The 57,671-nt window shown below is 71.8% G+C and carries 47 protein-coding genes (1 of these 47 running past the window's edge); 32 read left to right on the top strand and 15 right to left on the bottom strand.

The features are described from left to right. On the bottom strand, positions 1 to 658 hold the 5' portion of the coding sequence (locus ABTY04_RS16880; protein WP_352214113.1) for a phosphatase PAP2 family protein. Its footprint begins 113 nt before the window's first position; 658 of the gene's 771 nt are visible here — the first part of the coding sequence; its start codon is at positions 656 to 658; its stop codon lies beyond the left edge, outside the window. A 133-nt stretch (positions 659 to 791) separates the two neighbouring features. Further along, positions 792 to 2,138 (bottom strand): 4-aminobutyrate--2-oxoglutarate transaminase, encoded by a 1,347-nt coding sequence (gene gabT / locus ABTY04_RS16875; protein WP_352214112.1) that lies wholly within the window; start codon positions 2,136 to 2,138, stop codon positions 792 to 794. A gap of 248 nt (positions 2,139 to 2,386) precedes the next feature. On the opposite strand from gabT, the gene ABTY04_RS16870 reads away from it, so the two are divergent. The 11 genes from ABTY04_RS16870 (at position 2,387) to ABTY04_RS16820 (ending at position 18,742) form a co-directional block, all read left to right on the top strand. After that, complete coding sequence (locus ABTY04_RS16870; protein WP_352214111.1) at positions 2,387 to 4,519, top strand: ATP-binding protein; 2,133 nt, start codon at positions 2,387 to 2,389, stop codon at positions 4,517 to 4,519. Positions 4,520 to 4,618: 99 nt separating this feature from the next. Further along, positions 4,619 to 6,199 carry a PucR family transcriptional regulator gene (locus tag ABTY04_RS16865; protein ID WP_352214110.1) on the top strand — a complete coding sequence of 527 codons (1,581 nt, stop codon included), beginning with the start codon at positions 4,619 to 4,621 and terminating at the stop codon, positions 6,197 to 6,199. A 141-nt stretch (positions 6,200 to 6,340) separates the two neighbouring features. Beyond that, positions 6,341 to 7,786: an aldehyde dehydrogenase family protein gene (locus tag ABTY04_RS16860; RefSeq protein WP_352214109.1), complete on the top strand. Its 1,446-nt coding sequence runs from the start codon at positions 6,341 to 6,343 to the stop codon at positions 7,784 to 7,786. Positions 7,787 to 8,063: 277 nt separating this feature from the next. After that, positions 8,064 to 9,998, top strand: coding sequence for an acyl-CoA dehydrogenase family protein (locus ABTY04_RS16855; RefSeq protein WP_352214108.1), 1,935 nt, complete (start codon positions 8,064 to 8,066; stop codon positions 9,996 to 9,998). 62 nt (positions 9,999 to 10,060) lie between these two features. Next, positions 10,061 to 11,398 (top strand): hypothetical protein, encoded by a 1,338-nt coding sequence (locus ABTY04_RS16850; RefSeq protein WP_352214107.1) that lies wholly within the window; start codon positions 10,061 to 10,063, stop codon positions 11,396 to 11,398. A 20-nt stretch (positions 11,399 to 11,418) separates the two neighbouring features. Next, entirely contained in the window at positions 11,419 to 12,672 is a 1,254-nt protein-coding gene (gene dxr, locus ABTY04_RS16845) for a 1-deoxy-D-xylulose-5-phosphate reductoisomerase (protein WP_352214106.1), read from the top strand. Then, the gene (locus ABTY04_RS16840) at positions 12,669 to 13,970 is read left to right on the top strand and encodes a M50 family metallopeptidase (RefSeq protein ID WP_352214105.1); all 1,302 of its coding nucleotides are present in this window, start codon (positions 12,669 to 12,671) and stop codon (positions 13,968 to 13,970) included. Before dxr ends, ABTY04_RS16840 begins: the two co-directional genes overlap by 4 nt. A gap of 174 nt (positions 13,971 to 14,144) precedes the next feature. Then, positions 14,145 to 15,302 carry a flavodoxin-dependent (E)-4-hydroxy-3-methylbut-2-enyl-diphosphate synthase gene (gene ispG, locus ABTY04_RS16835; protein ID WP_352214104.1) on the top strand — a complete coding sequence of 386 codons (1,158 nt, stop codon included), beginning with the start codon at positions 14,145 to 14,147 and terminating at the stop codon, positions 15,300 to 15,302. Positions 15,303 to 15,460: 158 nt separating this feature from the next. Continuing rightward, positions 15,461 to 16,306 carry a GNAT family N-acetyltransferase gene (locus ABTY04_RS16830; protein ID WP_352214103.1) on the top strand — a complete coding sequence of 282 codons (846 nt, stop codon included), beginning with the start codon at positions 15,461 to 15,463 and terminating at the stop codon, positions 16,304 to 16,306. 113 nt (positions 16,307 to 16,419) lie between these two features. Continuing rightward, complete coding sequence (locus ABTY04_RS16825) at positions 16,420 to 16,992, top strand: GNAT family N-acetyltransferase (RefSeq protein WP_352214102.1); 573 nt, start codon at positions 16,420 to 16,422, stop codon at positions 16,990 to 16,992. A gap of 43 nt (positions 16,993 to 17,035) precedes the next feature. Further along, on the top strand, positions 17,036 to 18,742 hold the full coding sequence (locus ABTY04_RS16820) for a proline--tRNA ligase (protein WP_352214101.1): 1,707 nt from the start codon (positions 17,036 to 17,038) through the stop codon (positions 18,740 to 18,742). A gap of 59 nt (positions 18,743 to 18,801) precedes the next feature. On the opposite strand, the gene ABTY04_RS16815 is transcribed toward ABTY04_RS16820, so the two are convergent. Genes ABTY04_RS16815 through ABTY04_RS16800 form a run of 4 tightly spaced genes read right to left on the bottom strand, consistent with a single transcriptional unit; the run spans position 18,802 to position 21,738 of the window. After that, positions 18,802 to 19,779, bottom strand: a complete 978-nt coding sequence (locus ABTY04_RS16815) for a slipin family protein (RefSeq protein ID WP_352214100.1) — start codon at positions 19,777 to 19,779, stop codon at positions 18,802 to 18,804. A gap of 42 nt (positions 19,780 to 19,821) precedes the next feature. Continuing rightward, positions 19,822 to 20,724, bottom strand: coding sequence for an aminoglycoside phosphotransferase family protein (locus ABTY04_RS16810; protein ID WP_352214099.1), 903 nt, complete (start codon positions 20,722 to 20,724; stop codon positions 19,822 to 19,824). Positions 20,725 to 20,740: 16 nt separating this feature from the next. Then, positions 20,741 to 21,199 carry a ferritin-like domain-containing protein gene (locus ABTY04_RS16805; RefSeq protein WP_352214098.1) on the bottom strand — a complete coding sequence of 153 codons (459 nt, stop codon included), beginning with the start codon at positions 21,197 to 21,199 and terminating at the stop codon, positions 20,741 to 20,743. Beyond that, positions 21,196 to 21,738, bottom strand: a complete 543-nt coding sequence (locus tag ABTY04_RS16800; RefSeq protein ID WP_352214097.1) for a hypothetical protein — start codon at positions 21,736 to 21,738, stop codon at positions 21,196 to 21,198. The genes ABTY04_RS16805 and ABTY04_RS16800 overlap by 4 nt, the downstream gene beginning before the upstream one ends. Before the next feature lie 155 nt (positions 21,739 to 21,893). Here ABTY04_RS16800 and rimP point away from each other — a divergent pair, with 155 nt between their 5' ends. The 7 genes from rimP to truB all read left to right on the top strand — a co-directional run bounded on the left by rimP (position 21,894) and on the right by truB (position 28,920). Beyond that, the gene (gene rimP / locus ABTY04_RS16795) at positions 21,894 to 22,391 is read left to right on the top strand and encodes a ribosome maturation factor RimP (RefSeq protein WP_352214096.1); all 498 of its coding nucleotides are present in this window, start codon (positions 21,894 to 21,896) and stop codon (positions 22,389 to 22,391) included. A 2-nt stretch (positions 22,392 to 22,393) separates the two neighbouring features. Next, the gene (gene nusA / locus ABTY04_RS16790; protein ID WP_352214095.1) at positions 22,394 to 23,404 is read left to right on the top strand and encodes a transcription termination factor NusA; all 1,011 of its coding nucleotides are present in this window, start codon (positions 22,394 to 22,396) and stop codon (positions 23,402 to 23,404) included. 119 nt (positions 23,405 to 23,523) lie between these two features. Further along, the gene (locus ABTY04_RS16785; RefSeq protein WP_078622365.1) at positions 23,524 to 23,811 is read left to right on the top strand and encodes a YlxR family protein; all 288 of its coding nucleotides are present in this window, start codon (positions 23,524 to 23,526) and stop codon (positions 23,809 to 23,811) included. 148 nt (positions 23,812 to 23,959) lie between these two features. After that, positions 23,960 to 27,091 carry a translation initiation factor IF-2 gene (gene infB / locus ABTY04_RS16780; protein WP_352214094.1) on the top strand — a complete coding sequence of 1,044 codons (3,132 nt, stop codon included), beginning with the start codon at positions 23,960 to 23,962 and terminating at the stop codon, positions 27,089 to 27,091. 153 nt (positions 27,092 to 27,244) lie between these two features. Then, positions 27,245 to 27,538 (top strand): DUF503 domain-containing protein, encoded by a 294-nt coding sequence (locus tag ABTY04_RS16775; protein WP_030651158.1) that lies wholly within the window; start codon positions 27,245 to 27,247, stop codon positions 27,536 to 27,538. 27 nt (positions 27,539 to 27,565) lie between these two features. Continuing rightward, positions 27,566 to 28,015, top strand: coding sequence for a 30S ribosome-binding factor RbfA (rbfA, locus tag ABTY04_RS16770; RefSeq protein ID WP_352214093.1), 450 nt, complete (start codon positions 27,566 to 27,568; stop codon positions 28,013 to 28,015). Further along, a complete protein-coding gene (truB, locus tag ABTY04_RS16765) occupies positions 28,012 to 28,920 on the top strand; it encodes a tRNA pseudouridine(55) synthase TruB (protein WP_352214092.1) in 909 nt (302 codons plus the stop codon). The genes rbfA and truB overlap by 4 nt, the downstream gene beginning before the upstream one ends. A 208-nt stretch (positions 28,921 to 29,128) precedes the next feature. On the opposite strand, the gene ABTY04_RS16760 is transcribed toward truB, so the two are convergent. Further along, positions 29,129 to 29,815: a hypothetical protein gene (locus ABTY04_RS16760; RefSeq protein ID WP_352214091.1), complete on the bottom strand. Its 687-nt coding sequence runs from the start codon at positions 29,813 to 29,815 to the stop codon at positions 29,129 to 29,131. Continuing rightward, positions 29,812 to 30,414, bottom strand: a complete 603-nt coding sequence (locus ABTY04_RS16755) for an RNA polymerase sigma factor (RefSeq protein ID WP_352214090.1) — start codon at positions 30,412 to 30,414, stop codon at positions 29,812 to 29,814. The genes ABTY04_RS16760 and ABTY04_RS16755 overlap by 4 nt, the downstream gene beginning before the upstream one ends. A gap of 228 nt (positions 30,415 to 30,642) precedes the next feature. Between ABTY04_RS16755 and ABTY04_RS16750 the strand changes: the two genes are divergently transcribed. After that, positions 30,643 to 31,599, top strand: a complete 957-nt coding sequence (locus tag ABTY04_RS16750; protein ID WP_352214089.1) for a bifunctional riboflavin kinase/FAD synthetase — start codon at positions 30,643 to 30,645, stop codon at positions 31,597 to 31,599. An 83-nt stretch (positions 31,600 to 31,682) separates the two neighbouring features. On the opposite strand, the gene ABTY04_RS16745 is transcribed toward ABTY04_RS16750, so the two are convergent. The 3 genes from ABTY04_RS16745 to eccE all read right to left on the bottom strand — a co-directional run bounded on the left by ABTY04_RS16745 (position 31,683) and on the right by eccE (position 36,440). After that, on the bottom strand, positions 31,683 to 34,181 hold the full coding sequence (locus ABTY04_RS16745) for an SCO5717 family growth-regulating ATPase (protein ID WP_352214088.1): 2,499 nt from the start codon (positions 34,179 to 34,181) through the stop codon (positions 31,683 to 31,685). A 286-nt stretch (positions 34,182 to 34,467) separates the two neighbouring features. Further along, a complete protein-coding gene (locus ABTY04_RS16740; RefSeq protein ID WP_352214087.1) occupies positions 34,468 to 35,166 on the bottom strand; it encodes a hypothetical protein in 699 nt (232 codons plus the stop codon). Beyond that, positions 35,163 to 36,440, bottom strand: coding sequence for a type VII secretion protein EccE (gene eccE / locus ABTY04_RS16735; protein ID WP_352214086.1), 1,278 nt, complete (start codon positions 36,438 to 36,440; stop codon positions 35,163 to 35,165). Before eccE ends, ABTY04_RS16740 begins: the two co-directional genes overlap by 4 nt. A gap of 302 nt (positions 36,441 to 36,742) precedes the next feature. Between eccE and eccB the strand changes: the two genes are divergently transcribed. From eccB to ABTY04_RS16715, 4 genes are all read left to right on the top strand, one after another. Further along, positions 36,743 to 38,338, top strand: coding sequence for a type VII secretion protein EccB (gene eccB, locus ABTY04_RS16730; protein WP_352214085.1), 1,596 nt, complete (start codon positions 36,743 to 36,745; stop codon positions 38,336 to 38,338). A gap of 11 nt (positions 38,339 to 38,349) precedes the next feature. Then, entirely contained in the window at positions 38,350 to 39,621 is a 1,272-nt protein-coding gene (gene mycP / locus ABTY04_RS16725; protein ID WP_502996654.1) for a type VII secretion-associated serine protease mycosin, read from the top strand. Positions 39,622 to 39,834: 213 nt separating this feature from the next. Beyond that, entirely contained in the window at positions 39,835 to 40,170 is a 336-nt protein-coding gene (locus tag ABTY04_RS16720) for a WXG100 family type VII secretion target (protein ID WP_352214084.1), read from the top strand. Positions 40,171 to 40,225: 55 nt separating this feature from the next. After that, a complete protein-coding gene (locus ABTY04_RS16715; protein ID WP_352214083.1) occupies positions 40,226 to 40,534 on the top strand; it encodes a WXG100 family type VII secretion target in 309 nt (102 codons plus the stop codon). An 82-nt stretch (positions 40,535 to 40,616) separates the two neighbouring features. Here the strand turns inward: ABTY04_RS16715 and ABTY04_RS16710 are convergent, their stop codons facing one another. Both ABTY04_RS16710 and eccCa read right to left on the bottom strand, forming a co-directional pair. Next, positions 40,617 to 40,862, bottom strand: coding sequence for a DUF397 domain-containing protein (locus ABTY04_RS16710; protein WP_030303613.1), 246 nt, complete (start codon positions 40,860 to 40,862; stop codon positions 40,617 to 40,619). Between the two features lie 185 nt (positions 40,863 to 41,047). Beyond that, complete coding sequence (gene eccCa / locus ABTY04_RS16705; RefSeq protein ID WP_352214082.1) at positions 41,048 to 45,013, bottom strand: type VII secretion protein EccCa; 3,966 nt, start codon at positions 45,011 to 45,013, stop codon at positions 41,048 to 41,050. Positions 45,014 to 45,219: 206 nt separating this feature from the next. Between eccCa and eccD the strand changes: the two genes are divergently transcribed. From eccD to ABTY04_RS16675, 6 genes are all read left to right on the top strand, one after another. Next, a complete protein-coding gene (eccD, locus tag ABTY04_RS16700; protein WP_352214081.1) occupies positions 45,220 to 46,725 on the top strand; it encodes a type VII secretion integral membrane protein EccD in 1,506 nt (501 codons plus the stop codon). A 182-nt stretch (positions 46,726 to 46,907) separates the two neighbouring features. Further along, positions 46,908 to 47,195, top strand: coding sequence for a 30S ribosomal protein S15 (gene rpsO / locus ABTY04_RS16695; protein ID WP_030161433.1), 288 nt, complete (start codon positions 46,908 to 46,910; stop codon positions 47,193 to 47,195). Positions 47,196 to 47,492: 297 nt separating this feature from the next. Beyond that, positions 47,493 to 49,715, top strand: coding sequence for a polyribonucleotide nucleotidyltransferase (locus ABTY04_RS16690; RefSeq protein ID WP_352214199.1), 2,223 nt, complete (start codon positions 47,493 to 47,495; stop codon positions 49,713 to 49,715). Next, positions 49,712 to 51,091 (top strand): M16 family metallopeptidase, encoded by a 1,380-nt coding sequence (locus ABTY04_RS16685; RefSeq protein ID WP_352214080.1) that lies wholly within the window; start codon positions 49,712 to 49,714, stop codon positions 51,089 to 51,091. The genes ABTY04_RS16690 and ABTY04_RS16685 overlap by 4 nt, the downstream gene beginning before the upstream one ends. A gap of 63 nt (positions 51,092 to 51,154) precedes the next feature. Beyond that, positions 51,155 to 51,910, top strand: a complete 756-nt coding sequence (gene dapB / locus ABTY04_RS16680) for a 4-hydroxy-tetrahydrodipicolinate reductase (RefSeq protein ID WP_352214079.1) — start codon at positions 51,155 to 51,157, stop codon at positions 51,908 to 51,910. Positions 51,911 to 51,929: 19 nt separating this feature from the next. Beyond that, positions 51,930 to 52,376: a tetratricopeptide repeat protein gene (locus ABTY04_RS16675; protein WP_352214078.1), complete on the top strand. Its 447-nt coding sequence runs from the start codon at positions 51,930 to 51,932 to the stop codon at positions 52,374 to 52,376. Positions 52,377 to 52,450: 74 nt separating this feature from the next. Here the strand turns inward: ABTY04_RS16675 and ABTY04_RS16670 are convergent, their stop codons facing one another. After that, complete coding sequence (locus ABTY04_RS16670; protein WP_352214077.1) at positions 52,451 to 53,017, bottom strand: SCO5741 family PH domain-containing membrane protein; 567 nt, start codon at positions 53,015 to 53,017, stop codon at positions 52,451 to 52,453. A 48-nt stretch (positions 53,018 to 53,065) separates the two neighbouring features. Then, the gene (locus ABTY04_RS16665) at positions 53,066 to 53,329 is read right to left on the bottom strand and encodes a hypothetical protein (protein ID WP_352214076.1); all 264 of its coding nucleotides are present in this window, start codon (positions 53,327 to 53,329) and stop codon (positions 53,066 to 53,068) included. Between the two features lie 246 nt (positions 53,330 to 53,575). Here ABTY04_RS16665 and thyX point away from each other — a divergent pair, with 246 nt between their 5' ends. From thyX to ABTY04_RS16650, 3 genes are all read left to right on the top strand, one after another. After that, positions 53,576 to 54,316, top strand: coding sequence for an FAD-dependent thymidylate synthase (gene thyX, locus ABTY04_RS16660; RefSeq protein WP_352214075.1), 741 nt, complete (start codon positions 53,576 to 53,578; stop codon positions 54,314 to 54,316). 248 nt (positions 54,317 to 54,564) lie between these two features. After that, a complete protein-coding gene (gene dapA, locus ABTY04_RS16655; protein ID WP_352214074.1) occupies positions 54,565 to 55,464 on the top strand; it encodes a 4-hydroxy-tetrahydrodipicolinate synthase in 900 nt (299 codons plus the stop codon). A 116-nt stretch (positions 55,465 to 55,580) separates the two neighbouring features. Next, on the top strand, positions 55,581 to 57,266 hold the full coding sequence (locus tag ABTY04_RS16650) for a ribonuclease J (protein ID WP_352214073.1): 1,686 nt from the start codon (positions 55,581 to 55,583) through the stop codon (positions 57,264 to 57,266). The last annotated feature ends 405 nt before the right edge of the window (positions 57,267 to 57,671 follow it).

The following is a 57,671-nucleotide window of genomic DNA, read 5'->3' as shown; positions in this document are numbered from 1 at the left end:
TCAGCCCCGCGGCCGTGGCGCCGGTCAGGGCGAGGGCGACGGCCAGCGGCCGGCCGCGGCGGGCGTACGGGCGGATCAGCAGGGCCGCGCCTATGTAGGCGACGGCCGCGGTCGCCGTGTGCCCCGAGGGGAAGTAGCCCGCGGCCCAGGGCTCCAGGGGGCCCGGGCGGGCGGTCCACTCCTTCAACGGCACGACCACGGCCGGGACCAGGGCCATCGCCAGGCCCGCGGTCAGGGCGGGGACCCAGGCGCGGGAGCGCCGCGCGGCGTACGCCATCGCCATCACCAGGACGGGCACGGCAACCGAGGCGTTGCCGAGGTCGGACAGGCGCTCGGTGACGGCGTCGGGGACCGTGCGGACCAGGGCGCGGCTGAGGTGCTCGTCCGGCGCGAGCAGCGGACCCGAGACCAGGACCTGCCAGGTCGTCAGGGCGAGCCCCGGCAGGGAGAGAAGGAGGAGGATGGCCGGCCGTCCCGGAACAGGGGGGATGGTTCCGGGACGGCCGCCCGGATCGGGTTGCCGAGCGCCCCGGGGGGTTTGGGGCGAACGGCTGTCCGATCGGTGAGGAGTGTGCGCGAACGCAGGCCCAGTGCGGCGCTGGGGAAGCCCGGTACTGGTGTCGCCCTCGGTTTCCCGGGAGCGCGGTGTCTCACTCATCTGCAGAAACCGTACGGCAGTGGAAAGGGGACCGACAGCAGGAACGCGCTCCTGCCATCGGCCCCCCACATCTTCTTCACAGCGTCCGCCCGTTACCGGCGGTACCGGGTGGACCCTGCGTTCGGACGCTCGCTCAGGCGTCCGTGCCGATGGCCGCGAAAGCAGCCTCGATGAGGTCCAGGCCCTCGTTCAGCAGGTCCTCGCCGATGACGATCGGCGGGAGGAAGCGCAGGACGTTGCCGTAGGTGCCACAGGTCAGGACGAGCAGGCCCTCGGCGTGACAGGCCTTGGCGAGCGCGCCGGCCGCCTCCGGGAACGGGGTCTTGGACACCGGGTCCTTGACGAGCTCGATCGCGATCATGGCGCCGCGGCCGCGGATGTCGCCGATGATGTCGTACTTCTCCTGCATGGCCGTCAGGCGGGACTTCATGACGGACTCGATCTTCTTCGCCGCGGCGTTGAGGTCGAGCTCCTTCATGGTCTCGATGGAGCCCAGCGCACCGGCGCAGGCCACCGGGTTGCCGCCGTAGGTACCGCCCAGACCGCCCGCGTGAGCGGCGTCCATGATCTCGGCGCGGCCGGTCACGGCGGCGAGCGGGAGACCGCCTGCGATGCCCTTGGCGGTGGTGATCAGGTCCGGGACGATGCCCTCGTCCTCGCACGCGAACCACTGGCCGGTGCGGCAGAAGCCGGACTGGATCTCGTCGGCGACGAAGACGATGCCGTTCTCGTTGGCGAACTTCACGATCTCCGGCAGGAAGCCCTTGGCCGGCTCGATGAAGCCGCCCTCGCCGAGGACCGGCTCGATGATGATCGCGGCGACGTTGTCGGCGCCGATCTGCTTGGTGATCTGGTCGATCGCCTGGGCGGCGGCCTCGGGGCCGCAGTTCTCGGCACCGGTGGGCCAGCGGTAGCCGTAGGCGACCGGAACGCGGTAGACCTCGGGGGCGAACGGGCCGAAGCCGTTCTTGTACGGCATGTTCTTCGAGGTCAGCGCCATCGTGAGGTTCGTACGGCCGTGGTAGCCGTGGTCGAAGACGACGACGGCCTGGCGCTTGGTGTACGCACGGGCGATCTTGACGGCGTTCTCGACGGCCTCGGCGCCCGAGTTGAACAGCGCCGACTTCTTCGCGTGGTCACCGGGGGTCAGCTCGGCGAGGGCCTCGCAGACCTCGACGTAGCCCTCGTACGGCGTGACCATGAAGCAGGTGTGGGTGAAGTCCGCGAGCTGCGCGGAGGCGCGGCGCACGACGGCCTCGGCGGAGGCGCCGACGGAGGTCACCGCGATGCCGGAACCGAAGTCGATCAGGCGGTTGCCGTCGACGTCCTCGATGATGCCGCCGCCCGCACGGGCCGTGAAGACGGGGAGCACGGAGCCCACGCCGCCGGCCACCGTCTCGAGGCGGCGGGCCTGCAGCTCCTGCGACTTGGGGCCGGGGATCGCGGTGACGATGCGGCGCTCCTGCGGGACAGCGGTCATAGAGGGCTCCTGGGGGGTGTTTTCGGACGCACTTGTGTCTTTGTCCGCAGGCTAGGCCCGGGGGAGGGGGTACGGCATGCTCCGTTCGGGAGTGATCCCTGCGTGTCCTTGTCCGTGACGGCCATAGGAAGGACAAGCCGCATGTCTTGTGGACGCAGAGGAGGTACGGCCCGGTACGGGCCCACGGCCGCCTCCGGGCAACTACATTGAGCGACGCAGCGCAGGAACGGGCAGGGGGCAGGGGTTTCATGGACACCGACGGCACGTACGGCACGGACGAGAAGCGGCCGCCGCGCGCCGGGCACGTCCCGCGGCCGGCCGGCCCGCCGCCCGCACTCCCGCCGAAGCCCGCCCACGCCCCCGCCGGGACCGGCCCGTCCCTCGCCGACTGGCTGCGCACCCCGCGGAGCTCCGACGGGCCCGGGGTGTGGACGTACGGCCACGTACCGCGCGCCGCCGAGGAGCCCGAGCGGACCCCGACCCGGCAGCTGGTAAGCGGTGCGCTGATCGCCCTGCTGGCAGGGCTGCTGCTGTGGTCCCTGCTGTGGAACGGCTACCTGGGCGGCTTCTGGCTCTGGCCCCTCTACATGTTCACGCCGGACTCCTGGGCCGGGAAACTGCCCTCCGTGGTGGCCTCGTACATCTGGTACGGCCTGGTCATCGCCACCCTGGTCATCGGCTTCGGACGACTGGGCCGCTGGCCCGAGCTGGCCCGCCGGATGCTCCGCAGCCGCGCCGTGCAGGCCGTGCAGGCCGCCGTGCCGGCCCGCCCCGAGGAGGGCGGCCCCGACGACCCCGCCACGTGGCCGCAGGTCCGCGGGGCCGGGCTCGGGGAGACCGCCGACCGGCTCGGGGCCGAGGCCGCGTCCGGGCGGATGAACGACGTGGACTGCACGCGGATCCGGCGCGCCTGGGAGTCCGTACGGGCCGAACCCTCGCGGGCCGCGGCCTTTGCCGATGTCGTGCGTGACAAGGGCGCGGGCGCATGCGTCCACCCCTCCGGGGCCCGGGACCTGCCCGTCCGGGCCGCGCGGCACGATCTGCTGGCCCGGCAGGTGCTGCTCGGGACGGTCGACGACGGCGCGCGCAACCCGTACGGCAGGCGCGGCACCCGGCTCGCCCTCGACCCCGGCGTGCTGGGCACCTCGCTGCTCGCCGTCGGCCCCTCCGGCGCGGGCAAGACGCGGCAGCTGGTGCGGCCCGTCGTCGAATCGCTCGCCCTCCAGGCGCTCGCCGGACAGGCCGCCGTCATCGCCGTCGCCTCGGCCGGCGCCCAGCTCGGGCCGGACGCCGCGTACGACGTCGTGGTCCGCGTCGGCGACCCCGAGTCCGTCTACGACCTCGACCTCTACGGCGGCGCCACCGACGCCGACGAAGCGGCCACCCTGCTCGCCGAAGCCTTCGTCGGCGACATCCCGGGCATGGAGGTCCGCCGGGCCGCGACGGCCCTCGCCCAGCTGCTCGGCCCCTTCCGGGCGGCGTACGGCCACTTTCCCGCCGTGCCCGAACTGCGCGAACTGCTCGACCGGGTGCCCGAGACCCTCGGCGGGCTGCGCACCGCGCTTGAGGACGCCGGGCAGTACGTGATGATCCGCGAACTCGACGCCCGGGAACGGCAGTACGGCGCCCACGGCGACCCGGGACCGGCCCTCGCCGACCGGGTGGCCCTGCTCGACCGGCCCGCGTTCGCCGGCTTCTTCAACGTCGCAGACGGCGGCACCACCGGACAGGGGAGGCCCTTCTCCCTTTCGCAGCACGCCCTGGAGCACCCGCTGCGCGTCCGCATCGACCTGCCCGAGCGCGGGCACGCAGACGCCTCCAGGATCCTGGCCCGGCTGCTGCTCGTGCAGTTCACCGCTGCCGCCGCGGCCCGCGGCGACCGGTCCCTGTTCGCGTTCCTCGCCTTCGACGACGCCTCGCACACAATGACCCCGCAGACCGTGCGGGGTCTGCAGCGGCTGCGGCCGGCGAACGCGGGCGTGCTGCTGACGCTGCGCACGCTGGACGACGTACCGGAGGCGCTGCGCACCCCGCTGCTCGGGGCGGTCGGCTGCCGGATGGCCTTCTCCGGGGTCACCACCTGGGACGGCAAGCGGTTCGCGGAGGCCTGGGGCACCGAGTGGGTGGAGACGCGCGACGTCACCCACCGGACCGTCTTCGCCGACCAGCCGCTGACCCGCGCCATCCACGCCTTCCGCAAGCTGATCACCGGAAAGGCGGTGACGACCGACGCGGTCACCGTGCGGCAGGTGGAGCGCGAGCGCTGGTCGGCCTCGGCCCTCGCCAACACCGTGCCGCCCGGGCACGCCGTGCTCTCGCTCACTTCCGTCAAGGGGGAGCGGGCGGCTCCGCTGCTGGTCCGGCTGGCCGCGGCGGGCTGAGCCGACCCGTACGGGGTGGCAGAATCGAGGGGAGTCGTTCATACGACAAGGCGAAATTCGCCGCCGCGCCCCTCCTTCTTCTAAGGCCCCTGGTACCCGATGCCGCTCACCCTCGCCTCACTCGTCCAGCACTCGGCGCTCAAGCTCAGCGTCCGGGCGGGGGAGGGCCGCCTCGACACCCCCGTGCGCTGGGCCCACGTCAGCGAGCTCGCCGACCCCGTCCCCTATATGGAGGGCGGGGAGCTTCTCCTGATCACCGCGATGAAGCTGGACGCGGAGGATCCGCAGGAGATGCGCCGGTACGTACGCCGCCTCGCCGCGGCCGGGGTCGTCGGCATCGGCTTCGCCGTCGGCGTGAATTACGAGGCGGTCCCGCAGGCGCTGGTCGAGGCCGCACGGGCCGAGGACCTGCCGCTGCTGGAGGTGCCGCGCAAGACCCCGTTCCTCGCGATCAGCAAGGCCGTCTCCGCAGCGCTCGCCGCGGACCAGTACCGCGCGGTGACTGCCGGTTTCGAGGCGCAGCGGGAGTTGACGCGGGCCGCGCTGTCCGCCGACGGCCCCGCGGAGCTGCTGGCGAAGCTGGCGGCGCACGTGCACGGCTGGGCCGCCCTGTACGACACCTCGGGCGCGGTGGTCGCGGCCGCACCCGAATGGGCCGCGCGGCGGGCCGCCCGGCTGACCCCCGACGTAGAGCGGCTGCGCGAGCGGCCGGCGCCCGCGAGCGCGGTCGTGGGCGGCTCGGAGGACCGGGTCGAGCTCCAGTCGCTGGGGACCGGCCGGCGGGCCCGCGGCGCGCTCGCCGTCGGCACCGCTGCTCCGCTGGGCACGGCCGAGCGGTACGCCGTGCACTCGGCGGTGGCGCTGCTGACCTTGACCACCGAGCGGTCGAGGTCGTTGCACGACGCCGAGTCCCGGCTGGGGGCGGCGGTGCTGCGGATGCTGCTGGACGGGGAGGACGAGCACGCCCGGGCGGTGGCCGGGGACCTGTACGGGGCGCTGCTGGAGGCGCCGTTCCGGCTGATCGTGGCGGAGCCCGCACTGCCGGGGACCGCGCAGCCGGAGGGCATGGCACTGCTGGCCGACGCGGTGGAGTCGGCCGCCGCCCGTGCGGGGGAGGCGCTGCTGGTGGTCCCGGAGCCCGGGCGGCTGGTGGTGCTGGCGGCCGACGGGGGCTCGGCGGTGCAGGCCTGCGCGGACCACGCGGAGGCACTGGAGTCGCGGCGCGGACGGGAGGCGGCGGGTCCGGAACCGGACGAGCTGGTGGTCGGCCTGTCCGCACCGGCGGTGCCCTCAGGGGTGGCGGCGGCGCTCAAGCAGGCCGACCAGGCTCTGGCCGTGGCCCGTCGGCGGGGGCGGCCGCTGGTGGAGCACGAGGACCTGGCGGCGGGCTCGGTCCTCCCGCTGCTGGGGGACGAGGCGGTACGGGCCTTCGCGGACGGCACCCTGCGGGCACTGCGCGAGCACGACGAGAAGGGGCGCGGCGACCTGGTGGCCTCGCTGCACGCGTGGCTCTCGCGGCACGGGCAGTGGGACGCGGCGGCGGCCGACCTCGGGGTGCACCGGCACACGCTGCGGTACCGGATGCGGCGGGTGGAGGAGATCCTGGGCCGCTCCCTGGACGACCCGGACGTGCGCATGGAGCTGTGGCTCGCCCTGAAGGCCAGCCCGCCTGCGGCGTAGCCGCGGTGGCGGGCCGCGACAGTGACAAAGCGGCGCGGGGGGAGCCCCGCGTACTCCACCCCGGCTAAACAACGAAACCCGGACGGAGTCCTACGGTGGAGGGGACAAGGACCCGCACACATCCGAAGGGCCGGGATTCGCATGACTTCCACCCACGCCTTCTGGCTCGCCGGCCGCCAGGCCACCGGCGAGGACAGCTTCGACGTCCACTCCCCGTGGGACAACCGGCTGGTCGGCACCGTCAGCGTGCCCACCGACGCCCAGGTCGAAGAGGCCGTGGCCGCGGCGTACGCCGTGACGGCCGAGTTCTCCGCGACTCCCGCCCACGTCCGTGCCGCCGCCCTGGACCACGTGTCCAAGAGGCTCGTCGAGCGCACCGAGGAGATCGCCCAGCTGATCTCCGCCGAGAACGGCAAGCCCATCAAGTGGGCCCGCGGTGAGGTCGGCCGTGCGGTGTCCGTGTTCCGTTTCGCCGCCGAAGAGGCCCGCCGCTTCAACGGCGGAGAGGCCCAGCGCCTCGACACCGACGCCGGTGGCGTCGGCCGTCTCGCCCTGACCCGCCGCTTCGTCAAGGGCCCGGTCCTCGGCATCGCGCCGTTCAACTTCCCGCTGAACCTGTGCGCCCACAAGGTGGCCCCCGCCATCGCGGTCGGCGCGCCGATCATCCTGAAGCCGGCCCCGGCCACCCCGCTCTCGGGCCTGATCCTGGGCGAGCTGCTCGCCGAGACCGACCTCCCGGCCGGTTCCTGGTCGGTCCTCCCGGTCGCCAACGACAAGATGCCGGCCCTGGTGCAGGACGAGCGCCTGCCCGTCATCTCCTTCACCGGCTCCGACAAGGTCGGCTACGCCATCCAGCAGTCGGTGCCCCACAAGCACTGCACCCTGGAGCTCGGCGGCAACGCCGCCGCCGTGGTCCTGGACGACTGGTCCTCCGAGGCCGACCTCGACTGGGCCGCGACCCGTATCGCGACCTTCTCGAACTACCAGGCCGGCCAGTCCTGCATCTCCGTGCAGCGCGTGATCGCCGAGGCCTCCGTGTACGACCGCCTCGTCGAGAAGGTCGTCGCGCAGGTCCAGGCCCAGGTCACCGGCGACCCGTCCGACTCCGCCACCGACGTCGGCCCCCTCGTCTCCGAGGACGCCGCCAAGCGGGTCGAGTCCTGGGTCGACGAGGCCCTCTCCGCGGGTGCCAAGCTGCTCACCGGCGGCAAGCGCCAGGGCGCCTCGTACGAGCCGACCGTCATCGCTGACCTGCCCGCCGACACCACCCTCGCCGTCGAGGAGGTCTTCGGGCCGGTGCTGACGCTGACGAAGGTCGAGAACACCGACGAGGCCTTCGCGGCCGTCAACGACTCGAAGTTCGGCCTGCAGACCGGCGTCTTCACCCGGAACATCCAGACCGCGTTCCGCGCCCACCGCGAGCTTGAGGTCGGCGGTGTGATCGTCGGCGACGCGCCGTCCTACCGCGCCGACCAGATGCCCTACGGCGGCGTCAAGCAGTCCGGTGTGGGCCGCGAGGGTGTCCGCTACGCGATGGACGACTACACGTACGAGCGGGTCCTGGTCCTGACCGGCCTCGACATCTGATTCTCGTACGGCCGCAAAGCCGACGGCCGGAGCCTACTGTGCGGGGGCTCCGGCCGTCCCCCTTTTCTCCGGGGCTCGGTTCGCCTCCGGGGTGCTCATGCCGGCTCCAGGCGCGCCCCTTCGGCTCACTCGCCTGGGTGTAGCCGTGCCGGCGGGCTGGATTTCCCTCACTTGGACCGCCCCGGCTTTTCCCGGCGGGCCGGAGAGGGTACGACTCACAGGTAGCACCGGCCAGTAGGCCGGTACCACCGACTCCGGCGGCGAGGTGAGCCCGCTCATGTCCGCAACACAGCCCAAGGTGACCGAGCGCGAGGCACGGCAGGTAGCGGAAGCGGCCCGGGAACAGGACTGGCGCAAGCCCAGCTTCGCCAAGGAACTCTTCCTGGGGCACTTCCGGCTAGACCTGATCCACCCGCACCCGATGCCCGCGGACGAGGACGTCCGCCGCGGCGAGGCCTTCCTGGCCCGGCTGCGGGCGTTCTGTGAGACCGAGATCGACGGGGCGCGCATCGAGCGCGAGGCGAGGATCCCCGACGAGACCGTGCGCGGGCTCAAGGAGCTCGGTGCCCTCGGCATGAAGATCGACCCCAAGTACGGGGGCCTCGGCCTCACCCAGGTGTACTACAACAAGGCGCTGGCCCTCGTCGGCTCGGTCAGCCCCGCCATCGGGGCCCTGCTCTCGGCGCACCAGTCGATCGGCGTCCCGCAGCCGCTGAAGATGTTCGGCACGCAGGAGCAGAAGGAAACGTACCTGCCGCGCTGCGCGACCACCGCCATCAGCGCCTTCCTGCTCACGGAGCCGGACGTCGGCTCCGACCCGGCGCGGCTGGCCACCACCGCCGTCCCCGACGGCGAGGACGCGTACATCCTCGACGGCGTGAAGCTCTGGACCACCAACGGGGTCGTCGCGGACCTGCTGGTGGTGATGGCCCGGGTCCCGAAGTCGGAGAACCACCGGGGCGGGATCACCGCCTTCGTCGTCGAGGCCGATTCACCCGGGATCACCGTCGAGCACCGCAACGCGTTCATGGGCCTGCGCGGCCTGGAGAACGGCGTCACGCGCTTCCACGGGGTACGGGTCGCGGCAGGCCAGCGCATCGGTGCCGAGGGCGCCGGGCTCAAGATCGCGCTGACCACGCTGAACACCGGCCGGCTGTCCCTGCCCGCCATGTGCGTCGGCGCCGGGAAATGGTGCCTGAAGATCGCCCGCGAATGGTCCGGCGTCCGCGAGCAGTGGGGCCGCCCGGTCGCCCGCCACGAAGCCGTCGGCGCCAAGATCTCCTTCATCGCCGCCACCACCTTCGCGCTCGAAGCGGTCGTCGACCTGGCCTCCCAGATGGCCGACGAGGACCGCAACGACATCCGCATCGAGGCCGCGCTCGCCAAGCTCTACGGCAGCGAGATGGCCTGCCTGATGGCCGACGAGCTCGTCCAGATCCGGGGCGGGCGGGGCTTCGAGACCGCCGAATCGCTGGCAGCCCGCGGCGAGCGCGCCGTCCCCGCCGAGCAGATGCTGCGCGACCTGCGCATCAACCGGATCTTCGAGGGCTCCACCGAGATCATGCACCTGCTGATCGCCCGCGAGGCCGTCGACGCCCACCTGTCGGTCGCCGGCGACCTCATCGACCCCGAGAAGGCGCTCGGCGACAAGGCCAGGGCCGGAGCCCGCGCGGCCGGGTTCTACGCCCGCTGGCTGCCCAAGCTCGCCACCGGCCCCGGCCAGGTCCCCGGCACGTACCGCGCGTTCCACCCGGGCGGCCACCCCGACCTCTCCGTCCACCTGCGCTACGTCGAGCGCAGCGCCCGCAAACTCGCCCGGTCCACCTTCTACGCCATGTCCCGCTGGCAGGGCCGGATGGAGACCAAGCAGGGCTTCCTCGGCCGGGTCGTCGACATCGGCGCCGAGCTCTTCGCGATGAGCGCGGCCTGCGTGCGCGCCGAGCACCTGCGTGCCTCCGGGGACCACGGCCGCGAGGCCTACCAGCTGGCCGACGCCTTCTGCCAGCAGTCCAGGATCCGCGTCGAAGAGCTCTTCGGCCGGCTCTGGTCCAACACCGACGACCTCGACCGCAAGGTCGTCGCCGGGGTGCTCTCCGGCACCTACACCTGGCTCGAAGAGGGCGTGCTCGACCCCTCCGGAGACGGCCCCTGGATCGCGGACGCCGCCCTCGGCCCGTCGACCCGGGAAAACGTGCACCGACCCATTCGCTGACCTGCGATCATCGCCGGGCGCCCGACAGGCGTACGGGACCGGCGACGGGGAATCGGATGCATGTGAACGCGGACAGGGAGAGACGACGGCTCGCCTGGTGCGTGGCGCTCCTGCTGCGCCACGCACCGGACGCCGTCGCCTCCGACCTCCTCGGGCGGCTCGACGCGCCCACCCGCCGGTTCCTGTGCCGGGACGAGTACCTCCCGGCCTCCGCCGTCACCCTGCTGCTGAGAGCGGGCACCGACGAGGACCGCCGCACCATCGCCCGCAGCCCGCACGTACTCGGCCGCCCCCTGCCCGGCCTGCCCGGCCCCGCGCGGTACGCGGCCCGCCCCGGCCCCTCGCCGGAGCTGCTCGCCACCCTGGGCGCCGAGCTCGGCCGGCCGCTCGGCCGCCTCGGCCCCGCGCTGACCGGCGCGGAACTCGTCGGGCTGCTGCGCCGGCACGGCAGCCGCCGGCCGCGGATCCCGCTCGACGTGCTGGCCCTCCCGTACGAGCTCGACCCCGAGGCCCTGCTGCGCGAGCACGCCCGCGCCCCGCTGCCGCCCGGCTCCGTGGAGGCCCTGCTGCTGGTCGCCGGGCTGGAACGGCGGGCCCGGCTCGCGCTGCTCGACACCCGCGCGCAGGCCTCGTACGGCTCGCAGTGGCACCGTCCGGCGGTCCGCGCGGTCCGGACCGGCTCCCTGACCTTCGACGAGCTCGCGGCGGCCGTCGCCCCGGCCCACCGGACCCTGCTCCTCGGGCAGGCCCACGCCGCCGGCAGCCTCGGCTGGAACCTGGCCGAGTGGGCCGGGATGCGCTCCGCCCTGCTGCGGGTGCTGCGCCCGGCGCTCGGCGACGACCCCCGGCTGTGGGCCGAGCTGAAACGGTACGCCCCAGGATTCACCGGTACCCTGCCCGAGCTGGCGGCCGCGGTGGCTGCCGGTGCCGCACCGCCGCCGCAGCCGGAATCCGGGATACCGGGCCTTGGCCGGGCCGTGGACCTGCTCGCACCCGGATCCGCGTGGGAGCCGGCCGAGAGCGTGAACCGAGAGCTGGCCCTCGCGAGCCTCGGAGTGCCCAACGCCATGGGCGATCTGCGCGAGGACATCCGCTGGGTCCGCGCCTGCCTCGACCGCGGCATCCTGGCCGGCCCCGACGTGATCCGGCACAAGGCCCCCGCGGCCTGGGCCCTGGACGAGGGCCACTGGCTGGGGGAGGTGGACCACCCCGACCGCCACGACCGGCACCAGGCGGTGCTGGCCGCCCGGGCCGAGGCGGACCGGCTCTTCGACGCGGCCCTCGCCGCCGACGCCGACGCCTGGTGGCGCGCCGCCACCGCGCTCCCCGACTTCGCCGGGACGCTGCCCGAACTGCTCGCCGGTGTCGTACAAGGGGACTCCGTGTCCAACCGCGCCTGAGTTGCGGCAACAATGGGGGCATGAGCGACCGCCCAGCCCCCCTCGCCGATCCGCACCTCCTCTTCGACCCCGCGGCCGGCCGGCGGGACATCGTCATCCTCGGGTCCACCGGGTCCATCGGGACCCAGGCCATAGACCTCGCCCTGCGCAACCCGGACCGGTTCCGGGTGACCGCGCTGTCCGCCGCCGGCGGGCGCGTGGAGCTGCTGGCCGAGCAGGCCCGGCAGCTGCGGGTGAACACCGTGGCCGTCGCCCGCGAGGACGCCGTACCGGCCCTGAAGGAGGCACTGAACGCCCAGTACGGCGTCTCCGAGCCGCTGCCCGAGATCCTGGCCGGACCCGACGCGGCGACCGAGCTCGCCGCCTCCGAGTGCCACACCGTCCTCAACGGCATCACTGGTTCCATCGGCCTCGCGCCCACCCTCGCCGCGCTGCGGGCGGGCCGGACCCTGGCCCTGGCCAACAAGGAGTCGCTGATCGTCGGCGGCCCGCTGGTCAAGGCCCTCGCGAAGCCAGGCCAGATCATCCCGGTCGACTCCGAGCACGCAGCCCTCTTCCAGGCCCTCGCCGCCGGCACCCGGGCCGATGTGCGCAAGCTCGTGGTCACCGCCTCCGGCGGGCCCTTCCGCGGCCGCACCCGCGCCGAGCTGGCCCACGTCACCGTCGAGGACGCCCTCGCGCACCCCACCTGGGCCATGGGCCCGGTGATCACCATCAATTCGGCGACGCTGGTCAACAAGGGGCTGGAGGTCATCGAGGCGCACCTGCTCTACGACATCCCCTTCGACCGCATCGAGGTCGTGGTCCATCCGCAGTCGTACGTCCACTCGATGGTGGAGTTCTCCGACGGCTCCACGCTCGCCCAGGCCACCCCGCCGGACATGCGCGGACCCATCGCGATCGGCCTCGGCTGGCCCGAGCGCGTCCCGGACGCGGCCCCCGCCTTCGACTGGAGCAAGGCGTCCACCTGGGAGTTCTTCCCGCTGGACACCGAGGCCTTCCCGTCGGTGGGACTGGCCCGGCACGTGGGCACCCTGGGCTCCACCGCCCCCGCCGTGTTCAATGCGGCGAACGAGGAGTGCGTGGCGGCCTTCCTGGCCGGTCGGCTGCCGTTCACAGCAATCATGGATACGGTCTCTGCCGTGGTCGATGAGCACGGGACGCCGGACGCGGGAACTTCCCTCACCGTCGCGGACGTCCTCGAAGCGGAGACCTGGGCCAGGGCCCGGGCACAGGAGATGGCGGCCCGGGCCGCGGTGGAGGCGCACGCATGACAGCACTCATGACGGTGGTCGGAATACTCATCTTCGTATTCGGGCTGCTCGTCTCCATCGCCTGGCACGAGCTCGGCCACCTCTCCACGGCCAAGCTCTTCGGCATCCGGGTGCCCCAGTACATGGTCGGCTTCGGCCCGACCATCTGGTCGCGGCACAAGGGCGAGACCGAGTACGGCATCAAGGCCATCCCGATGGGCGGCTACATCCGCATGATCGGGATGTTCCCGCCCGGCGAGGACGGCAAGGTGACCGCCCGTTCGACCTCGCCGTTCCGATCGATGATCGAGGACGCGCGCTCGGCGGCGTACGAGGAGCTCCAGCCCGGCGACGAGACGCGGCTGTTCTACACGCGCAGGCCCTGGAAACGCGTGATCGTGATGTTCGCGGGCCCGTTCATGAACCTGGTGCTGGCACTGGCGGTCTTCTTCGGCGTCTGGATGAGCTTCGGGATCAGCCAGACGACCACGCAGGTCGCGAGCGTCTCGCCGTGCGTCATCCAGCAGAGCGAGAATCGCGAGGTCTGCAAGGCCGGCGACCCGGTCGCCCCGGCCAAGGCCGCCGGCCTGCTGGCGGGTGACCGGATCGTGGCGTTCAACGGCCGCAAGGTGGCCGACTGGGCCGCCCTCCAGAAGCAGATCCGCGACACCGTCGGCCCCGCCACCGTCACGGTCGTCCGGGACGGGAAGCAGCAGTCCCTCCCGGTCAACCTGATCGAGAACAAGGTCGCCAAGACGGACGGCCACGGCGGCTACGTCAAGGGCCGGTACGTGACCGCCGGCTGGCTCGGCTTCAGCCCGAAGAGCGAGATCGCCCCGCTGTCCTTCGGCCAGTCCGTGGACCACATGGGCGAGGTCGTCGACAACAGCGTCGAGGGGCTGCTCAAGCTGCCCGCCAAGATCCCGGCGCTGTGGAACGCGGCCTTCAGCGGAGCCGAGCGCGAGCCCGACTCCCCGATGGGCATCGTCGGCGCGGCCCGGATCAGCGGTGAGATCGCCACCCTGGACATCCCGGCCGAGCAGCGCCTGGTGTTCTACCTCCAGCTCGTCGGATTCTTCAACCTCTCGCTGTTCCTGTTCAACATGCTCCCGCTGCTGCCCCTCGACGGCGGGCACATCGCGGGCGCCCTGTGGGAGTCGGTCCGGCGCAACGTGGCCCGGGTCTTCCGGCGCCCCGACCCCGGCCCGTTCGACGTGGCGAAGCTGATGCCCGCCGCGTACGTGGTGGCCGGCGTGTTCGTCTGCTTCACGCTGCTCGTGCTCGTGGCCGACGTGGTGAACCCGATCAAGATCACCTAGCGCGTCCGCATCCGCGGAAGGCGCACCGGAGCCGGGCACGCTTCGTGCCCGGCTCCCTACGCTCGGGTGTTCCCGCCCCTCTGATGCGTGGGCTGCGCCCTGGTTGCCGTAACCTCGAAGGCTGGAGCCCGCCGATCTCGGGACCTTGATCCACATTTTGGGGTTGCACAGCAGATGACTGCCATCTCTCTCGGAATGCCGGCCGTGCCGACGAAGCTTGCCGACCGCAGGGTCAGCCGCAAGATCCAGGTCGGTTCCGTGGCCGTCGGTGGCGACGCGCCCGTGTCGGTGCAGTCGATGACCACCACCCGTACCTCCGACATCGGCGCCACGCTCCAGCAGATCGCCGAGCTGACCGCCTCCGGCTGCGAGATCGTCCGTGTGGCCTGCCCGACCCAGGACGACGCCGACGCCCTCGCCGTCATCGCGAAGAAGTCGCAGATCCCGGTCATCGCCGACATCCACTTCCAGCCCAAGTACGTGTTCGCCGCGATCGACGCCGGCTGCGCCGCCGTCCGCGTGAACCCGGGCAACATCAAGCAGTTCGACGACAAGGTCAAGGAGATCGCGAAGGCCGCGGGCGACGCGGGCACCCCGATCCGCATCGGCGTCAACGCCGGCTCCCTCGACGCCCGGCTGCTCAAGAAGTACGGCAAGGCCACCCCCGAGGCGCTCGTCGAGTCCGCGCTGTGGGAGGCCTCCCTCTTCGAGGAGCACGGCTTCAGCGACATCAAGATCTCGGTCAAGCACAACGACCCGGTCGTCATGGTCAACGCCTACCGCCAGCTCGCCGCCCAGTGCACGTACCCGCTGCACCTCGGCGTCACCGAGGCCGGACCCGCCTTCCAGGGCACCATCAAGTCCGCCGTCGCCTTCGGCGCGCTGCTCTCCGAGGGCATCGGCGACACCATCCGCGTCTCCCTCTCGGCCCCGCCGGTCGAGGAGGTCAAGGTCGGCCTCCAGATCCTGGAGTCGCTGAACCTCAAGCCGCGCCGCCTGGAGATCGTCTCCTGCCCGTCCTGCGGTCGCGCCCAGGTGGACGTCTACAAGCTGGCCGAAGAGGTCACGGCGGGCCTCACGGGCATGGAGGTCCCGTTGCGCGTCGCGGTCATGGGCTGCGTCGTCAACGGACCCGGCGAGGCCCGCGAGGCCGACCTCGGCGTCGCCTCCGGCAACGGCAAGGGCCAGATCTTCGTGAAGGGCGAGGTCATCAAGACCGTCCCCGAGTCGAAGATCGTGGAGACCCTCATCGAAGAGGCGATGAAGATCGCCGAGCAGATGGAGAAGGACGGCGTGATGTCCGGCGAGCCCACCGTCGCCATCGGCGTCTGAGCACCCGGGCGCCCCGGCGTCCCGCACGCATCGGCCCCGGCCCCGTTCCCGCAGCTCGCGGGCGGGGCCGGGGCTCTTTCGTGACCCGTGGGACCAGGCATCCGAGGGTGACGGCGGGTACAGTTCGGAGATCAGCAGACTTGTATGGTGAGGCCCCAGTGTTGACGCAGACCACCACCCGGGTCCTTGAGCCCAGTGATCTCGACGCCGCCCTCGAAGTCCTCGGACGCGAGCCGGTCGAGAACGCCTTCGTCACCTCCCGGGTCCAGGTCGCCGGACTCGACCCCTGGCGCCTGGGCGGCGAGATGTGGGGCTACTACACCGGCGGGCGGCTGCGCTCCCTCTGCTACGCGGGCGCCAACCTGGTCCCCGTCTGCGCCGACCCCGACGCCGTCCGCGCCTTCGCCGACCGGGCCCGCCGCACCGGCCGCCGCTGCTCCTCCATCGTCGGTCCCGCCGACGCCACCCGGCTGCTGTGGCAGCTCCTGGAGCCCAGCTGGGGACCCGCCCGCGACATCCGCTCCCATCAGCCGCTCATGGTCACCGAGCAGCCCTCCGCCGAGGTGCGCCCCGACCCGCTCGTCCGCCGCATCCACAAGGACGAGATGGACCTGATCATGCCCGCCTGCGTGGCCATGTTCACCGAGGAGGTCGGTGTCTCGCCGCTCGCCGGCGACGGCGGGCTGCTCTACCAGGCCCGGGTCGCCGAGCTGGTCGGCACCGGCCGCTCGTTCGCCCGCATCGAGGACGGCAAGGTCGTCTTCAAGGCGGAGATCGGCGCAGCGACCGCCAGGGCATGCCAGATCCAGGGCGTGTGGGTCGCCCCCGAATTCCGCGGCCGCGGCCACTCCGAGACCGGCATGGCCGCCGTCGTCGACTTCGCGCTGCGCGATGTCGCGCCCGTGGTCAGCCTCTACGTCAACGACTTCAACACCGCGGCCCGGGCGGCATACCGGCGGGTGGGCTTCCGCGAGGTTGGTGCTTTCATGAGCGTCCTCTTCTAGGACCTCCTCCAGGATTTCCTCCAGGACCTCCGGAAACCGCTCCGGAACCCGGTGGCCGGTACGAGGCCCCAGGGCATACCGGCGGGCCCGGACCGCCCAGTAAGGTCGGCCGCATGCTGCCTACCCCCGAGGGCCACGACCCCGCCCGGCCCGCCGGACTCCGCATCGGTCCCCTCGACCTCGCCGACCGTGTGGACGAGGCCCTGCGCGTGCAGGCCGTGGCCTTCGGGCTCAGCGAGGAGGAGGTCGGCATCCGGCGCTACATCGTGCAGCGCCACATGACCTGCCGCGGAGCCCGGGCACTCGGCGCGTTCACCGAGGACGGGGCGCTCGCCGGGTTCGTGTACGGCATGCCGAACGACCGGACGTACTGGTGGTCCTCGGTCGTCGAGCCGTATCTGCGGGCCGCGGGGCACGACGGCTGGCTCGACGGCTCCTTCGTGATCACCGAGCTGCACGTCCACCCCGGCTTCCAGGGCCACGGCGTCGGCCGCACCCTCATCACCCGGATCACCGACTCCGCCGAGGAGCCCCGCTCCATCCTCTCCGCCATCGACACCGAGAGCCCGGCCCGCGGGCTCTACCGGGCCCTCGGCTACACGGACCTGGCCCGCCAGGTGCACTTCCCGAGCGCGAGCCTGCCGTACGCCGTGATGGGGGCCCCGCTGCCGCTGCACCGGCCCTGAAACGGGTTTCCGGAGGGCCCGGTGCCCCGGGTAGCCTCCCGTCATGTCATCGCAACACGTGCAGCGCATGTCCCGCCTCATGGCCAAGACCCTCCGCGAGGACCCGGCCGACGCGGAGACCCTCAGCCACCGGCTCCTCGTCCGCGCCGGATACGTCCGCCGCAGCTCCGCGGGCGTGTGGACCTGGCTGCCGCTCGGCAAGAAGGTCCTCGACAACGTCTCGCGCATCGTCCGCGAGGAGATGGACGCGATCGGGGCCCAGGAGGTGCTGCTCCCGGCGCTGCTGCCGAAGGAGCCGTACGAGGTCAGCGGGCGCTGGTCGGAGTACGGGGACCTGCTCTTCCGGCTCAAGGACCGCAAGGGCGCGGACTATCTGCTCGGCCCCACCCACGAGGAGATCTTCACCCTGGTGGTGAAGGACCAGTGCACGTCCTACAAGGACCTGCCGGTCATGCTGTACCAGATCCAGACCAAGTACCGCGACGAGGCCCGGCCGCGGTCCGGGGTGCTGCGGGGCCGCGAGTTCCAGATGAAGGACTCGTACTCCTTCGACGTGAGCGACGAGGGCCTCGCGGAGTCGTACGCCCTCCACCGGGCCGCCTACCAGCGGATCTTCGAGCGCCTCGGCCTGGACCACCGCATCGTGTCCGCGGTGTCGGGCGCGATGGGCGGGTCCGCCTCGGAGGAGTTCCTGGCGCCCGCGCCGGCGGGCGAGGACACCTTCGTGGACTGCCCCTCGTGCGACTACGCGGCGAACACGGAGGCGGTGACCTTCGCGTTGGCCCCGGTGGACGCCGAACACCCCGCGATCGAGGAGGTGGACACCCCCGACACCCCGACGATCGAGACCCTCGCCGCGCACCTGGGCGTGCCCGCGTCGGCAACGCTGAAGAACCTGCTGGTGAAGGTCGACGGTGAGATCACGGCCGTGGGCGTACCCGGTGACCGCGAGGTGGACCTCGGCAAGCTCGGGGAGCATCTGGCCCCGGCCGTCGTGGAGTTGGTGACGGCCGAGGACTTCGTCGACCGCCCCGACCTGGTGCGCGGCTACGTGGGTCCGCAGGGCCTCGACAAGGTCCGCTACCTCGCCGACCCCCGCGTCGCGCCCGGCACTTCATGGGTGACGGGGGCCAACCGCGTGGACACGCACGCCCGGAACGTGGTCTGCGGACGCGACTTCGAGGTGGACCAGTACCTCGACGTGGTCGTCGTCGAGCCCGGCGACCCCTGCCCGCGCTGCGGCGCCGGTCTCCGGCTCGACCGTGCGATCGAGATCGGGCACATCTTCCAGCTGGGCCGCAAGTACGCGGACGCGTTCGGCCTGGACGTGCTCGGCCGGGAGGGCAAGCCGGTGCGGGTCACCATGGGCTCGTACGGCATCGGCGTCTCGCGGGCGGTGGCCGCGCTGGCCGAACAGACCGCCGACGAGCGGGGCCTGGCCTGGCCGGCGGAGGTGGCCCCGGCGGACGTCCACGTGGTGGCGGCGGGCAAGGCGGTCCCGCTGGCCCTGGCGGAGGAGGCGGCCACCGCGCTGGCCGCCGCCGGCCTGCGGGTGCTGCTCGACGACCGGCCCGGCCTGTCCCCGGGCGTCAAGCTCACGGACGCGGAGCTGATCGGGGTCCCGTGGATCCTGGTGGCGGGCCGCCGGTCCGCCGACGCGGTGGTCGAACTCCAGCACCGCACCACGGGCACCCGCGAGGAACTCCCCCTGACGGAAGCCCTCACCCGCCTCACCCAGAGCCGGTCCTGAAGGCCGGGTCCCAGGCCGTGTCCGTCGGGTCATGCCAGGCCTGATCCGAAAGACACGGCCTAACCGGCGGGCGGCTCTTCGGAGGTCGCGGGGGGCGGGGCGGAGTCCCGGGCGGGCCACTGCGGCTGGCTCAGGGAGCCGTTCACGGCCCGGCCGGGAGCCCGCCCCGGGGAACCGTCCGCGGCGTCCGCGGCCGGGGCGGGCCCCGCAGGCCCGTCCGCCGCGGGCGGCGCCGGATTCCGTGGATACAGCGGTGCGACCCCGTCGGAGGCGGGGTTCGGCGCCGCGCGTTCGAGGAAGCGCAGGAGCTCCACCGGGAATGGCAGCACCAGCGTGGAGTTCTTCTCCGCGGCCACCGCCACCACCGTCTGCAGCAGCCGCAGCTGCAGCGCCGCCGGCTGCTCCGACATCACCGCCGCCGCCTCGGCCAGCTTTTTCGAAGCCTGGAGCTCCGCATCCGCGTTGATGACCCGCGCCCGCCGCTCGCGGTCAGCCTCCGCCTGCCGCGCCATCGACCGCTTCATCGTCTCCGGCAGCGAGACGTCCTTGATCTCGACCCGGTCGATCTGCACGCCCCACCCCACCGCCGGGCTGTCGATCATCAGCTCCAGCCCCTGGTTCAGCTGCTCCCGGTTGGACAGCAGGTCGTCGAGGTCCGACTTGCCGATGATCGAACGCAGCGAGGTCTGCGCCATCTGCGAGACCGCGAAGCGGTAGTCCTCCACCTCGATGATCGCGTTCGCCGGGTCCACGACCTTGAAGTACACGACCGCGTCCACCCGCACCGTGACGTTGTCCCGCGTGATCCCCTCCTGCGCGGGCACCGGCATCGTCACGATCTGCATGTTCACCTTGCGCAGGCGGTCGACGAACGGGAGGACCATGTTGAAGCCCGGCCCGCGGATCCCCGCCCGCAGGCGGCCGAAGCGGAACACCACGCCCCGCTCGTACTGCCGCACCACCCGTGCGGCCACGCCCGCGTACACCGCGACTCCCACACCCGCCGCGATCGCCGCTGTCAGCAGTTCCTGAAGCATGACGGCCTCCTGCGGGGCACCTACCTGTATCTACGGTATGCCCTACAGCCAGGCCGCGAACTCCAGCAGCAGCTCCGCGTCCCGCCGCCGCCCGGCGGCCAGCGCCCGGTTCCCGGATTCCACCGCGCGGAACAGCGTCCAGCCCCGCAGCCGGTCCCGGTCCACCTCCAGCGAGTCGGCCAGCTTGTGCACCCGGCGCCGGGCGCCCGCCGCCCCCGCCGAGGACGCGACCTGGTCCTCCAGCCGGTCCCGGACCAGCCGCGCCAGGTCGTAGGCGCGGTCCCCGACCAGCGGGTCCGGGCCCACCGCCAGCCACGGCGCCCGCTCACCCGCCAGTACCTTGCCCTGCCGGAAATTCCCGTGCAGCAGCAGCTCCTCGCCGGGCTGGGCCGTCAGCTCCTCGCGGGCCGCGAGAGCCGCGGAGGCCAGCGCCTCGGCCTCCGGCGGGGCCTTGCGCAGCACCTCGGCCTGCTGCGCCGTGCGCTCCGCCACCGTCTCGAACGGGTGCCCGGCCGGCGGGGCCACCCACAGCCTGCGCAGCGTCCCGCACGCCTCCAGCAGCGCCTTCGCCTCCGGAAGGGACCGCAGCGACACCTCGGGGTGGAGCCGCTCCAGTAGCAGCGCCCCGTCCTGCTCGTGGTGCCGGGTGTCGAGGACCCGTACGGCCCCGAAACCGCCCCAGTGCGCCAGCGCCGCCAGCTCCCGGTCGGGCCGTGCCTGCGGGGGAGCCAGCTTCAGAGCGGCCGGGGTCCCGTCGGCGTAGTGGACGAGGAGCACCAGACTGCTGCGGCCGCCCGGGGCCTGCACCCGCTGCGCCTGCACCTCACGCCGGGCCAGCGCCGCCTCGGCGAGCCGGGGCAACTGCCCCAGCCAGTCCGCGTTCTGCGCCGAATCCGGCGTCTCGCCGAGCGCCCGTACAAGCCGCTGCGGCGGTTCGAAAGCCATGCGTGCGTGATCCCTTTCAGCTGGTCGGGGCTCGCTCTCCACGTTCCGTGAGCCCAGGGAAGGCTACGCCGACACCACGCCAGCGTGCCGCGCGCACGGCTGCGGCGCTCAGCGCGTCGGCCGCCTCGCGGCGCAGCCGGCCTTCCGCCGCCCGCACCAGATCGGAGTACGCGCCCGCCACCCGGTCCTCGATCTCGGCGGCCAGCCGCTCGGCGTCGGCCGGGGTGCGCACCTCGAAGGGCAGCGCGTACGCCGCCTCCGCGGGCCGGGGCGAACCGCCCATCTCGCGCACCGTCCGGGCGAGCGCGTCCCGGCGGGAGAGATGGCCGCCGTACGCCTCGCGGGCCTCGGCCGACCGCGCGGACGAGGCCCGGGCGCCGATGACCCCGTAGCCGTACGCGGCCGCGTGCTCGGCGGCGAGCGCGGACTGCGCCGCCTCCAGGGCGCGGTTTGCGGGGGAGGGTTCGGGCTTCACGGCTTGTCTCCCTGGGGCGAGGTCAGCAGGTACGCGTGTACGGCGCCGCAGGCGGCCACCGAGGCCAGCAGCCGGGCCAGCTCCCCGGGCGCTCCGGCGAGGGCGATGGTCCGGGCCTCGGACAGGCTCCGCTCGGCGTCCGCGAGTGCGGTCAGGGCCTCGTCGGGCTTCGGCGGCACGGGCTCGCCGCTCACCGCGAGGGCGCCGGCCGGAGCGGACGAGGGGGAGCCGGAGGGCTTGCCGGGCGCGGCGTCCGCGGAGGCCAGCGCCGTCTCGTGCGCGGCCACCGCGGACCGCAGCGGCGCGAGGCGCGCTGCCAGGGCGGGATGGGCGGCGGACGTGGCGTCGTAACGTTCCAGCAGACGTCGGCTGTCCCGAACGGCCGTCTCGCGCATCCGCCGTTCGAGTGAAATCCCGGCATCGGTGTCCGGCGAGCCGCCCCCGTCGGAGCACCCGGTGAGCAGCGCTGCGCCGGCCGCACCGGCGGCGCCGGCGAGCAGGCTCCTGCGAGAGGGCCGCGAAGGCAGGGTCCAGGGCACGGCGACGTCCTCGAAGGTGGTGGCGGGGCAGGTGTGATCACCGTACCCGGGGCCTGGTCTCCATGGCGGACGGCAACACCCTCCGCGACCGGATACCCTTTGACCTGACACGCGACGTAAACCACAACAGCACACGCGGCCGAGGAGTCACCCGGATGAGCACCACCCAGAGCGACAGGCTGCGCGGATTGCTGGAGCCGCTCGTCGCCGCCAAGGGCCTGGACCTCGAAGACATCGAGATGTCCAAAACCGGCAGGCGCCGGATGCTGCGCATCATCGTGGACTCCGACGAGGGCGTGGAACTGGACGCGTGTGCCGAGCTGAGTCGCGAGGTCTCCGACAAGCTCGACGAATCCGATGTGATGGGCGAGGACGAGTACGTCCTCGAAGTGAGCTCGCCGGGCGCCGACCGCCCGCTGACCGAGCACCGTCACTACGTACGGGCGATCGACCGCCTCGTGAAGTTCCAGCTGGTGGAGGGCGGGGAACTGATCGCCCGCATCCTCGACGTGGACGACGAGGGAATGGACCTTGAGGTCCCGGGCGTGAAGGGCCGCAAGGCGACCGCCCGCCGCATTGCTTTCACCGACATCGCCAAGGCGCGGGTCGAGATCGAGTTCAACCGCAAGGACAAGAAGGAAGAGGAGGCGTAGCCGTGGACATCGACATGAGTGCCCTGCGGGGTCTGGTCCGGGAGAAGGAGATCTCCTTCGACCTGCTCGTCGAGGCGATCGAGTCGGCCCTCCTCATCGCGTACCACCGCACCGAGGGAAGCTTCCGGCGGGCGCGCGTGGAGCTGGACCGCACCAACGGCCACGTCGTCGTGTGGGCGACGGAGGACCCGCGGGACTTGGAGGAGGGGCAGGAGGCCAAGGAGTTCGACGACACCCCGTCGGACTTCGGCCGGATCGCCGCGACGACCGCCAAGCAGGTGATTCTGCAGCGTCTGCGCGACGCAGAGGACGACCTGACCTTCGGCGAGTTCGCCGGCCGTGAGGGCGACGTCATCACCGGTGTCGTCCAGCAGGGCAAGGATCCCAAGAACGTCCTCGTCGACATCGGCAAGCTGGAGGCCATCCTGCCGGTGCAGGAGCAGGTCCCCGGCGAGGAGTACACGCACGGACTCCGTATCAAGGCGTACGTCGTACGGGTGGCGAAGGGTGTCCGCGGTCCGTCCGTGACCCTGTCGCGCACCCACCCCAACCTGGTGAAGAAGCTCTTCGCGCTGGAGGTCCCGGAGATCGCGGACGGCAGCGTCGAGATCTCGGCGATCGCCCGCGAGGCCGGCCACCGCACCAAGATCGCCGTACGGTCCACCCGCTCGGGCCTCAACCCCAAGGGCGCCTGCATCGGCCCGATGGGCGCCCGTGTGCGCAACGTCATGGCCGAACTGCACGGCGAGAAGATCGACATCGTCGACTGGTCGGACGACCCGGCGGAGATGGTCGCCAACGCGCTGTCACCCGCCCGGGTGAGCAAGGTCGAGGTCGTCGACTGGGACTCGCGCTCCGCCCGGGTGACCGTGCCCGACTACCAGCTGTCGCTGGCCATCGGCAAGGAGGGCCAGAACGCCCGCCTCGCCGCTCGGCTCACCGGCTGGCGCATCGACATCCGTCCCGACACGGAGGCGTCCCCGGACGCCGACCGGGCCCGGGACGGGGAATAAATCCGGTACCCGTCGGAGCTGTCCGACGGGTAGACAGGATCAAGACAGCAGATTTCGACAACATCCGTTCGATTTTTCGCCCGAAGGGGTGAGGTCGGTGCGGGGAGGTAGACTTAGGCGTGTCTGGCCGGACGCAAGCCCGCGCATGCCCCGAACGCACCTGTGTGGGGTGTCGGGAGCGAGCGGCCAAGAGCGATCTGCTGCGCATCGTGGCGATCGGGGACGAGTGCGTCCCTGATCCAAGCGGTACGCTGCCCGGCCGGGGTGCGTATGTGCACCCTGCCGTGGTCTGTCTGGACAAGGCGGTCCGTCGCAGAGCGTTCCCCCGGGCCCTTCGGTCCCCGGGAGCACTCGACACGACAGGACTGAGCAAAGCCGTGGCCGTCGTGGCCGAGGCGACACCGTAAGAAGTAGTACGGCACGGATACCCCGTGCGGTCAGGTACCTCGCGAGTTGGAAGTAGGTCGAGATTGCGATGAGCACTCGATGAGTACGCGATGAGTACGCCCATGAAGTAGCGACGGTCCGGCGTAACCCGGACCTAAAAGGAGCGAAGTGGCTAAGGTCCGGGTATACGAACTCGCCAAGGAGTTCGGAGTTGAGAGCAAGGTCGTCATGGCCAAGCTCCAGGAACTCGGTGAGTTCGTCCGTTCGGCGTCCTCGACGATCGAGGCGCCGGTTGTACGCAAGTTGACTGACGCACTGCAGGGGCCCGGCGGCAGCGCCGGCAAGTCCGCTGCGAAGCCGGGTGCGCCCCGCAAGGCCGCGCCCGCCAAGCCCGGGGTTCCCACCCCGGGTGCCGTTGCACGTCCCGCTGCCCCGAAGCCCGGCGCCCCGGCCCCCAAGCCGGCCGCTGCCGAGGCTCCGGCCCCCAGCGTTTCCGCCCCGGTGACTCCGGCCGCCGCCGGCCCGCGTCCCGGCCCGAAGGCCCCGGCCGCCCCGAAGCCCGCTCCGGCGGCTCCCGTGGCGACCGAGTTCTCCGCGCCCCCGGCGGCTCCGGCCGCCCCGGCGCGCACCGAGCGTCCCGCCGGTCCCGGTGCGACCCCCGGCCCGCGTCCGGCGCAGCAGCGTCCCGCGGCCCAGGGTGGCCAGGCCGGCGCCCGTCCCGGCGCCACGCGCCCGGCCGGCACCGCCCCCGGCGGCCAGGGCCAGCGTCCCTCCGGCCCCGGTTCCCAGGCCCCGCGTCCGCAGGGCGCCCGTCCGGCCGGTCCCCGTCCGGGCAACAACCCGTTCACCTCTGGTGGCTCCACCGGCATGGCGCGCCCGCAGGCGCCCCGTCCGGCCGGCGCGCCCCGTCCCGGTGCCCCCGGCGCCGGCGGCCAGGGTGCTCCGCGCCCGCAGGGTGGTCCGGGTGGCGCTCCGCGTCCCCAGGGTCCCGGCGGCGCCCGTCCGACCCCGGGCGGCATGCCCCGTCCGCAGGGCGGCGCCCCGCGTCCGGGTGGTGCTCCCGGTGGTAACCGTCCGAACCCGGGCATGATGCCGCAGCGTCCCGCTGCCGGTGGTCCCGGTCCCCGTCCCGGCGGCGGCCCCGGTGGCCGTGGTCCCGGTGCCGGTGGCCCGCGTCCCGGTGGCGCCGGTCGTCCCGGTGGCGGCGGCTTCGCCGGCCGTCCGGCCGGTCCGGGCTCGCGTCCCGCGGGCGGCGGCGGCTTCGGCGGCCCGCGTCCGGGTGGCGGCGGCTTCGGCGGCGGCCCGGCCGGTGCCGGTGGTGGCGGTCGTCCCGGCTTCGGTGGCCGTCCCGGCGGTCCCGGTGCCCGTGGTGGCACGCAGGGTGCCTTCGGCCGTCCCGGCGGGCCCGCCCGTCGCGGTCGCAAGTCGAAGCGTCAGAGGCGCCAGGAGTACGAGGCCATGCAGGCCCCGTCCGTCGGCGGCGTGATGCTGCCCCGCGGCAACGGCGAGACCGTTCGCCTGTCGCGCGGTGCGTCCCTCACCGACTTCGCGGAGAAGATCAACGCCAACCCGGCGTCGCTGGTCGCGGTCATGATGAACCTCGGCGAGATGGTCACTGCCACGCAGTCCGTCTCCGACGAGACCCTCCAGCTCCTCGCGGGCGAGATGAACTACGAAGTTCAGATCGTCAGCCCGGAGGAGGAGGACCGCGAGCTCCTCGAGACCTTCGACATCGAGTTCGGCGAGGACGAGGGCGGCGAGGAATACCTCATGCCGCGTCCCCCGGTCGTCACCGTCATGGGTCACGTCGACCACGGTAAGACCCGACTGCTCGACGCCATCCGCAAGACGAACGTCGTTGCGGGCGAGGCCGGCGGCATCACCCAGCACATCGGTGCCTACCAGGTGGGTACCAGCGTCAACGGTGAAGACCGCAAGATCACCTTCATCGACACCCCGGGTCACGAGGCGTTCACCGCCATGCGTGCCCGTGGTGCCAAGTCGACCGACATCGCGATCCTCGTGGTCGCGGCCAACGACGGCGTCATGCCGCAGACGATCGAGGCGCTGAACCACGCCAAGGCCGCCGGCGTACCGATCGTCGTCGCGGTCAACAAGATCGACGTCGAGGGTGCCGACCCGGTCAAGGTGCGCGGTCAGCTCACCGAGTTCGGTCTGGTCGCCGAGGAGTACGGCGGCGACACGATGTTCGTCGACATCTCCGCCAAGCAGGGTCTGCACATCGACTCCCTGCTGGAGGCCGTCGTCCTCACCGCCGACGCCTCGCTCGACCTGCGCGCCAACCCGGAGCAGGACGCTCAGGGTATTGCGATCGAGTCCCACCTCGACCGCGGCCGCGGTGCCGTTGCCACCGTCCTCGTCCAGCGCGGTACCCTCCGCGTCGGCGACACGATGGTCGTGGGCGACGCCTACGGCCGCGTGCGCGCCATGCTCGACGACAAGGGCAACAACGTCGAGGAAGCGGGTCCGTCGACCCCCGTCCTGGTCCTGGGTCTCACCAACGTCCCCGGCGCCGGCGACAACTTCCTCGTCGTCGACGAGGACCGCACCGCCCGTCAGATCGCCGAGAAGCGTGCTGCGCGTGAGCGCAACGCCAACTTCGCCAAGCGCGTCCGCCGGGTGTCCCTGGAAGACCTCGACTCGGTCCTCAAGGCCGGTCTGGTCCAGGAACTCAACCTCATCATCAAGGGCGACGCGTCCGGTGCGGTCGAGGCTCTCGAGTCCTCGCTGCTCCAGCTCGACGTCGGCGAAGAGGTCGACATCCGCGTCCTGCACCGCGGTGTGGGTGCGGTCACCGAGTCCGACATCGCCCTGGCGATGGGCTCCGACGCCATCGTCATCGGTTACAACGTCCGTGCGGCCGGCCGTGCCGCGCAGATGGCGGACCGCGAGGGCGTCGATGTCCGCTACTACTCGGTGATCTACCAGGCCATCGAGGAGATCGAGGCGGCCCTCAAGGGTCTGCTCAAGCCGGAGTACGAAGAGGTCGAGCTCGGTACGGCGGAGGTCCGCGAGATCTTCCGCTCGTCCAAGCTGGGCAACATCGCGGGTGTCCTCATCCGCTCCGGCGAGGTCAAGCGCAACACCAAGGCGCGGCTCCTGCGCGATGGCAAGGTCATCGCCGAGAACCTCACCATCTCCGGTCTGCGCCGCTTCAAGGACGACGTCACCGAGATCCGCGAGGGCTTCGAGGGTGGTATCAACCTCGGTTCCTTCAACGACATCAAGATCGACGACGTCATCGCGACGTACGAGATGCGCGAGAAGCCCCGCGCGTAAGCGCCGGGCGGTTCGTACCGTGTCGTAACACCGGGGCCGGTCGGCGGAATATCCGTCGATCGGCCCCGGCCGTTGCGTGTACGGTTCTGGTGACCCTGCCGCGCGACGGCCGGCAGGCCACCGAACCCGCACCGGCGGGATATCCGGAACTGAATGTACGTGGGGACTCTGTCCTTCGATCTGCTCCTCGGCGACGTCCACTCGTTGAAGGAGAAACGCTCCGTCGTCCGGCCCATCGTCGCCGAGCTCCAACGCAAGTTCTCGGTGAGCGCGGCTGAGGTGGGCGACCAGGATCTGCACCGCAGGGCCCGTATCGGGGTCGCTCTGGTCAGCGGGGACGCGGGGTTCCTGTCGGATGTACTGGACCGCTGCGAGCGGCTGGTCGCGGCACGTCCGGAAGTGGAGCTGCTGTCGGTACGACGGCGGCTGCACGGTGATGAAGACTGACTGCAAGACAAAGAAGGAGACGGACCAGTGGCCGACAATGCGCGGGCGAAGAAGCTGGCGGACCTCATCCGGGAGGTGGTGGCCGAGAAGCTGCAGCGTGGTGTCAAGGACCCCCGCCTCGGTACGCACGTGACCATCACGGACACCCGGGTCACCGGCGACCTGCGGGAGGCCACGGTCTTCTACACGGTCTACGGTGACGACGAGGACCGCGCCAGCGCGGCAGCGGGCCTCGAAAGCGCCAAGGGCGTACTGCGCTCCGCGGTCGGCCGGGCAGCGGGAACCAAGTTCACGCCCACCCTGACCTTCGTCGCGGACGCCCTCCCGGAGAACGCCAAGACCATCGAGGACCTCCTCGACAAGGCGCGCGCCTCCGATGCCCAGGTGCGCGAGGTGTCTTCCGGTGCGCAGTACGCCGGCGACGCCGACCCGTACAAGAAGCCGGGCGAGGACGACGAGGACGCAACCGCGGAATGAGCACCAACGCAGGGAAGACTCCGGACGGCCTTGTCATCGTCGACAAGCCGTCCGGCTTCACTTCGCACGACGTGGTAGCCAAGATGCGCGGGATCGCCAAGACCCGCCGCGTCGGCCACGCCGGCACGCTCGACCCGATGGCGACGGGCGTCCTCGTCCTGGGTGTCGAGAAGGCCACCAAGCTCCTCGGCCACCTCGCGCTCACCGAGAAGGAATACCTCGGGACGATCCGCCTCGGTCAGAACACGCTGACGGACGACGCGGAGGGTGAGATCACCTCCTCGACGGACGCCTCCGCGGTGACCCGCGAGGCCGTGGACAAGGGCATCGCCAAGCTGTCCGGCGAGATCATGCAGGTCCCGTCGAAGGTCAGCGCCATCAAGATCAAGGGCGTGCGCTCCTACAAGCGCGCGCGTGACGGCGAGGACTTCGAGATCCCGGCCCGGCCGGTGACCATCTCGTCGTTCCAGGTGTACGACATGCGGGACGCGGAGGCCGAGGACGGCACGAAGGTCGTCGACCTCGTCGTCTCCGTGGTCTGCTCCAGCGGTACGTACATCCGCGCCCTGGCCCGTGACCTGGGCGCCGACCTCGGCGTGGGCGGGCACCTCACCGCGCTCCGGCGCACCCGGGTGGGCCCGTACAAGATCGACCGGGCGCGGACCCTGGACCAGCTCCAGGAGGAGCTGACCGTCATGCCCATCGGCGAGGCGGCGGCCGCGGCCTTCCCGCGCTGGGACCTGGACGCCCGGCGGGCCTTGCTGCTCGCCAACGGCGTGCGGATCGAGATGCCGGACGCCTACCCCGCGGGCAAGCCCGTGGCGGTCTACGGGCCGGACGGCCGACTGCTCGGGCTCGTGGAGAGCAAGGGCGGCAAGGCCAAGTCGCTCGCGGTCTTCGCCTGATCCGCTTTGACGTGGAGCGGTGAGCGCACATCACCTGCCGCTCGCCGCTCCACGACCCCCCTCGGGTAGGTCTCTATCCAGCGGGACCCCCGTATTCACCCGTCCGAGCAGGCGCGCGGAGTGACTGGAGGGAGCGTAAGGGGGCGCTTTCGCCGCCCGCGCTCCCGCCCGCACCTGTTCTTCGCCGAGGCCGGCCTCGCGCCCCCGGCTATCTCTTGGCTGCCTCCCCCTGCTTGACGAGCGCCTCGCTCGGCAGTTCCTCGGGCAGGCCGGGGCGGCCAGAGGGCGAGACGGGCGAGTACGTCCCCGTGGGTTTCCTCGGAGGCTCGTCGACACCCCAGGAGAAGTTGTCGGGGATGCAGGACGGTACAAGCGAGGTGCGCAGCGAGCCGAACGAACCTCGCCAGGGGCCCTTCCCGGACATCGTGAACACGAGGGTGTGGCCCACCGGGAGCGTCTTTGAGTTGATCTTCAACAGGGGGCCGTCGCCCTCAGTCGTGAGGAGCCCGTCCGCAGCGTCGAAACCGCCGGGCGGCCATTCGGAGCACTCGCTCGCCGGCTTCACGGGAACCCTCGTGAAGCTGACTCCCAGGGCGCGGAGCTCGCGCTCCAGCCCGGGCAGCCCGTCGGGCTTGAACATCTTGACCGTGATGGTGCCGTCACTGCCCTTCGTCAGGGCGTACGCGGGCGAGCTGCCGCCGTCGTCGCCGACGACCGGGAGGGCGAGCAGGCCGGCCGCCGCCGCTGCCACGCCGACCGCGAGGGGCATCCGGAACCGGCGGGCGGGGGAGCGGACCGCGAAGTCGGCCTGCTCCTCGATCCGGCCGCGGTCAGCAGCGATCGCGAGGAGCTCCTCCTTGAGACGCTCCTCGAACCGGGTGGGCCTGGTGTTCATCGCGCTGCCTCCAACTGGTGTGCCGGGACGGGGAATTCGGACGGTGCGGACGCGCTCCGCAGAATGCGCCGGGCGCGGTGCAGGCGGACCCGGACGGTGGCCTGGGTGACGCCGAGAGCCTGAGCGGCCTCGGCCGGACTCAGCCCGTCCAGGACGACCAGGTCGAGGACGGCCCGCAGCGGCTCCGACAGGGCGGCATGTCTCTCGGCCAGCTTCCGGAACGCCCGCTGGGCGTCGATCCGCTCCTCCAGCGCTGCGACGTCCTCGTCGCAGAGCAGCCGGCGGCCGCTCAGCCGCTCCATCGCGCCGCGCTCGCGGGCCCGGCCGCGCGCATGGCCCGCGAGGACGTTCCGCGCGATGCCGTAGAGCCAGGCGACCGGGACCCCGCGGTCCGGCCGGTACTCCGGAGCCGCCTTGAGGGCTGCGAGGAAGATGTCGGCCGTCAGATCCGCCGCGAGATGCGGGTCGGCGACCCGCCGGGTGACGAACCCGAGAACCGCGTCTATGTGCTCCTGGTAGAACGCCCCGAATCCCTCGGGTGTGGTCAGATCCGGCGGTCCGATCCCCGCCGGCACGGTCTCCTGCTCGGTGCTGCCCACCGGGCCCCCTCCCTGGTGCCGGGGACCCGTACGGGTCCCTCCACCCCTTACTTGGCCGCAGCCGCCCCGACCGTTACATCCGCGCGCCGCGGCGCCGCCCCGCCGAGATGACACAGAGCGCCCCCGGCCAGATACCGATGCGGGGCCCCGGGCACGGGCATGGCAGTCTTAGACCTGCAATCGGCAACCAGTACAGGGCCTACACGGTTCGGGCGAGGAGCGGTCACAGTGCAGCGCTGGCGTGGCTTGGAGGACATCCCCGAGGACTGGGGACGCAGCGTCGTCACCATCGGCTCGTACGACGGTGTGCACCGCGGCCACCAGCTGATCATCGGGCGGGCCGTGGCCAAGGCGCGCGCCCTCGGCGTCCCGTCCGTCGTCGTGACCTTCAGCCCCCACCCGAGCGAGGTCGTGCGCCCCGGCAGCCACCCGCCGATCCTGGCCCCGTACGACCGCCGTGCCGAACTGATGGCCGGACTGGGCGTGGACGCACTGCTGATCCTCCCGTTCACGGCGGAGTTCTCGCAGCTCTCCCCGGCCGACTTCATCGTGAAGGTGCTCGTCGACAAGCTGCACGCCCGGGCCGTCATCGAGGGCCCGAACTTCCGCTTCGGCCACCGCGCAGCCGGAGACGTCGGCTTCCTCCGCGAGCTGGGCGGGACGTACGACTACGAGGTCGAGGTCGTGGACCTGGTCGAGCGCGGCGAGGCGGGCGGCGGCGTGCCCTTCTCCTCGACCCTGGCGCGCAGGCTGGTCGCCGAGGGCGACATGCAGGGCGCGGCCGAGATCCTGGGCCGGCCGCACCGGGTCGAGGGCGTCGTCGTGCGCGGCGCCCAGCGCGGGCGCGAGCTCGGCTTCCCGACGGCCAACGTCGAGACGGCCCCGCACACCGCCATCCCGGCGGACGGCGTGTACGCGGGCTGGCTCACGGCCAACGGCGAGCGGATGCCCGCGGCGATCTCGGTCGGCACGAACCTGCAGTTCGACGCCACCGAGCGGACCGTCGAGGCGTACGCGATCGACCGGGTCGGCCTGGACCTGTACGGAATGCACGTGACCGTGGACTTCCTCGCCTATGTGCGGGGCATGGCGAAGTTCGAATCGCTGGACGGCCTGCTTGAGGCCATCGCGGACGATGTGAAGCAGGCACGGACGCTGACGGAGGCGTACGACGCGGAGCGCTGAGCCGGGGCCGCTGCCCCCTCGAATCGAATGCGGAAGGGCCCGTGCCTCCCTGGTGGAGGAACGGGCCCTTCGTGCTGTCGTCGTCAGCCGAGGCGAGGGTCCCGCGGGGGCTGTTGCGGGTGCTGTGGCTGCTGCTGCCAGGGCTGGCCGGGCTGTGGGTAGGGCTGGCCGTACGGCTGCGGAGGCTGCTGGTACGGGGACGGGCCCTGGGGCTGGCCGTACGGCTGGCCCTGCGGCTGCGGCTGCGGCTGCTGGGGTGCTCCCCAGTGGCCCTGGGGGGTCTGCTGGGCGGCGCGGACGAAGTCCTCGGCCACGAGGGCGGAGAGGTTGAAGTACGCCTCCCGGGTCTTCGGCCGCATCAGGTCGAGGTCGACCTCGGCGCCGGCCGCGAGGTGCTCGTCGAACGGAACCACGACGACGCCCCGGCAACGGGTCTCGAAGTGCTGGACGATGTCCTCGATCTTGATCATCTTGCTGGTTTCGCGGACCCCCGAGATGACGGTGAGGGAACGGGAGACCAGGTCGGCGTACCCGTGCGCGGAGAGCCAGTCGAGCGTGGTGCTCGCGCTGCTGGCGCCGTCCACCGACGGGGTCGAGATGATGATCAGCTGATCGGCCAGGTCCAGGACACCGCGCATGGCGGAGTAGAGGAGACCGGTGCCCGAGTCGGTCAGGATGATCGGGTACTGGCGGCCGAGCGTGTCGATGACGCGGCGGTAGTCCTCGTCGTTGAAGGTCGTGGAGACGGCAGGGTCCACGTCGTTGGCGATGATCTCCAGCCCGGAGGGGGCCTGGGAGGTGAACCGCCTGATGTCCATGTACGAGTTCAGGTACGGGATCGCCTGGACCAGGTCCCGGATCGTGGCCCCGGTCTCGCGGCGGACCCGGCGGCCGAGGGTGCCGGCGTCGGGGTTCGCGTCGATGGCCAGGATCTTGTCCTGGCGCTCGGTGGCGAGGGTGGCGCCGAGCGCGGTGGTGGTCGTGGTCTTGCCGACGCCGCCCTTGAGGCTGATGACGGCGATGCGGTAGCAGGACATGACCGGGGTGCGGATGAGTTCGAGCTTGCGCAGGCGGTCCGCTTCGGCCGCCTTGCCGCCGAAGCGGAACCCGGCGCGCTGGGGCTTGGGCTTCTGCTTGCCGCGCAGCAGGCGGTCGGAGGACAGCTCGACGGCGGCGGTGTAGCCGAGAGGTGCCCCGCCGCCGGCCGGGCCGGGCTGGTAGCGAGGGTCGTGCGGCTGCGGACCCGGCTGGGGCCCGGCGGCCCACTGGCCACTGCCGTGGGGGTCGTACTGCGGTTGCTGGTGCTGCGGCTGCGGTGGTACGGGCGCGGGGCCCGGGGCCGGGGCGGGCTGCGCGGGCGGGAAGGCGTAGCCGCTCGCGTCCACGGGCTGCTGGGACTGCGGCTGCGCAGGTACGGGGGCGGGCGGGAAGCCGTAGCCGTCCTGGGGCGCCGCCGCGGTGGGTGCGGGAGCCGGGGGGAAGCCGTACCCGTCCTGCGGAGTCGCGGCCGGGCCGGGGGCGGGCGGAAAGCCGTACCCGTCCTGCGGAGCCGTCGTCGCGGCGGGGAACGCGGGCGGCAGCGACGGGAGTTCGCCTCCGGATCCCCCGAAGGGGGGTTCCACGGGCGGGTGAAACGCATCTGCGGGGCTGACGGGCCCCGGCGCTTCCGGTACGGGGGGCGCGAAGGGTGCGGGGACGGCGTCGGCCACGGGCGCGGGAGCAGCCTCCGGCCCCGGGCCCGCGAACGGGATGGCCGTCCCGTCGGGCGGGGTGTCGTGCCGCTGGACGGTGGAAGGTCCCTCGAAGGAAGTCTTCACGAACGGTCCCGGTGCATCGGCGGGGGCCTCGACCGGGATGCTGAAGGGCGCCGGTGCCGGCAGGGCGGGTGCTTCGGCCGCGGGCGGGAACGCCGCGGGCCCACCGATGCTGTCGGCGGGGGTGCCGAAGGCTGCCGGGTCCGGTGCCGGTGCCGGTGCCGGTGCCGGCAGGGCGGGTGCTTCGGCCGCGGGCGGGAGTGCCGCGGGTCCGCCGGTGTGGTCGGCCGGGGCCGGTACCGGGAACATCGCAGGTCCACCGATGCTGTCGGCGGGGGTGCCGAAGGCTGCCGGGTCCGGTGCCGGTGCCGGTGCCGGCAGGGCGGGTGCTTCGGCCGCGGGCGGGAGTGCCGCGGGCGCGCCGGTGTGGTCGGCCGGGGTGCTGAACGGTGCCGGTGCCGGTGGTGCGGGGGTCTCGGCCGCGGGCGGGAACGCCGCAGGTCCGGCGGTGTGGTCGGCCGGAGTGCCGAAAGGTGCCGGGGGCGCGGTCGGCGAGGGCACGCCTGCGCCGTCCGACGGGGTGCGGGGGGCCGACGGGGCCATCCGCATCGTCGGGGGCGAGGCCACGTCCGACGGGCGGTGGGGTTCGAAGCCGCTGCCCTCGGGGAGGCCCGGTACCGGAGTGGCCGGGGCCGCACCCTGCGTGTACCAGGCCGGCGGGGTGTAGTCGATGGTGAACTCGCCCGTCACCTCGGGCTCCGCGTCGGACTGATCGTCCGTCGGGACGTCCCACGTCCCGCCGCGCCTCTCGTTCCGATCGCCGCTCACTGGTCCTCCTGGTCTGTCGAACACTGGTCCGGCGCCCACCTCGACGCCGCGCCCGCGCTCAGCCTAATCGCGCGCCGACGCCGGTGTCCGCCCCCGTCGGACGCCCCGCGGCGCGGGGCCCTCGCGGGCCGGCGTGATGCCGTCGTCCTTGCCTTCCTGCCTACAGGGTGGCCGCTCCCTGAGCAACCGTCACGGGTCCGGCGCGGTGCGGCTGCGCGGGACCTCGCTCCACCCGGATTCCGGGGCCCTGCGCGGCCCCCGGGCAGGAGGCCGGGAGCGGCGGTGGTCAGTCGATGCGGCGGGAGGGGCCCAGAAGGCCCGTTTCCGCCTCCGTGCCCTGGGTCATCACGAACTGGCGGTCCCGCGGCGTGCACCACAGCGTGACCCCGTCGCCCAGCGTCGGCAGCGAATCCACCGCCGCCCGAGGCAGGTTCATCAGGCGGCCGAGCTGTTCCGCCTCGTCCGGGGACACCCGCTGCACGCCCACCAGCGACGAGTTCTGGAGCAGCCTCGGAGCCGTCGGGCTCAGGTACGGCAGCAGTGTCAGCACCGACTGCCAGGGGCCCGCCACCACGCGCCCGCGCGGTGGCCGCATCCCGCAGTCGCGGATCACCAGCACCGGGCTGCCCGCCGACGCGCCCTGCGGCGGCACCCGGCCGACCTCGTGCAGCGTCACGCACTGCTGGCCGCCGCCGGCTGCCTGGGCCAGCCCCGACCACACCTGCCCGCGCCCGGTCTCCACCGCCACCCGTGCGCCCGTGGCCGCCGCGCGCAGCGCCAGCACCTGCGCCGTCCACAGACCGCCGATCAGCGTCATCTCGTACGGCGTCGGCCGGTTGATGCCGAGCACCGCCGGACGCCCCTCCGCGTCGACGCCGATGACGACCCCGTCGTCCCCGACGGGCAGCGCCAGCACGTCCAGGTCCGCCGCCGGGACCACATGCCGTTCCCGACGCGGGCCGATCAGCCCGAAGCCGCCTCTCATCGCGCCCCTCCCAGCGGCAGCGAAGCCAGCAGCCCCGGTACCTGTTCACGGTCGAGCCGGACCAGCCCGGTGCGCACACCGCGGGCCGTCCGTTCCAGTTCCCGGCGGGCAGCCACGAGTTCCTCGTCGCTGCGCCCCGTGACCCGTACATGGCCGGTCAGCGTCACGCCCTGGCGCTCGGCCGGAGCCATCGTCAGGCTGAAGTTCGTCGCCAGCGCCGGCAGCGAGGTCAGCAGTGCCACGAACTGCGGCAGCGAAGCCGCTCCGGTGCCGCCGAGTTGCGGCCAGCGGCCTATCCAGTACGTGGTGTGCCGCCGGTCGTCGCAGCGCCAGATCCGGGCAGTCTCCTCCGTCCGCCGGCCGGTGCTCGCCGAGCGGCCCGCCTGCGTGATCGCCATCGGGTTCGCGCACGAGGAGGTGGCCAGCGCGGCCGTGAGCTCCTGCTCGGTGAGCACGGTGGCCCGGAACCCGGCCCCGGTCAGCCGGCTCGCCAACTGGTCGGCGGCCCGCACCACACAGCGCTGCGCGCCCGCGAGCCCGCCGCCGCGTGCGGTGACCGCCTCGGGGCACAGCTCCGGGTCGAGCTTCAGCGCGATCCAGGTCAGCCGCACCGCCGGGGCACCCGTAGTGGCCTGGAGCGGCGCGTAGTTGCGGGTCGCCATCGACTGGGCCGGCAGATGCGGGGCCGGTGCGGGCTGCGTGTGCTGCACCAGCTGCGCGGACTCCAGCCGGATGCCGTCGACTTCGAGGATGTCCCGTACGAGGGCCAGCGGCAGCGGCCGCGCACCGCGGTCGGGCCGCAACGCGGTGGCGTCCATGTCCACTTGGACGACGGCGGTCAGGAACGTCCCGTCGCCGACCATGCCGACCGGCCGCCGGTCACGGTCGCTGAACGTGAGGGTCCGCAGGGCCGGGTCGGCCTCGACGAGCGGGGCCAGCCCGGGCTCGGTACCCGCGGGCACCGTGAACGACGCGGCCCGGCGGCGCCGCGAGCGCAGCGCGAGCGCGCTGCCGATCCACTCGGGCAGGGAGCGCTGGTGGCGGCGTACGACGGCGAGCACCACGAGGACGAGCGCCAGCACACCGGCCGGAACGAGCAGCAGCGGCTCCACGACCCAGGCCACCAGCAAGGCGGCCACGGCGATCTGGAGCAGCACGAGTTGTTGCAATCGAAACGGACCGAAGCGGCCCGGGCTCGACTTCGGATTCGGCGTCACCCCGCCGCGTGCGGGTGCGGGTGCGCCCGTCTGCGGTTGTGTCGCGGTGGCCGTCACTCGCCCACCTCCCCTTTCTCCCCCAGCTACCGCTGGGAGGTGCCCCCAGGGGCCGTACCCCGTGAGTGCCGGAGCCGGGCGCTGCCCACCGCATCACCCCGGAATCTCCGCAATCCACCCCAACAAGCCCTGATGCCCCGACGAACCGTGAATCGTGCGGTCGGGAAGGCAGTGAGCGGCAGCCTCACCCTACCCGGCCCGTACGCACCCTCAGCCAAGAGGCATAGTAGGTCCCCGGTCCGACAATCGAGGCCCGGGGACCGTACTCACCGACCGGGCCGTGCGGGGAGAAGCAGGCGGTCATGGCATCACGACGTGATGAACTCAACGCGTACACCTTTGCGAAGCGGCGCACGGTGGCCGCTTTCCTCCAGCCTTCCGCCACGGGCTCCGAGGAAGGTGCGCCGCGTCCGCTGCGCGCGGTCCTGCCCGGGCTGGTGGCGGGGGCGCTCGTACTCGCCGCGTTCGGCGCCTGGGGGATGTTCAAGCCGCAGGCCCCCAAGGGCTGGGACGAGGCCGGCACCAAGGTCATCGTCGGCAAGCAGTCGACGACCCGGTACGTGGTGCTGACGACCAAGGTGAACGGCAAGGACACGACCCGGCTGCACCCGGTGCTCAACCTGGCTTCCGCCCGACTCCTGCTGGATCCGCAGAAGTTCAAGGTCATCCAGATCGACGACAAGATCCTGGACGCGGGCAAGCCGCCGCGCGGGCCCATCATCGGCATCCCGTACGCGCCCGACCGGCTGCCGGCCCCGCAGGACGCGGGCAAGGCCAAGCGCTGGGCCGTCTGTCAGGCGCCGGGCGGCAACGGCAAGACCGTGCAGACCGCCACGTTCGTCCTCGCCGACCGGGAGGCGGGGCTGATGGACGACACCCGCAAGGTCACCGACGGCCAGATGCTGTACGTGCAGAGCACGGGCGGCGGCAAGGAGCGCTACCTGGTCGACGCGACGGGGACGAAGTACAAGTTCCCCGAAGGCGGAGCGGACGCGGGGAAGATGACCAACGCGCTGGTCGGCAGCACCGGCGCCTCCCCGCAGCAGGTCACCGAACAGTGGCTGGCCACCCTCAACTCCGGCGATGACCTGGCCTTCCCGCAGCTGCCCTCCGCGGCCGGCACGAAGGCCGACGTCCAGGGGCTGACCACCGGTGACAACAAGGTCGGCATGGTGCTGAAGGCGCAGACCGGCTCCGGCGCGCAGCACTACGTGGTCCTGCCCGGGAAGGTCGCCCCGGTCTCCGATTTCGTGGCGTGGCTGCTGATTTCGGCGCCAGCGACCGACGGTCTCAACATGCACGGAAAGCCCCGCGAGGTCGACCTCCAGTCGCTCAACCCGGACGCCACGGCGTTCAAGGGCGAGGCCAAGTGGCCCCAGAAGAAGGCCGACCGGATCAACCAGGCCGGCGGCGCGGAAGCCGCCCAGGGCGCCACGGCCCAGGGCGCCGGCGCCCGCGACACCGTCTGCAACGTGCTGCGCTCGGTCGACGGCCAGGGCAACCAGACGCTGAGCACCTGGGCCGGCACCGGATTCCCCATCGACATCACCGCCAGCGGCACCAGCGCGTACGTCACACCGGGCTCGGGACTGCTCTACACGCAGGTCCAGGGCCGGCAGACCACGGCGGGCGGCGCCCTCTTCCTGGTCACGGACACCGGCCTGCGGTACGCGGTTCAGGCCAACGGGGACAGCGACGCCGAGAAGTCGAAGATCGGCGCCCCCGACCAGCCGAACGGCCAGGGTGCCGCCGATGGCCGCCCCGAGGCCAGCCAGGCGCAGATCAGGCTCGGCTACGGGGCCGTCGCTCCGGCCATGGTGCCCATCGCCTGGTCCGAGTTCCTCTCCAAGGGGCCGCGCCTGGACACCAACTCCGCCCGCCAGCCCCAGGGTTCGTGAGGAAGCCGCCGATGCCCATGCCCTCGTACACGCGCAGCGCACTCGTCACCGCCGCGCTGGCCGCAGCCGTCCTGTCGGGTACGGCTTCCGTGGCCGGCGCCGCTGCGGCCCCGGCCGCACCGCACCCCGAGCCCGTCCGTGCACCGGCCTTGCGCCTCGCGGGCGCCGGCGAGTGCACCTTCCCCATGAAGAAGCAGATCGCCGACCGCCCCTGGGCTCTCCAGAGGTTGCTGCTCGACGCGCTCTGGGCGCAGACCAAGGGCAAGGACAAGGACGGCAAGAGCGTTCGTGTCGCGGTCATCGACACCGGCGTGGACCGGGCGAACCCGCAGCTCAGCGGCGCCATCGACGTCGGCGCGGGCAAAGACCTCGTCGACCCCAAGGGCGGTGACGGCACCACCGACACCGTCGGCCACGGCACCAAGGTGGCCGGGCTGATCGCGGCCCGCCCGCAGGAGGGCACCGGCTTCGTCGGCCTGGCCCCCGACTCCACGATCATCCCGATCCGGCAGAACGACGGGCAGGGCAAGGGAAACGCCCTCTCCCTGGGCCAGGCGATCGACCACGCGGTGTCCAAGGGCGCCCAGGTCATCAACATCTCCCAGGACACCGACGTCCCACTGAGCGCCGACTCCGAGCTCGGCAAGGCCGTCCAGCGTGCCGTCGACGCGAAGGTCGTGGTCGTGGCCTCGGCGGGCAACGACGGCATGAGCGGCGAGAAGCGCAGGACGTACCCGGCGGCCTTCCCCGGCGTCCTCGCCGTGGCCTCCTCGGACCGGAACAACGAACGGGCCCCGTTCTCCCAGCCCGGCGACTTCATCGGCGTCGCCGCGCCCGGCGTCGACATGGTCTCCACCGTCCCCGGCTTCGGCCAGTGCATCGACAACGGCACCAGCTTCTCGGCGCCCTACGTCGCCGGAGTCGCCGCCCTGCTGCGGGCCAAGCACCCGGACTGGTCCCCTCAGGAGGTCATCTGGCAGATCCAGGGGACCGCCGAGCGCTCGGTCAACGGCCGTGACGACTACGTCGGATGGGGCGTCGTGGACCCGGTGCGCGCGGTCACCCAGGACCACGACCGCCCCAAGGCCCCCGTCCCGGACCCCGGCCCGCCCCCGGCGGCGGCCCCCCAGGCGGCGGCGCTGCGGATGACCGAGACGGCGCAGGAGCGCGAGGAGCGGTTCGGCACCTACGCCCTCGGCATCGCGGGCGTGCTGATCGCGGTCATCGCGGGTACCGCGACGGTCGTCCGGGATGCCCGCAAGCGCCGAGGCCGTTTGCAGTGAACCGTCACAGTTCATCAACGGAAACGGCCTGCCGGTGTTGGGACGGTCCGATGAACTGGCTAGAGTGGCACCAGGCTTCACGACTGTGATCGGGGGATCGCGTGAGGCGGAGGGGGAATTCCGGGGCGCGCGGCAGGAGTCCGCGCCGGGAACGTCCGCTCTGCTGCGCAATCCGCCGGTTCTGCCGGCGAATTGAGAAGTGAGGAGCTTCGGATGAGCAATTTCGGACTCGCAGACGATCCGATCGTCCAGGCGAAGAACAAGATCGAGACGACGGCCAATGCCGTCACCACCCAGTCCCGCGAGCTGGCCGACATCCTCGCCACGGTGAGTGCCGGCTGGACCGGTGTGGGCGCCTCGGGCTTCGTTTCCGCCCAGACGGTCGTCAACGAGGACCACGACGAGATCCGTCGTCTGCTCGGGGTGCTGCACAACGCGGTCGCGCAGACCAAGAACCTCAGCAACGCGCAGGACGACGACGTGCGCGCGGCGTTCAAGACGGTACAGGCCTCCGCGGGCCAGGGCGACTCCGGCCTCAACGGCATCTGACCAGCCCTTTTACGTCGTTCCCCACTCAGCTCAGCCCAGCGCGAAGGAGAAGAACATGGCTGGTTCCGACGGCCACACCAAGGTCCGGTATGAGAGCGTCCAGGAGATGGCGAACCGCATCCGGGTCGTCTCGAAGAAGATCATGACGGACCTGGAGGAGATGGACCAGGCCCTCAAGGTCGTCACCGACACCTGGGACGGTGAGGCGCACCAGGCGTACGTCACCCTCCAGGGGAAGTACAAGGGCAAGGCCGAGCACATGAAGAACCAGCTGGAGCAGGTCGCCCAGCTGATCGAGCGCGGCAAGGGCGACTACCGCGCCACCGACGTGAAGGCCTCGCGCCTGTTCACCGAGGCCTACTGAGCCCGGCCGGCCGCAGCCGCATGCGGATACGGGGCGCGCCCGCACCGGGCGCGCCCCGTCGTCGTACCCCGGTGTACGGGCCTCAGCGAGGGCCGCGGTCCAGGTCGAACTCCCCGTCCCTGGCCCCGAGTACGAAGGCCTCCCACTCGGCCGCCGTGTAGCGCAGGACGGTGTCCCGGTCGAGCGAGGACCGCATGGCCACCGCACCCTCGGGCAGCCGCGCGATCTCGACCCGCTCCTCGTCGGGGCTGGTCCCGGGCGGGCCCTCCCACTCCACGCCGCTGATGTCGAGCGCGTACAGCTCGTCCTTCTCCTGCTGAGTGCCCATGTGCGGCCTTTCCCTCGGCGGTGCGTGCGGTGCTACCGCGGTCTCCACCACCGATTATCGGTGCTGCCGGCGCGCACGGGGGAGTGTTTCGCCTTGATCACCCGAGCAGCCGGCCGTCCGACGACCTCAGCGAGGCCGTCAGGATTCCCGGGGCCCGGGCGACAGCCCGCCCGGGCCCCCAGGCCTCACATCCCCGGCATCCGCCCCAGCTGGACGAGCGAGGTTCCCCGCTTGCGCGAGGAGAAGTACGCCCGGCCCGGCGGCATCGGCCGCGGTCGGACATTGCCGATCAGGTCGCCCTCGGACGGGTCGCCCGACAGGACCACGCCCTGCGCGCCGAGCTCCTTGATGCGCTGCATGAACGGCTCGTACAGCGACCGCGAGGCACCCGCCGAGCTGCGCGCGATGATGAAGCGGACACCGGTGTCCCGGGCGAACGGCAGGTACTCCACCAGCGGGGCCAGCGGATTGCCCTGGCTCGTGGCCACCAGGTCGTAGTCGTCGATGACGATGAACACGTCCGGGCCGGTCCACCAGCTGCGGTCGCGCAGCTGCTGCGGGGTGACGTCGGTCGGCGGCTGCCGCCGCGAGAAGACGCCGCCCAGCGCCTCCATGTGCGTCTGCAGGGAGCTCGCCATCGGCGCGTACTCCAGCAGGTGCTCCTCCGGCAGCGCCCCGAGCAGGCTGCGCCGGTAGTCGCCGACGACGAGGCGGGCCTGCTCCGGGGTGTACCGCTCCGCGATCTGGCGGCATATCAGCCGCAGCAGGTTCGTCTTGCCGGACTCGCTCTCGCCGAACACGAGGAAGAACGGGTCGCTCTCGAAGTCGACGAACACCGGCTCCAGGTCCGTCTCGTCGATGCCGATGGCCAGCCCGCGGCCGGGCTGCTCCCCGCCGCGGGGCAGCTGGTCCGCGTGCAGCAGCCGCGGCAGCAGCCGTACGCCGGGAGCCGCGGCCCCCGCCCAGTTCTGCTTCACCGACGACACGAAGGCGGCCGTGGCCTCCGACAGGTCCTCCGGGTCGTGCGCGCCGTCGATCCGCGGCAGTGAGCCCAGGAAGTGCAGCTTCTCCGCCACCTGGCCGCGGCCCGGCATCCCCGTCGGCACGTTCGCCGCGACCTTGCGGTCGAACTCGGAGTCCATGACGTCGCCGAGCCGCAGCTCCAGCCGGTTCAGCATCTGGTCCTTGAGCGCGGCCCGCACCTCCATGTACCGCGCCGCCGTGATCACCACGTGGATGCCGTAGCCCAGACCGCGCGAGGCGATGTCCGTGACCACGGAGTCCAGTCCCTCGTACTCGGTCCGGAAACCGCCCCAGCCGTCGATGACGAGGAACACGTCGCCCCACGCCTCGCCGGGCAGCTCGCCCGCCGCCCGCCGCCGCCGGTACGTGCCGATCGAGTCGATGTTGTTCGCGCGGAAGAACTCCTCGCGGCGGTTGAGGATGCCCCCCACCTCCGCGACCGTGCGCCGCACCCGCTCCGGGTCCAGGCGCGAGGCGATCCCGCCCACGTGCGGCAGCTCCGCCACCGCCGACAGGCTGCCGCCGCCGAAGTCCAGCCCGTAGAACTGCACCTCGCGCGGCGTGTGCGTCAGCGCGAACGCGGAGATCAGCGTCCGCATCAGCGTCGACTTGCCGGACTGCGGGCCGCCGACCACCATCATGTGGCCCGCCGCACCCGAGAAGTCCCGGTAGAGCACCTCGCGCCGCTGCTCGAAGGGCTTGTCGATGAGGCCGAGCGGTACGACGAGCCCGCCGGGCCGCGTGTACCCCTCCGCGTGCAGCCCCCGCTCCGCCGAAGTCGCCAGGGCCGGGAGCAACTGGTCCAGCGGCGGGGCCTGGTCGAGCGGCGGCAGCCACACCTGGTGGGCCGGCACCCCCTGGCCCTCCAGCCGGGCCACGATCACGTCCAGCACCGTGTCCGCGAGCGCGTCGTCCTCCCGCTCCGACTGCGCCGCCAGGTACGCCGGGTCCGGCGCCGCGTACACGACCGGCACCGGCACCGCCGTGAACAGGGCGGGCCGCCGCTCCACCGGGAACAGGCCGACCGACAGGTCCGGCCCGCCCGAGCGGTAGGTGCCCGAGACGTACGCCGCCTTGAACCGCGTCATCTCGTCCGTACCGAACTTCAGGTAGCCCGAACCCGGCACCGACGGCAGGTGGTACGCGTCCGGCACGCCGATCGCGGTACGCGACTCGGCCGCCGAGAAGGTCCGCAGGCCGATCCGGTACGACAGGTACGTGTCCAGCCCGCGCAGCTTGCCCTCCTCCAGGCGCTGCGAGGCCAGCAGCAGGTGCACACCCAGCGAACGGCCGATGCGGCCGATCTGGATGAACATGTCGATGAAGTCCGGCTTCGCGGTCAGCAGCTCGCTGAACTCGTCGATGACCAGCACCAGCGAGGCCAGCGGCTCCAGCGGGGCACCCGCCGCACGGGCCTTCTCGTAGTCGTGGATGTTCGCGTAGTTGCCCGCCGAGCGCAGCAGCTCCTGCCGGCGCTGGAGCTCGCCGCGGATCGAGTCGCCCATGCGGTCCACGAGCGTGAGGTCGTCCGCCAGGTTGGTGATGACCGCGGCTACGTGCGGCATCTGCCCCATGCCGGTGAAGGTCGCACCGCCCTTGAAGTCCGCGAGGACGAAGTTCAGCGTCTCCGACGTGTGCGTGACCGCGAGGCCCAGCACCAGCGTGCGCAGCAGCTCCGACTTGCCGGAACCGGTCGCGCCCACGCACAGGCCGTGCGGGCCCATGCCCTCCTGCGCGGCCTCCTTGAGGTCCAGCATGACCGGCGCGCCGTCCTCGCCGACACCGATCGGCACGCGCAGCCGCTCACCGGCGGACCGCGGCCGCCAGGTCCGGGCCACGTCGATCGAGGCCGCGTCGCCCAGGTTCAGCAGATCCGTGAAGTCCAGGTTGGCCAGCAGCGGTTCGTCGTCGTCCCCGCCGCCGGTGCGCAGCGGCGCCAGCTGCCGTGCGAGCGCCTCCGCCGCGGGCAGCGACAGGGTGTCCGGTACGCCCTCGTACGCGATCCCCCCGCCCGATTCCAGCCGCAGCCGGCCCGGCCGCACCACGACGGACAGCCCGCCGCGCGGCTCGTCCAGCTCGCCCGCGACCACCTCGACGATGGTGACGCCCTGGAGCCCCTCGGCCGCGGCGAACGCGGAGTCCGGCGGCACCAGGCCGCCACGGGAGTTGGCGTCCAGTACGACGACCAGGTGCGGCTGGTCCAGCACCGGGGACACGTCGCGGCTGAACCGCGGCCGCCCCTCCAGCCGGGGCGCCAGCAGTCCCTCCAGCTCGGTCAGGTCATCGCTGAACAGCCGCTTCGTACCGGCCCCGTCGACCTGCCCCGGAACCTGCGTGTGCGGCAGCCACTTCGTCCAGTCCCACGAGGGCACCGCGCCGGGCGCGGCCACCACGGCCACCACCAGGTCCTCGGGGGAGTGCAGCGTCGCCAGCTGTGCCACCAGCGCCCGCGCCGTCCCGCGCGCCGACTCCGGCTCCCCGGACACCGTCACGTGGTAGAACGCCCGCAGCGACACCGCCACCGGCAGCCCGTCCAGCGAGGAGTGCACCTTCAGGAAGCGCTGCATCGCGCCGGCCGTCAGCGGCTCCAGCTCGTCCACCGGCGCCGTGTCCGGCGCCACCAGCGGAGTCGCAAGGCGCTGGGCGCCCAGCCCGAGCCGGGCCTGCCCGAAGTCCTCGTCGCCGACACGCCGCTCCCACAGCCTCGAACCCTCGGCCACCACGGACCACAACTGCTCGGGCGCCGGGTGCAGATACAACTGCGCGTCACGCTGCGCCCGTGCGGTCCTGCGGACCTGGCGGCGGGTCTGCGCGAGGTACTTCAGGTAGTCCCGGCGCACATCGGCCATTTGCCCCTGCGTACCGCGCCGGTGGCGCACCAGCTGGGCGAGGACCATGCCCACCGTGGACACCAGCATCAGCACACCCATGATGCGCATGAACGGCGCCGCACCCGGCATGAAGAAGAAGACGACCGACGAGCCCATGCCGAGCATCGGCAGGAGCTGCATCAGCATGCCCTCCTGCTGCCCGCGGGGGAGCTCCGGCGGAGCCTCCAGCCTCAGCTCGTCCGAAGGAACTTCGGGCGGCAAGGACCGCGGCGGGCGTTTGACGACGATCTGACTCACCGGAGCATCAATCCCTCGAAAACGGACGGGACGTCGCAACCGGCGCCCCCAAGTCCCGGGCGCGAAGGGGGTCTCCCCTGCGCGACGGTGATCCTACTTGCCGACAGTCATGCATACTCCCGGTAGGGTGGCCCGCGCAGTATGCGCATCCGCGAATCCGAGGCGACAGCCCATGCACCCGCTTCGCCAACCAGGGGGTCACACAGGTGAGTACGGCCGCAACGACGGGCTTCTGCAGGGTCACCGTCGTGGCTCCCGACAGCCGCATCGACGTCGCTCTCCCCGAGGACATCGCCGTCGCCGACGTCTACCCCGAACTCCTGCGCCTCACCGGCCAGACCCAGCCCGTCGGCGCACCCACCGGATTCCATCTGGTCCGCCGTGACGGCACGGTGCTCGACGGCGCCCGCACCCTCTCCGCCCAACAGGTCCTCGACGGCGAGGTGCTGAGCCTGCGTCCGTTCGCCGAGTCGCTGCCGCCCGCCGTCTTCGACGACGTCTCCGACGCCGTCGCCTCCGCCGTCGTCCGCGACCGCCACCGCTGGAGCGACGACATGCTGCGCGGCGCGGGCCTGGCCGGCGCCGCCGTGCTGCTCGTCCTGCTCGGCTTCGTCCTCTGGTACGCGGACCCCGTCCGCCACGACATGCACGGCCTGCCCGGCATCATCGCCGGCGCCGTGGGCGTGCTCCTCACCGCCGCCGCGGGCGTGCGTGCCCGCGTGTACGGCGACCGCGGCTCCGCCGTCGCCCTCGGCCTCGGCGCCCTCCCGCACCTGCTGATCGCAGGCTCCGGCATCATCGCCCCCGCCGCCGGCGAGGGACCCGGCCGGCTCCAGTTCCTGCTCGGCTGCATCTGCGTCCTGGTCGCCTCCGTGGCCCTCGTCGCGCTCACCCCCAACGGGGACGCCCCGTTCGTCGCGGCCACCTTCCTCGCCACCACCGGAACCCTGGCCACCTTCGCCGCCATCGCCACCGCGGCCTCCGCCACCGCGACCGCCGCCGTCTGCGCCCCGGTCGCCATCGGCCTCGTCGCCTTCCTGCCCGGCCTCTCCGCCCGCTTCGCCCGGCTGCCCATCGGCTACGCCGCACCGCAGAGCGCCGTCGAGGATTACGAGACCCCGGACCGCTACGAGACGGAGCCGTACGGCGACCCCTCCGGCTCCGAGCAGCACGACCCGGGCGCCCCGCTCGACGCCGAGGCCATCGCCGCCCAGGCCCGCCGCGGCCACGAGATGCTGCTCGGCCTGGTCGGCGGCTGCGCCGCGGTCGCCGTCGGCTCCGCCGCCGTCCTCGGCTTCTCCGACAACACCTGGGGCAGGCTGCTGGCCCTCGCCGCCGGGCTGGCCATGCTCCTGCGCGCCCGGCTCTTCCGCTACACCTCCCAGGTCGTGTGCACTCTCGTCGCCGGCCTGGCCGCCATCGCACTGCTGATCCTGGGCCTGGCCCTGCACCCGCCGGCGGACCTGGTCCGGGAGCTCGTCCAGTACCACGACCACGGCGGTCTGGACCTCCGTACGATCTGGCTCTCCGCCGCCGTCGCCGCCGGCGCGGCGCTCCTCGCGGGAATTGCGCTTGTCATCCCCCGCAAGGGCCTGTCACCCTTCTGGGGACGGCTGCTCGACCTCACCGAGGCGGCAGTACTGCTCAGTCTTGTCCCGCTGGCCCTCGCCGTGCTGGACGTGTACGCCCGGGCCCGCGCTCTCACCAGCTGAGACAGGGGCCGTGCGGCAGCCTGGTACGCTGTGTGACGGCCGTTTGTGTACGCGCCCCCGGATCCCCGGCAAAGGGTCTGTGGGCTGCGCTCAGCGGACCCCGCCTCCCGAGTTACGGAAGATCCCCAGAGAATTCGACCTGGGGCACTCGGTGGCCACGAAGACCTATACGAGGAGTACGCGTGTCGCTCGACGCCGCTACGAAGAAGCAGATCATCGCCGAGTTTGGTGCCAAGGAGGGCGACACCGGCTCCCCCGAGGTCCAGGTCGCGATGCTCTCGAAGCGCATCACGGACCTGACCGAGCACCTCAAGACCCACAAGCACGACCACCACTCCCGTCGTGGTCTGCTGATCCTGGTCGGCCAGCGTCGCCGCCTGCTGCAGTACCTGGCCAAGAAGGACATCCAGCGCTTCCGTACGCTGGTCGAGCGCCTCGGCATCCGCCGCGGTGCGGCCGGCGTCAAGTAAAGACGCTGTGAAGGGAGCGGTTCCCACACTGAGGGGGCCGCTCCCTTTGCTGTACGTGCTGCCGCTCTGCGTGCGGGACGTACCGGACGCTTTGTAGTCTGGATGCACGTGCACAACTGAAGAGGAGGAGCGCCCTCCCTACGCCGCCGGTCCTCGGTAGTGGTACCCGGAAAGCCCCACGGGCACCGAACCGGGTACTTCGATCGAAGACCGGCCCGCACGCAAGGAGCGCTTCTCCGCAACCGTCCGCAGCCACACGGGCAGCGGACGGAGACGACGAAAATGGAGAAAACGCTAGTGGAGAACGAGACCCACTACGCCGAGGCCGTCATTGACAACGGTTCCTTCGGCACCCGCACCATCCGCTTCGAGACGGGCCGTCTGGCCCGCCAGGCCGCCGGCTCCGCCGTTGCCTACCTGGACGACGACACGATGGTGCTTTCCGCCACCACCGCGTCGAAGAAGCCCAAGGACCAGCTCGACTTCTTCCCCCTGACGGTGGACGTCGAGGAGCGGCAGTACGCGGCCGGCAAGATCCCCGGCTCCTTCTTCCGCCGCGAGGGCCGGCCCTCCGAGGACGCGATCCTCACCTGCCGCCTGATCGACCGCCCGCTGCGCCCGTCCTTCAAGAAGGGCCTGCGCAACGAGATCCAGGTCGTCGCCACCGTCATGGCGCTCAACCCGGACCACCTGTACGACGTCATCGCGATCAACGCCGCGTCCGCGTCCACGCAGCTGGCCGGCCTGCCCTTCTCCGGCCCGATCGGCGGCGTCCGCGTCGCGCTGATCCGCGGCCAGTGGGTGGCCTTCCCGACGCACACCGAGCTTGAGGACGCCGTCTTCGACATGGTCGTCGCGGGCCGCGTCCTGGAGGACGGCGACGTCGCGATCATGATGGTCGAGGCCGAGGCCACCGAGAAGACCATCACCCTGGTCAAGGGTGGCGCCGAGGCGCCGACCGAGGAGATCGTGGCCGCCGGCCTCGAAGCCTCGAAGCCCTTCATCAAGGCCCTCTGCAAGGCCCAGGCGGACCTGGCGGCCAAGGCCGCCAAGCCCGAGGGCGAGTTCCCGGTCTTCCTGGACTACCAGGACGACGTGTACGAGGCCCTCGCGGCCGCCGTCAAGGGCGAGCTCGCCCAGGCGCTGACCATCGCGGGCAAGCAGGACCGCGAGGCCGAGCTGGACCGCGTCAAGGACATCGCCGCCGAGAAGCTCCTCCCGGCCTTCGAAGGCCGCGAGAAGGAGATCTCCGCCGCCTACCGCAGCCTGACCAAGGCCCTGGTGCGCGAGCGCGTCATCAAGGACAAGGTCCGCATCGACGGCCGCGGGATCACGGACATCCGTACCCTCGCCGCCGAGGTCGAGGCCATCCCGCGCGTGCACGGCTCGGCGCTGTTCGAGCGTGGCGAGACCCAGATCCTGGGCGTCACCACCCTCAACATGCTCCGTATGGAGCAGCAGCTGGACACCCTCTCCCCGGTGACCCGCAAGCGCTACATGCACAACTACAACTTCCCGCCGTACTCCGTCGGTGAGACCGGCCGCGTGGGCTCGCCCAAGCGCCGCGAGATCGGCCACGGCGCGCTCGCCGAGCGCGCGATCGTGCCGGTCCTCCCGACCCGCGAGGAGTTCCCGTACGCGATCCGCCAGGTGTCCGAGGCCCTCGGCTCCAACGGTTCGACGTCCATGGGCTCGGTCTGCGCCTCCACCATGTCGCTGCTGAACGCCGGTGTGCCCCTCAAGGCCCCCGTCGCCGGTATCGCCATGGGCCTGATCTCCCAGGAGATCGACGGCAAGACGCACTACGTCGCCCTCACCGACATCCTCGGTGCGGAGGACGCCTTCGGCGACATGGACTTCAAGGTCGCCGGCACCAAGGAGTTCGTGACCGCCCTCCAGCTCGACACCAAGCTGGACGGCATCCCGGCCTCCGTCCTGGCCGCGGCCCTCAAGCAGGCCCGCGACGCCCGCCTCCACATCCTCGACGTGATGATGGAAGCGATCGACACGCCGGACGAGATGTCCCCGAACGCCCCGCGGATCATCACCGTCAAGATCCCGGTGGACAAGATCGGTGAGGTCATCGGCCCCAAGGGCAAGATGATCAACCAGATCCAGGAGGACACCGGCGCCGAAATCACGATCGAGGACGACGGCACCATCTACATCGGTGCCGCCGACGGCCCGGCCGCCGAGGCCGCCCGCGCCACGATCAACGGCATCGCCAACCCGACCATGCCGGAGGTCGGCGAGCGCTACCTGGGTACGGTCGTCAAGACCACCACCTTCGGTGCCTTCGTCTCCCTGCTCCCGGGCAAGGACGGCCTCCTGCACATCTCGCAGATCCGCAAGCTCGCCGGTGGCAAGCGCGTGGAGAACGTCGAGGACGTGCTCGCGGTCGGCACCAAGGTCCAGGTCGAGATCGCCGAGATCGACCAGCGCGGCAAGCTCTCCCTGATCCCCGTGATCGACGGCGAGGCCGCCGGCGACGACGCTGACAAGGACGACTCCGACAAGTGACGTCGCGTAGTTCCCGTGTGACGGCCCGCCCCTCTTCGGAGGGGCGGGCCGTCGCCCGTACCCAAACCCTCCTCAAGGGCGAGAACGGCATCGGCACCGTCCGGCGCACGGTCCTCCCCGGCGGACTGCGCATCGTCACGGAGACGTTGCCCTCCGTCCGCTCCGCCACCTTCGGCATCTGGGCACACGTCGGCTCCCGCGACGAGACGCCGACGCTGAACGGCGCCACGCACTACCTGGAGCACCTCCTCTTCAAGGGCACGCACAAGCGCAGCGCCCTCGACATCTCCTCCGCGATCGACGCGGTCGGCGGCGAGATGAACGCCTTCACGGCGAAGGAGTACACCTGCTACTACGCGCGGGTGCTCGACACCGACCTGCCGCTGGCGATCGACGTGGTCTGCGACATGCTCACCGGCTCGCTGATCCGCGAGGAGGACGTCGACGCCGAGCGCGGCGTCATCCTCGAAGAGATCGCGATGACCGAGGACGACGCGGGCGACTGCGTGCACGACCTGTTCGCGCACACGATGTACGGTGACACCCCGCTGGGCCGTCCCGTCCTCGGCACCGTCGACACGATCAACGCCCTCGGCGCCGACCGGATCCGCCGCTTCTACAAGAAGCACTACGACCCCCGCCACCTGGTGGTGGCCGCGGCGGGCAACGTCGACCACAACAAGGTCGTACGCCAGGTCCGCGCCGCCTTCGAGAAGGCCGGCGCGCTCAGGCACACCGACGCCGAGCCGATCGGCCCGCGCAGCGGAGCCAAGCGCATCCGCACCTCCGGCCGCGTCGACCTGATCAGCCGCAAGACCGAGCAGGCCCACGTGGTCCTCGGCATGCCCGGCCTGGCCCGTACCGACGAGCGCCGCTGGGCGCTCGGCGTGCTGAACACGGCCCTCGGCGGAGGCATGTCCTCCCGCCTCTTCCAGGAGGTGCGCGAGAAGCGCGGCCTGGCCTACAGCGTGTACTCCTACACCTCGGGCTTCGCCGACACCGGGCTCTTCGGCGTCTACGCGGGCTGCCGGCCCAGCCAGGTCCACGACGTGCTGCGGATCTGCCGCGGCGAGCTCGACAAGGTCGTCTCCGAGGGGCTCACCGACGAGGAGGTCAAGCGGGCCATCGGCCAGCTGTCCGGCTCCACCGTCCTCGGCCTGGAGGACACCGGCGCGATCATGAACCGCATCGGCAAGAGCGAGCTCTGCTGGGGCGACCAGATGTCGGTCGACGACATGCTGACCCGGATCGCCTCCGTGACCCCGGACGACGTCCGCTCGGTCGCCCGGGACGTACTGGCCCAGAGGCCGTCGCTCGCGGTGATCGGCCCGCTCAAGGAGAAGCAGGCCGCCCGCCTCGACGAAGCGGTGGTCTGAGACCCTGAGGCCGGGCACGGCCGCCGGCCGGTGCCCGGCCCGTACGACAGGAAGCGAAGAAGCATGAGCAGCAAGCTGCGGGTAGCCGTTCTCGGAGCGCAGGGCCGCATCGGCTCCGAGGCCGTCAAGGCCGTCGAGGCCGCCGAGGACATGGAGCTGGTGGCCGCCCTCGGCCGCGGCGACAAGCTGGAGACGGTGGCCGAGGCCGGCGCGCAGGTCGCGGTCGAGCTGACCACCCCCGACTCGGTCATGGAGAACCTGGAATTCCTGGTCCGCCACGGAATCCACGGCGTGGTCGGCACCACCGGCTGGAACGAGGAGCGCCTCGCCCGGCTGGACGCCTGGCTCGCCGCCTCCCCGCAGACCGGTGTGCTCATCGCCCCGAACTTCTCCATCGGCGCCGTCCTCACCATGAAGTTCGCCGCCCAGGCCGCCCGCTACTTCGAGTCCGTCGAGGTCGTCGAGCTCCACCACCCGAACAAGGTCGACGCCCCCTCCGGCACGGCGACCCGCACGGCGCAGCTCATCGCGGCCGCCCGCGCGGAAGCCGGCTGCGCCCCGCAGCCCGACGCCACCGCCACCGCCCTGGACGGCGCGCGCGGCGCGAACGTCGACGGCGTCCCGGTGCACGCGATCCGCCTGCGCGGCCTGCTGGCCCACCAGGAGGTGCTGCTCGGCGGCGAGGGCGAGACCCTGACCATCCGTCACGACTCCCTGCACCACAGCAGCTTCATGCCGGGCATCCTGCTCGGTGCGCGCCGCGTCGTGCAGAACCCGGGCCTCACCTTCGGCCTGGAAAACTTCCTCGACCTCGGCTGATGAGCAGGCAGTAGTACCCATGCGCGCGAAGATCACTTACTTCCTCACGGCCGCCGTCCTGGTCGTCTACTTCGTCCTGGTCGGCAGCCGGGGGGTGCTGCTGATCCGGCAGGGCACCCTGCTGACCGTCACCTTCGGTGCGGCGGTGCTCGTCCTGCCGGTCATCGGCATCTGGTTCCTCTGGAAGAACACGCAGTTCGTGACGAGGGCGAACCAGCTGGCGACGGAGCTGGAGGCCGAGGGCGGACTGCCCGTGGACGAGCTGGAGCGGGACGAGTACGGCCGGATCCTGCGGGACTCCGCCGACGAGGTCTTCGCGCGCCGCAAGGCCGAGACGGAGGACGCGCCGGGGGACTGGCGCAGCTGGTTCCGCCTCGCCGTCGCCTATCACGACGCCCGCGACACCCCGCGGGCCCGGAAGGCCATGCAACGCGCCATCGCCCTGCACGGCGGACCGCGCCGCTAGGCTCTGGGCGCCCGTACGCCCGTACAGGCCTGAACGGATCCTGTACGGGCTTCCCGGGCACCGCCCGTCCCTTGTCAGGCGGGCACGGCCCGGTACTCCTCGGCCCAGGCCTGGACCATGTCGGCGGCCCGGTCGAACGCCTCGGTCCGCGACAGGAAGTCGGCGTCGTGGTCGGTCAGCAGGACCGGCAGTTCCGAGCCGTCGCGCCCGGCCGCCGTCAGGGCCTGCCCCTGGACGGTCCGCGGGAGCCCCAGCAGGCGCACCGGCTGCTGGACCGTACGGACCTCGGTGATCTCGTCCCAGGCGATCGAACGGGTGGCGAAGAAGCCCACCCGGCGAAGCCCCGCGGGACTCACCCACACGCCCGCCATCAGCAGGCGCAGCGCCGATCCGATCACGCCGAGCGCGGCTGCCAGGCAGACGGCGGCGCCCGTCCAGGCTCCCGCGAACGCGATGATCATCGTGGCGAGCAGCATGAACGCGGCCAGCAGGAGCAGCAGGGCGGCGCCGGCCACCCGCCAGGGCCCGGGCCGGTAGGGCCGGCGCCAGCGGTCGGGGTCCTCGTGGGCGAGTACGTCGCCGCCGGCACTGTCTTCGTGCGCGTCGAACGCGCCGTCGGCCGTCAAGAAGGGCAGGGGCACGGCTGTACCTCACTCACATGCACGTTCGGTTGGGCTGTGCCCGTGAGGCTACCGCCCCTCGGAGGCCTCCGACTGCTGCGACTTGGCGGGCGCCCGGTGGGGCTGCAGTGCCGGCATGCCGAAGAGCAGGGAGCCGACGAGTCCTGCCACCACGGTCAGCCCGACCAGACTACGGGCGGTCATCTGGGCCGCGCCGAGGCGTTCGCGCGGCGGTGGAGTGACGTTGCTGCGGAAACGGTCGGCCTCGGCGACGAAGGCGAACGGGACGGGTTCGCTGCGGGTACCGCCCAGCGGTGGCTGGGGGAGGAACATGGAGCGACTCTCCTCACGGTCAGGGCCCGGGGGCGGCGGTGCCGGGTGCGTGCGGCGTGTACCGGTGAAGACGAACGAGCCGCCCAATCGGTGCCTGAATTCGGACAATAACCAAAATTCATGGCTGGGCGTCAGCTGAAAGGGTGGCCGAGCCGCCCCACGGGCCCGCGCGGGACCTGCGCGTCGGGCCACGAGCTGCGCCGTAGAGTGGGCGCGCCCCATGTGAGTCGTTCGGAAGGACCCCCGGTGAGCGAGACCGCCGCTTCAGACCTGAAACCCAGCTTCCGCAGTGATGTGACGGTGGAGCTGGTGAAGCACTCCGCCGCCGACTCCGACGTGCTGTGGGCCGCCCGTGTCTCCACGGCCGGCGAGCAGTCGCTCGACGAGCTCCAGAAGGACCCGGAGCGCTCCAAGGGCCTCATCAACTACCTGATGCGGGACCGGCACGGCAGCCCCTTCGAGCACAACTCGATGACCTTCTTCATCAGCGCCCCGATCTTCGTGTTCCGCGAGTTCATGCGGCACCGCGTCGGCTGGTCGTACAACGAGGAATCGGGCCGCTACAGGGAGCTGGAGCCCGTCTTCTACGTCCCGGACGCCGAGCGCAAGCTCGTCCAGGAGGGCCGCCCGGGCAAGTACGTCTTCGTCGAGGGCACCACGGCCCAGCAGGAACTGACGGGCCGGGTCATGGAGGACTCGTACCGCCAGGCCTACGAGGCGTACCAGGAGATGCTGGCCGCGGGCGTGGCCCGCGAGGTTGCCCGTTCGGTCCTGCCGGTCGGACTTTTCTCCTCGATGTACGCCACCTGCAACGCGCGCTCGCTCATGCACTTCCTCGGCCTGCGCACGCAGCACGAGCTCGCGGCCGTCCCGTCCTTCCCGCAACGGGAGATCGAGATGGTCGGCGAGAAGATGGAGCAGCACTGGGCCGCGCTCATGCCGCTCACGTACGCCGCCTACAACGCCAATGGGCGTATCGCCCCGTAAGCGCCGGTACAGCCTGACGGGGATGGGTGGGCCCGTGGTGTACAGGTGTGCGGAGTCAAGTCCGAAGTGTCCGTATTGCCACGTTTCGTAAAGTTCATCTAGGCTGATCAAACGGACCCGGCACTGCTTGAACCCCCGAGCAGGCAGTGCCGGGCTCCAACACTTCTCCCGGCCCGCGCCCGGAGCCACACCCCGTTGACGTCCCCCGAGGGGACACCGTGAGCATGGCAGCGAGTAGCGTGTTACCCATGGCTCCGATCTCGACTCCGCAGACCCCCTTCGGGCGGGTCCTCACCGCCATGATCACGCCGTTCACGGCGGATGGCGCACTCGACCTCGACGGCGCGCAGCAGCTCGCCGTCCACTTGGTGGACGCAGGCAACGACGGCCTGATCATCAACGGGACCACCGGCGAGTCCCCGACCACCACCGACGCGGAGAAGAACGACCTCGTACGAGCCGTCCTCGAAGCGGTCGGCGACCGTGCCCACGTCGTCGCCGGCATCGGCACGAATGACACCCGCCACACCCTGGAGCTCGCCCGCCAGGCCGAGCGCACCGGCGCACACGGCCTGCTCGCGGTGACCCCGTACTACAGCAAGCCGCCGCAGGAAGGCCTCTACCGGCACTTCACCGCGATCGCCGACGCCACCGAGCTCCCGGTGATGCTCTACGACATCCCCGGCCGCAGCGGTGTCCCGATCGACACCGAGACCCTCGTGAGGCTCGCCGAGCACCCTCGCATCGTGGCCAACAAGGACGCCAAGGGCGACCTCGGCCGCGCCAGCTGGGCCATCGCGCAGAGCGGACTCGCCTGGTACTCCGGCGATGACATGCTGAACCTGCCGCTGCTGTCCGTCGGCGCCGTCGGCTTCGTCTCAGTGGTCGGCCACGTGGTCACCCCCGAGCTCCGCGCGATGCTCGAAGCCCACCTGGGCGGCGACGTCCAGAAGGCCACCGAGATCCACCAGAAGCTGCTCCCGGTCTTCACCGGCATGTTCCGCACCCAGGGTGTGATCACCACCAAGGGCGCCCTGAACCTCCAGGGCCTGCCCGCGGGCCCGCTGCGGCTCCCGCTGGTCGAGCTGACGGCCGAAGAGGCCGCCCAGCTCAAGATCGATCTTGCCGCCGGCGGGGTACAGCTCTGACATCGGACTTCACAACTGAATAAGCAAGACGACAAAACAGACAAAAGCAAGTGCACGAATGACATGCGCGCCACGTGCCTTACGAGGTACGTGGCGTGTGTGGTGAGGAGAGACTTTTGAGCCATCCGCACCCTGAACTCGGCCCGCCGCCGAAGCTCCCCAAGGGCGGCCTCCGGGTCACCCCCCTGGGCGGTCTGGGCGAGATCGGCCGCAACATGACCGTCTTCGAGTTCGACGGCCGCCTGCTGATCGTCGACTGCGGCGTTCTCTTCCCCGAGGAGGAGCAGCCGGGCATCGACCTGATCCTGCCGGACTTCTCGTCCATCCGGGACCGGCTCGACGACATCGAGGGCATCGTCCTCACGCACGGCCACGAGGACCACATCGGCGCCGTCCCCTACCTCCTCCGGGAGAAGCCGGACATCCCGCTGATCGGCTCCAAGCTGACGCTGGCCCTTATCGAGGCCAAGCTGCAGGAGCACCGGATCCGCCCCTACACCCTTGAGGTGAAGGAAGGCGACCGGGAGAACCTCGGACACTTCGACTGCGAGTTCATCGCGGTCAACCACTCCATCCCGGACGCCCTGGCCGTCGCCATCCGCACCCCCGCGGGCCTGGTGGTCGCCACCGGCGACTTCAAGATGGACCAGCTCCCGCTGGACAACCGCCTCACCGACCTGCACGCCTTCGCGCGTCTGAGCGAGGAGGGCATCGACCTCCTCCTCTCGGACTCGACGAACGCCGAGGTCCCGGGCTTCGTCCCGCCCGAGCGCGACATCTCGAACGCCATCCGCGGCGTCTTCGCCGGCGCCCAGAAGCGGATCATCGTGGCGAGCTTCGCCAGCCACGTCCACCGCATCCAGCAGATCCTGGACGCAGCGCACGAGTACGGCCGCCGGGTCGCCTTCGTGGGCCGTTCGATGGTCCGCAACATGGGCATCGCCCGTGACCTGGGCTACCTGCGGGTCCCGGCCGGCCTCGTCGTCGACGTGCGGACCCTCGACGACCTGCCGGACGACGAGGTCGTGCTGGTCTGTACGGGTTCCCAGGGCGAGCCGATGGCGGCCCTGTCCCGCATGGCCAACCGCGACCACCAGATCCGGATCGTCCCCGGTGACACCGTGATCCTCGCGTCGTCGCTGATCCCGGGCAACGAGAACGCGGTCTACCGCGTGATCAACGGCCTGACCCGCTGGGGTGCCAACGTCGTGCACAAGGGCAACGCCAAGGTGCACGTCTCCGGCCACGCGTCCGCCGGCGAGCTGCTGTACTTCTACAACATCTGCAAGCCGCGGAACCTCATGCCGGTCCACGGCGAATGGCGTCACCTGCGCGCCAACGCCGAGCTCGGCGCCATGACGGGCGTCCCGAAGGACCGCATCGTCATCGCCGAGGACGGCGTGGTCGTCGACCTGATCGACGGCAAGGCCCGGATCTCCGGCAAGGTCCAGGCCGGCTACGTGTACGTGGACGGCCTGTCGGTCGGCGACGTCACCGAGTCCTCGCTCAAGGACCGCCGGATCCTCGGCGACGAGGGCATCATCTCGGTCTTCGTCGTGGTGGACAGCACCACCGGCAAGGTCATCAGCGGCCCGAACATCCAGGCCCGCGGCTCCGGCATCGAGGACTCGGCCTTCACGTCGGTCCTGCCGAAGATCGAGGAAGCCATCGCCCGCGCCGCCGCCGACGGCGTCGCGGAGCCGCACCAGATCCAGCAGCTCATCCGCCGGACCATGGGCAAGTGGGTCTCGGACGGCTACCGCCGCCGCCCGATGATCCTCCCGGTCGTCGTCGAGGTCTGAGCCTCGCCGTAGCGCCGTCACCGGAGCGGGGCAACCGGATTTGCATCCGGGGGCCCCGCTCCAGTACGTTTACGACCCCACCTCGCACAACACCCCGGGCACACACGTGTGTCCGGACGTGCTCTGCGAGCGGGCGGGATTCAAGACCCAGGGAGACCTGATAAAGTCTGATCCGCCCGAAAGGGAAAGGCCCTCCAACGGCCACCGAATTCAATTCCACTCCGGAAACGGAGCGGAAAAGATCTGGTAAGGTTGGGACCGCCGGAAAGGGAAAACGCGAAAGCGAAGGACCTGGAAAGCAAGCGGGACTGACTCTGATAGAGTCGGAAACGCAAGAACGAAAGCCCGGAGGAAAGCCCGAGAGGGTGAGTACAAAGGAAGCGTCCGTTCCTTGAGAACTCAACA

Source organism: Streptomyces sp. NPDC097981, assembly GCF_040302565.1.
Taxonomy (GTDB): domain Bacteria; phylum Actinomycetota; class Actinomycetes; order Streptomycetales; family Streptomycetaceae; genus Streptomyces.
This window is presented reverse-complemented; position numbering and strand designations above follow the sequence as displayed.

What these genes read in the sequence shown, in the direction of transcription:
- ABTY04_RS16720 (WP_352214084.1), top strand. Translation starts at nt 39,835, where the DNA reads ATGAGCAATTTCGGACTCGCAGACGATCCGATCGTCCAGGCGAAGAAC.
- truB (WP_352214092.1), top strand. Translation starts at nt 28,012, where the DNA reads ATGAGCACCAACGCAGGGAAGACTCCGGACGGCCTTGTCATCGTCGAC.
- ABTY04_RS16860 (WP_352214109.1), top strand. Translation starts at nt 6,341, where the DNA reads ATGACTTCCACCCACGCCTTCTGGCTCGCCGGCCGCCAGGCCACCGGC.
- ABTY04_RS16675 (WP_352214078.1), top strand. Translation starts at nt 51,930, where the DNA reads ATGCGCGCGAAGATCACTTACTTCCTCACGGCCGCCGTCCTGGTCGTC.
- ABTY04_RS16665 (WP_352214076.1), bottom strand. Translation starts at nt 53,329, where the DNA reads ATGTTCCTCCCCCAGCCACCGCTGGGCGGTACCCGCAGCGAACCCGTC.
- gabT (WP_352214112.1), bottom strand. Translation starts at nt 2,138, where the DNA reads ATGACCGCTGTCCCGCAGGAGCGCCGCATCGTCACCGCGATCCCCGGC.
- mycP (WP_502996654.1), top strand. Translation starts at nt 38,350, where the DNA reads ATGCCCATGCCCTCGTACACGCGCAGCGCACTCGTCACCGCCGCGCTG.
- ABTY04_RS16710 (WP_030303613.1), bottom strand. Translation starts at nt 40,862, where the DNA reads ATGGGCACTCAGCAGGAGAAGGACGAGCTGTACGCGCTCGACATCAGC.
- ABTY04_RS16740 (WP_352214087.1), bottom strand. Translation starts at nt 35,166, where the DNA reads ATGAGAGGCGGCTTCGGGCTGATCGGCCCGCGTCGGGAACGGCATGTG.
- rimP (WP_352214096.1), top strand. Translation starts at nt 21,894, where the DNA reads ATGAGCACCACCCAGAGCGACAGGCTGCGCGGATTGCTGGAGCCGCTC.
- dapB (WP_352214079.1), top strand. Translation starts at nt 51,155, where the DNA reads ATGAGCAGCAAGCTGCGGGTAGCCGTTCTCGGAGCGCAGGGCCGCATC.
- eccB (WP_352214085.1), top strand. Translation starts at nt 36,743, where the DNA reads ATGGCATCACGACGTGATGAACTCAACGCGTACACCTTTGCGAAGCGG.
- ABTY04_RS16760 (WP_352214091.1), bottom strand. Translation starts at nt 29,815, where the DNA reads ATGAACACCAGGCCCACCCGGTTCGAGGAGCGTCTCAAGGAGGAGCTC.
- ABTY04_RS16825 (WP_352214102.1), top strand. Translation starts at nt 16,420, where the DNA reads ATGCTGCCTACCCCCGAGGGCCACGACCCCGCCCGGCCCGCCGGACTC.
- ABTY04_RS16810 (WP_352214099.1), bottom strand. Translation starts at nt 20,724, where the DNA reads ATGGCTTTCGAACCGCCGCAGCGGCTTGTACGGGCGCTCGGCGAGACG.
- ABTY04_RS16840 (WP_352214105.1), top strand. Translation starts at nt 12,669, where the DNA reads ATGACAGCACTCATGACGGTGGTCGGAATACTCATCTTCGTATTCGGG.
- ispG (WP_352214104.1), top strand. Translation starts at nt 14,145, where the DNA reads ATGACTGCCATCTCTCTCGGAATGCCGGCCGTGCCGACGAAGCTTGCC.
- ABTY04_RS16715 (WP_352214083.1), top strand. Translation starts at nt 40,226, where the DNA reads ATGGCTGGTTCCGACGGCCACACCAAGGTCCGGTATGAGAGCGTCCAG.
- ABTY04_RS16855 (WP_352214108.1), top strand. Translation starts at nt 8,064, where the DNA reads ATGTCCGCAACACAGCCCAAGGTGACCGAGCGCGAGGCACGGCAGGTA.
- ABTY04_RS16775 (WP_030651158.1), top strand. Translation starts at nt 27,245, where the DNA reads ATGTACGTGGGGACTCTGTCCTTCGATCTGCTCCTCGGCGACGTCCAC.
- ABTY04_RS16815 (WP_352214100.1), bottom strand. Translation starts at nt 19,779, where the DNA reads ATGCTTCAGGAACTGCTGACAGCGGCGATCGCGGCGGGTGTGGGAGTC.
- dxr (WP_352214106.1), top strand. Translation starts at nt 11,419, where the DNA reads ATGAGCGACCGCCCAGCCCCCCTCGCCGATCCGCACCTCCTCTTCGAC.
- ABTY04_RS16820 (WP_352214101.1), top strand. Translation starts at nt 17,036, where the DNA reads ATGTCATCGCAACACGTGCAGCGCATGTCCCGCCTCATGGCCAAGACC.
- ABTY04_RS16865 (WP_352214110.1), top strand. Translation starts at nt 4,619, where the DNA reads ATGCCGCTCACCCTCGCCTCACTCGTCCAGCACTCGGCGCTCAAGCTC.
- dapA (WP_352214074.1), top strand. Translation starts at nt 54,565, where the DNA reads ATGGCTCCGATCTCGACTCCGCAGACCCCCTTCGGGCGGGTCCTCACC.
- ABTY04_RS16870 (WP_352214111.1), top strand. Translation starts at nt 2,387, where the DNA reads ATGGACACCGACGGCACGTACGGCACGGACGAGAAGCGGCCGCCGCGC.